The organism is Actinomadura montaniterrae, from assembly GCF_008923365.1.
Classification (GTDB): Bacteria; Actinomycetota; Actinomycetes; order Streptosporangiales; family Streptosporangiaceae; genus Spirillospora; species Spirillospora montaniterrae.
Window position 1 is genome coordinate 1 of sequence record NZ_WBMR01000073.1, and the last position, 41,245, is coordinate 41,245.

At 74.8% G+C, this 41,245-nt stretch carries 26 protein-coding genes; 11 read left to right on the plus strand and 15 right to left on the minus strand.

Annotated features, from left to right (window positions below; genetic code table 11):
* The first annotated feature begins 221 nt into the window (after nt 1–221).
* From F9B16_RS23765 to F9B16_RS23780, 4 genes are all read left to right on the plus strand, one after another.
* Complete coding sequence (locus tag F9B16_RS23765; RefSeq protein WP_151542327.1) at nt 222–1,901, plus strand: MFS transporter; 1,680 nt, start codon at nt 222–224, stop codon at nt 1,899–1,901.
* 161 nt (nt 1,902–2,062) lie between these two features.
* Nucleotides 2,063–2,530, plus strand: coding sequence for a MarR family winged helix-turn-helix transcriptional regulator (locus F9B16_RS23770; RefSeq protein WP_151542328.1), 468 nt, complete (start codon nt 2,063–2,065; stop codon nt 2,528–2,530).
* On the plus strand, nt 2,527–3,795 hold the full coding sequence (locus F9B16_RS23775) for an MFS transporter (RefSeq protein WP_151542329.1): 1,269 nt from the start codon (nt 2,527–2,529) through the stop codon (nt 3,793–3,795). The genes F9B16_RS23770 and F9B16_RS23775 overlap by 4 nt, the downstream gene beginning before the upstream one ends.
* Before the next feature lie 97 nt (nt 3,796–3,892).
* Entirely contained in the window at nt 3,893–4,765 is an 873-nt protein-coding gene (locus F9B16_RS23780) for an alpha/beta hydrolase family esterase (protein ID WP_151542330.1), read from the plus strand.
* Between the two features lie 76 nt (nt 4,766–4,841).
* Here the strand turns inward: F9B16_RS23780 and F9B16_RS23785 are convergent, their stop codons facing one another.
* The 4 genes from F9B16_RS23785 to F9B16_RS23800 all read right to left on the minus strand — a co-directional run bounded on the left by F9B16_RS23785 (nt 4,842) and on the right by F9B16_RS23800 (nt 19,534).
* Nucleotides 4,842–5,039, minus strand: coding sequence for an MbtH family protein (locus F9B16_RS23785; RefSeq protein WP_318839256.1), 198 nt, complete (start codon nt 5,037–5,039; stop codon nt 4,842–4,844).
* The gene (locus F9B16_RS23790; RefSeq protein ID WP_151542332.1) at nt 5,039–6,340 is read right to left on the minus strand and encodes a lysine N(6)-hydroxylase/L-ornithine N(5)-oxygenase family protein; all 1,302 of its coding nucleotides are present in this window, start codon (nt 6,338–6,340) and stop codon (nt 5,039–5,041) included. The genes F9B16_RS23785 and F9B16_RS23790 overlap by 1 nt, the downstream gene beginning before the upstream one ends.
* The gene (locus tag F9B16_RS23795) at nt 6,340–7,356 is read right to left on the minus strand and encodes an iron-siderophore ABC transporter substrate-binding protein (protein ID WP_151542333.1); all 1,017 of its coding nucleotides are present in this window, start codon (nt 7,354–7,356) and stop codon (nt 6,340–6,342) included. Before F9B16_RS23795 ends, F9B16_RS23790 begins: the two co-directional genes overlap by 1 nt.
* 67 nt (nt 7,357–7,423) lie before the next feature.
* Nucleotides 7,424–19,534: a non-ribosomal peptide synthetase gene (locus F9B16_RS23800; protein WP_151542334.1), complete on the minus strand. Its 12,111-nt coding sequence runs from the start codon at nt 19,532–19,534 to the stop codon at nt 7,424–7,426.
* 142 nt (nt 19,535–19,676) lie between these two features.
* Here F9B16_RS23800 and F9B16_RS23805 point away from each other — a divergent pair, with 142 nt between their 5' ends.
* The gene (locus tag F9B16_RS23805; RefSeq protein ID WP_225991896.1) at nt 19,677–20,987 is read left to right on the plus strand and encodes a salicylate synthase; all 1,311 of its coding nucleotides are present in this window, start codon (nt 19,677–19,679) and stop codon (nt 20,985–20,987) included.
* Between the two features lie 58 nt (nt 20,988–21,045).
* Here the strand turns inward: F9B16_RS23805 and F9B16_RS23810 are convergent, their stop codons facing one another.
* Both F9B16_RS23810 and panD read right to left on the minus strand, forming a co-directional pair.
* Nucleotides 21,046–22,644 (minus strand): (2,3-dihydroxybenzoyl)adenylate synthase, encoded by a 1,599-nt coding sequence (locus F9B16_RS23810; RefSeq protein ID WP_225991897.1) that lies wholly within the window; start codon nt 22,642–22,644, stop codon nt 21,046–21,048.
* A gap of 3 nt (nt 22,645–22,647) precedes the next feature.
* On the minus strand, nt 22,648–23,055 hold the full coding sequence (gene panD, locus F9B16_RS23815) for an aspartate 1-decarboxylase (RefSeq protein WP_151542335.1): 408 nt from the start codon (nt 23,053–23,055) through the stop codon (nt 22,648–22,650).
* Nucleotides 23,056–23,134: 79 nt separating this feature from the next.
* Between panD and entS the strand changes: the two genes are divergently transcribed.
* Entirely contained in the window at nt 23,135–24,385 is a 1,251-nt protein-coding gene (entS, locus tag F9B16_RS23820) for an enterobactin transporter EntS (protein WP_151542336.1), read from the plus strand.
* A gap of 65 nt (nt 24,386–24,450) precedes the next feature.
* On the opposite strand, the gene F9B16_RS23825 is transcribed toward entS, so the two are convergent.
* The 3 genes from F9B16_RS23825 to F9B16_RS23835 all read right to left on the minus strand — a co-directional run bounded on the left by F9B16_RS23825 (nt 24,451) and on the right by F9B16_RS23835 (nt 29,976).
* A complete protein-coding gene (locus tag F9B16_RS23825) occupies nt 24,451–27,810 on the minus strand; it encodes a non-ribosomal peptide synthetase (protein ID WP_151542337.1) in 3,360 nt (1,119 codons plus the stop codon).
* A gap of 79 nt (nt 27,811–27,889) precedes the next feature.
* Complete coding sequence (locus F9B16_RS23830) at nt 27,890–28,915, minus strand: FecCD family ABC transporter permease (protein ID WP_151542338.1); 1,026 nt, start codon at nt 28,913–28,915, stop codon at nt 27,890–27,892.
* Nucleotides 28,912–29,976, minus strand: coding sequence for a FecCD family ABC transporter permease (locus tag F9B16_RS23835; RefSeq protein ID WP_225991898.1), 1,065 nt, complete (start codon nt 29,974–29,976; stop codon nt 28,912–28,914). The genes F9B16_RS23830 and F9B16_RS23835 overlap by 4 nt, the downstream gene beginning before the upstream one ends.
* A gap of 145 nt (nt 29,977–30,121) precedes the next feature.
* On the opposite strand from F9B16_RS23835, the gene F9B16_RS23840 reads away from it, so the two are divergent.
* Genes F9B16_RS23840 through F9B16_RS23850 form a run of 3 tightly spaced genes read left to right on the plus strand, consistent with a single transcriptional unit; the run spans nt 30,122 to nt 33,381 of the window.
* Nucleotides 30,122–30,817 carry a TetR/AcrR family transcriptional regulator gene (locus tag F9B16_RS23840; RefSeq protein ID WP_225991899.1) on the plus strand — a complete coding sequence of 232 codons (696 nt, stop codon included), beginning with the start codon at nt 30,122–30,124 and terminating at the stop codon, nt 30,815–30,817.
* A 12-nt stretch (nt 30,818–30,829) separates the two neighbouring features.
* Nucleotides 30,830–31,747 carry an ABC transporter ATP-binding protein gene (locus F9B16_RS23845; protein WP_151542339.1) on the plus strand — a complete coding sequence of 306 codons (918 nt, stop codon included), beginning with the start codon at nt 30,830–30,832 and terminating at the stop codon, nt 31,745–31,747.
* Nucleotides 31,744–33,381 (plus strand): ABC transporter permease, encoded by a 1,638-nt coding sequence (locus F9B16_RS23850; protein WP_151542340.1) that lies wholly within the window; start codon nt 31,744–31,746, stop codon nt 33,379–33,381. The genes F9B16_RS23845 and F9B16_RS23850 overlap by 4 nt, the downstream gene beginning before the upstream one ends.
* A 36-nt stretch (nt 33,382–33,417) precedes the next feature.
* Here the strand turns inward: F9B16_RS23850 and F9B16_RS51105 are convergent, their stop codons facing one another.
* From F9B16_RS51105 to F9B16_RS23860, 3 genes are all read right to left on the minus strand, one after another.
* Nucleotides 33,418–33,564, minus strand: a complete 147-nt coding sequence (locus tag F9B16_RS51105) for a hypothetical protein (RefSeq protein ID WP_192808960.1) — start codon at nt 33,562–33,564, stop codon at nt 33,418–33,420.
* A complete protein-coding gene (locus F9B16_RS23855; protein WP_151542341.1) occupies nt 33,561–34,583 on the minus strand; it encodes an aromatic ring-hydroxylating dioxygenase subunit alpha in 1,023 nt (340 codons plus the stop codon). Before F9B16_RS23855 ends, F9B16_RS51105 begins: the two co-directional genes overlap by 4 nt.
* A gap of 117 nt (nt 34,584–34,700) precedes the next feature.
* Nucleotides 34,701–35,537: an IclR family transcriptional regulator gene (locus F9B16_RS23860; protein WP_151542342.1), complete on the minus strand. Its 837-nt coding sequence runs from the start codon at nt 35,535–35,537 to the stop codon at nt 34,701–34,703.
* A gap of 62 nt (nt 35,538–35,599) precedes the next feature.
* Between F9B16_RS23860 and F9B16_RS23865 the strand changes: the two genes are divergently transcribed.
* On the plus strand, nt 35,600–36,601 hold the full coding sequence (locus F9B16_RS23865; protein ID WP_225991900.1) for a PaaX family transcriptional regulator: 1,002 nt from the start codon (nt 35,600–35,602) through the stop codon (nt 36,599–36,601).
* On the opposite strand, the gene F9B16_RS23870 is transcribed toward F9B16_RS23865, so the two are convergent.
* A complete protein-coding gene (locus F9B16_RS23870; RefSeq protein ID WP_151542343.1) occupies nt 36,552–37,172 on the minus strand; it encodes a TetR/AcrR family transcriptional regulator in 621 nt (206 codons plus the stop codon). The two genes, F9B16_RS23865 and F9B16_RS23870, sit on opposite strands and share 50 nt — an antisense overlap.
* A 254-nt stretch (nt 37,173–37,426) precedes the next feature.
* On the opposite strand from F9B16_RS23870, the gene F9B16_RS23875 reads away from it, so the two are divergent.
* On the plus strand, nt 37,427–39,694 hold the full coding sequence (locus F9B16_RS23875; protein WP_151542344.1) for an NACHT domain-containing protein: 2,268 nt from the start codon (nt 37,427–37,429) through the stop codon (nt 39,692–39,694).
* Here the strand turns inward: F9B16_RS23875 and F9B16_RS23880 are convergent.
* Both F9B16_RS23880 and F9B16_RS51110 read right to left on the minus strand, forming a co-directional pair.
* Complete coding sequence (locus F9B16_RS23880; RefSeq protein ID WP_151542345.1) at nt 39,648–40,451, minus strand: inositol monophosphatase family protein; 804 nt, start codon at nt 40,449–40,451, stop codon at nt 39,648–39,650. The genes F9B16_RS23875 and F9B16_RS23880 overlap by 47 nt on opposite strands.
* Nucleotides 40,452–40,590: 139 nt before the next feature.
* Nucleotides 40,591–41,245: sensor histidine kinase (locus F9B16_RS51110; RefSeq protein WP_404800516.1), on the minus strand; the 655-nt coding region annotated here is incomplete at its 5' end.

Sequence of the window (41,245 nt, forward strand, 5' to 3'; positions counted from 1 at the left end):
CCGAACGAGCACCGAGCAGGAGGAGGTCTTCGGCCCCGTCGGCGCCGCCGTCCAGCACGGCGGCGACGGCGCGGCACTCGCCATCGCCGGCGGCACCCCGTACGGGCCGCCCGGCACGGCGCGGGCGCACGACCGGGAACGCGCCGCCGCGTTCGCCGCCGCCCCGCGCCCTTTCTAGGACCGGTTCTCGGGGGAGACCAGCGCCCGGAGGAGTCCCTGACATGTCCGTTTCATCGTCCACCAACGACGGCGTCGCGCCCGGCGCCGACGCACCGCCCGGCATCGCGGCGCGGCTGTGGCGGCGGGACCTGCCGCACTACCCGGAGACGGGACGCCGCTACCTGTACCTCGGCATCGTGGTGATCACCACGATCGTCCTGTACTACCTGCTCTACATTCAGTACGCGGTGGCGACCTCCATCATGGAGCACTACCGCATGACGTTCGGCTACTTCATCATGCTGTCGGTGATCGGCAACGCGATCGGCGCGTTCGCGTCGCTGTTCGCCGGCCTCGCCGACCGGTGGGGGCGCGCGAACCTGGTCGTGTACGGCCTGCTGATCGCGGGCGTGATCGTGCTCGTGCTGCCGCACTCCCCGAACAAGGGCGTGTACCTGGTGCTGTTCGCGGTGCTCAGCCTCATCGAGGGCATCGTCCTGGTCGCGACCCCCGCGCTGATCCGCGACTTCTCCCCGCAGCTCGGCCGCGCCACCGCCATGGGCTACTGGACGATGGGCCCGGTCATCGGCAGCCTCGTGGTCACCACGGTGACCAGCCACACCCTCGACAGCTCCACCTGGCAGGACGAGCTGACCTACTCGGGCGTCGCGGCGCTCGCGGTGTTCGTCATCGCGCTGTTCGGGCTGCGCGAGCTGTCCCCGGCGCTGCGCGACCAGGTCATGGTGTCCATGCGCGACCGCGCGCTGATCGAGGCGCGGGCGCGGGGCATCGACCCGGAGGCGCAGCTGAAGGGCAGCTGGCGGCAGATGATGCGGCTGGACGTCGTCGGCTCGGCCTTCGCGATCAGCGTCTACCTGCTGCTGTACTACGCGGCGGTCGGCAACTTCGTCGTCTACTTCTCCGCGACGTTCGGCTACAGCGAGCAGCGCACCAACGCGCTCGGCAACTGGTACTGGGCGGCGAACGCGATCGCGCTGGTGGTGGCCGGCCTGATCTCCGACCGGCTGAAGGTCCGCAAGCCGCTGATGCTGATCGGCGGCATCGGCTCGGTGGTCTGCACGGCGGTCTTCGCCTCCTGGGCGACCGAGCCGAAGACCGGCTACTACGACTTCGCGTGGCTGTTCGTCGGGATCGGGATCTTCGGCGGCCTGGCGTACGCGCCGTGGATGGCGGGCTTCACCGAGACGGTGGAGAAGCACAACCCGGCGGCGACCGCGACGGGACTGGCCGTGTGGGGCTGGATCCTGCGGATCGTCGTGGCCTGCTCGGCGCTGTTCGTGCCGATCGTGGTCAACTCGGTGACGCCGATCGTGGAGCACGGCGCCGAGGTGAAGGCCGCGTCCGCGCAGGCGCAGCAGGCCCTGGCGATCACGACCGCGCACCCGCAGATCTTCGCCGAGCTCGCGAAGTACCCGGCCGGGCAGGCGCCGCCGGAGCTGCAGGCGCGGGCGGCCCAGGAGGTCGGCGTCGCCGGCCTGCAGACGGTCGCGAAGGCGCAGCCGCAGCTGAAGATCCTCAAGGAGCACGGCGCGGACGTGCAGAAGGCCGCCAAGGACGGCCCCGGCCAGTGGCAGACCTGGTGGTACGTGGCGCTGGGCGGCCAGGTCGTGTTCATCCCGTTCATCTTCATCATGAGCGGGCGCTGGAGCCCCCGGAAGGCGCGCGAGGACGCCGAGGCGCACCAGAGGGCGATCGAGAAGGAGATGGCCCAGCTCACCTGAGCGCGCCGCCGCTGAGCGCATGAACCGCCCCTGACCCAGGGGAACCGATCCACCGGCCGGGACGCCCCGGCCGGTGGATCGCTGCTTTCCGGCATGCCCCCAGAAACTTAGATAGGCAAACCTATAGGCACCTTATAGAAGCAAGTGATATATATCGGGACATGGATGCGCGGTCCCCGCTCGACGAGCTGGAACTGGCGGCCGGCCTCGGCCGCCTCTACTCGCTCATGCGCTCGCTGTCGCTGCCCCGCGACCTGTCGATGACGACCGTGTCGACGCTGGCCACGCTCGAGCGCCGCGGCCCGTGCCGGGTGACGGAGCTGGCCGCGCTGGAGGGCGTCACGCAGCCGGCGATGACGCAGCTGGTGTCCCGGCTCGAACGGGAGGGGCTCGCCGAGCGCCGCGCGCTCGCCGGCGACCGCCGGGTCGTCGCGGTGCACCTCACCGACGGCGGGCGCGCCGACCTGGCGCGGCGGCGCGCCGGGCAGGCCAAGCGGCTCGCCGAGCTGCTGGCGGGGCTGCCCGCATCCGACCGGGCGGCGATCGCCGCGGCCCTGCCGGCCCTGGACCGGCTGGCCGGCGCCGCCCTCGGCGTCCCCGAACCACCTGCTTCCGGAGAGTGCGAATGAGTCAGCCGTCCGCGGGCGCGCAGAGCCCCTTCAAGCAGCCGAAGGCCGTCTGGGCCGTGGCGTTCGCGTGCGTGGTGTCGTTCATGGGCATCGGCCTGGTCGACCCGATCCTGCCCGCGATCTCGGCGGACCTGCACGCCTCGCCCAGCCAGGTCACCCTGCTGTTCACCAGCTACCTGGTCGTCACCGCGGTCGCGATGCTGGTGACCGGGTTCGTGTCCAGCCGGATCGGCGCCAAGCGCACGCTGATCGCCGGGCTCGTGCTGATCGTGGTGTTCAGCGCGCTCGCCGGGACGTCCGGCAGCATCTCCGGGATCATCGGCTTCCGGGCCGGCTGGGGCCTCGGGAACGCGCTGTTCATCGCGACGTCGCTGGCCGTCATCGTCGCCTCGGCCAGCGGCGGGCTCGGCGGCGCGATCATCGCCTACGAGTCCGCGCTCGGGCTCGGCATCGCCGTCGGGCCGCTGCTCGGCGGGCTGCTCGGCGACATCAGCTGGCGCGGCCCGTTCTACGGCGTCGCCGTGCTGATGGCGATCGCGCTGATCGCGACGATCACGCTGGTGAAGCCGCAGCCGAAGCCCGCGCGCAAGACCTCGATCGCCGACCCCATCAAGGCGCTGCGGCACCGCGGCCTGCTCGTGATGAGCCTGACCGCGCTCTGCTACAACTGGGGCTTCTTCACCGTCCTCGGCTACGCGCCGTTCCCGATGCACCTGAGCGCGATGAGGCTCGGCCTGGTGTTCACCGGCTGGGGGCTGCTCGTCGCGGTGTTCGCGGTGTTCGGCGCGCCGTGGCTGCAGCGGCGGCTCGGCCTCGCCCGCACCCTGTACTTCAACCTCGCGCTGTTCGCCGTCGACGTGCTCGTCATCGCCATCTTCGTGAACTCGCAGGCCACGCTGATCGTCGCGGTGATCGTCGCGGGCGTGTTCATCGGCGTGAACAACACGGTGACGACGCAGGCCGTGATGATGGTGGCGCCGGTGGAGCGCCCGGTCGCGTCCGCCGCGTACGGGTTCGTCCGGTTCATCGGCGGCGGTCTCGCCCCCTTCGCGGCGGGCAAGATGGCCGAGCACGCCAACATCCACGTCCCGTTCGCCGTCGGCGCCGCCGCGATCGCGCTCGGGATCGGCGTCCTCGCCGTCGGGCACCGTGACCTGGCGCGCGCGGAGCGCAACCAGGCCGAGGTGGACGCGGAGGCGGCCGGAGGCCAGGCCGACGCGGAGGTCACGGAGGCCGCGGAGGCCGGTTCCGGATCCGGGTCGTAGCGCTCCGTACGGGCTGTCCCCGGGCGCACAAAAGATCGCGATCTTTGTGCGCCCGGATGCGTAGCCGGGGCGCGCGGCGAGGGAGTTGGATCGCCCCATGAAGATCGCCGTGCGGGCGGCGATGATCGTGGCCGCGGTGCTCGCCGCGTTCATCGCCCACCCCCTGCCCGCCGGAGCGGCACAGGACGCTCCCGGAACGACCGAGCACACCGTCGCCATGGGCGACTGGAACCGACCCTACCTGCTGCACCTCCCGCCGGGCGCGAAGCCCGGCGCGCGGCTGCCGCTCATCGTCGCGCTGCACGGCGGCCTGAACGACGCCGCGTACGTGGAGGACCAGAGCGGCCTCGACAAGGTCGCCGACCAGGACGGCTACGCCGTCGCCTACCCCGACGGGCTGCTCGGCACCTGGAACGCCGGCGCCTGCTGCTGGTTCGCCCGCTGGGCCGGCGTCGACGACGTCGGGTTCCTCGACAGGCTCATCGACACCCTGGTGAAGCAGGGCGTCGCCGATCCCGCCCGGGTGTTCATGACCGGGTTCTCCAACGGCGGCGGGATGGCCTACCGGTACGCGTGCGAGCGGGCCGACAAGGTCGCCGGGATCGCCGTGGTGTCGGGCGCGCTCGCCATCGGCTGCACACCGAAGCGGCCCGTGTCGGTGCTGGCGTTCCACGGGACGTGGGATCCGTCCGTCCCCTATACGGGCGGCGGGAACATGGACGCCGACGTGCATTTCCCGTTCATCGGCGTGCAGTTACTCATGGAATTCTGGAGATGGGTGGACAAGCTTCCCGCCCTCTCCTGGCCCGTGCCGGACGGCCCCGAAGGCTGCGTGGGCACCGGGCCTGGAGCCGTCGAGGTCGCGCTGTGCACCAAGCAGCAGGGCGGCCACGAATGGCCCGACTACGCCAGCAAGCTGATCGGCGAGTTCTTCGCGAGCCGCCCGTCGCTGCCGCAACCGGCGACCTGACGCGCACACCGCCGGCCGGCCGCCGGCTTCGGGTCGAGGGCGGGCCCACCCCCGGGCCCGCCCTCGGGTCATCGCGTCACGCGGTGAGGCTCCGCGGACGCAGGTCCGTCCAGTTCTCGGTGATGTAGGCCAGGCAGTCGGCCCGGGCGCCCGGGCCGAACACCGTGGTCCAGCCGGACGGGACGTCGGCGAACCCGGGCCACAGCGAGTGCTGGCCCTCGGCGTTGACCAGGACGAGGAACGTGCCGTCCGGGTCGTCGAACGGGTTGGTCATCACGCCTCCTGCGGGACGCTCGCGAGGCGCGCCGAGCGCCGCGCGATGGACTGGACGATCTCTCCGGTGCGCACCGCCGTCATCGACAGCAGCGACGAGGCGATGCCGTGGCTGTGCTCGGTGGCCCCCTGCAGGTAGACGCCCCACGCGCAGCCGGGCTCGGTGGCGATGCGGTAGTCGCGCTCCATGACCGGGCGGCCGTCGGGGCGCGTCCGGCATCGCGCACCGGCCTCGCCGAGCAGGTCGAACGGGTCGCGCTCGCGGTAGCCGGTGGCGTAGACGACGGCGTCCGCGTCGAGGTCCGCCGTCTCGCCGGTGGGCAGGAACGCGACCCGCACCCGCACGCCGCCGGCGTCCTCGCGGACGTCGACGACGCGGGAGGCGTTGAGGATCCGCAGCCGCTCGGCGCCGGCGACCTTCTCGGCGTAGGAGCGCCGGTACAGCTCGTCGATGAGGTCGAGGTCCACTACGGAGTAGTTGGTGTTGCGGGAGTAGCCGAACAGCATCTCCTTCACCTCGTCCGGCGCCGCGTAGTAGTGGTCGACGGCGGCCGGGTCGAAGATCCGGTTGGCGAACGCGCTGTCGTCGGCGGGCGAGTAGCCGTAGCGGGCGAAGACCGCGCAGACCTCCGCCGACGGGTGCGTGCGGTGCAGGTACTCGACGGCCTCGGCGGCGCTCTGCCCGGCGCCGACGACGACGAGCCGGCGCGGTTCCCAGCCAGGGCGCTCGTCCAGCCGGGTCAGCAGGTCCTCGGTGTGCCAGATCCGCTCCCCCGGCCGGACGCCCTCGGGCAGGACGGGGTCGAGGCCGGCGCCGATCACGACGTTGCGGGCGAGGTGGGTCTCCAGCTCGTCGTCGCGGCGGACGACGACCTCCAGCGTCCCGGCGTCGTGCTCGCGCAGCGCGACGACCTCCGCCCCGTACCGGACGCGCCCGGCGAACGCGGCGGCGGTCCATTCGAGGTAGTCGTGGAACTCCACCCGCGTCGGGAACATCGTCTTGTGGTTGACGAAGTCGACGAGGCGGCCCTTGGCGTGCAGGTAGGACAGGAACGAGTAGGGGCTGGCGGGGTTCCGCAGCGTCACCAGGTCCTTGAGGAAGTGGACCTGCATCGTCGCGCCGTCGATGAGCATGCCGCGGTGCCAGCCGAACGCGGGCTGCTTCTCGAAGAACACCGCGTCCGCCGACGGGTCCGCCTCCTCCAGCGCGACGGCGAGCGCGAGGTTGGACGGGCCGAACCCGATGCCGATGACGTCGCGGACGCGCGGGCGGGTCTCCTCCGCCGTCAGGTCCTCCGGCATCAGGCCGCCTTCGCCGCGGCCGCCGCCTTGGCGATCTGCGGGACGACCTGGTCGACGACGTAGGGGACCGACAGCGCGGTCGGGGTGCGCAGCGGCCAGAACGCCTTCAGGTCGAGGCGGACGTAGGAGCCGCGCTTGACGACGGGCAGGCCGGAGAACAGCTTGTCGCCCTCGAACTTCTTCTGCGTGGCCGGGTCGTCGTTGTAGTAGCTGAGCAGGACGTCGGTGTCGAGCACGGACAGCTTCTCCATGCTCAGCTCGGCGGCGAACCCGTCGCCGGGCAGCTTGCTCAGCCTGTCCGGCAGCACCATCCCGAACTGCTCGAACAGCTTCACGCTGATGTCGTCCTTCGACTTCATCACGCCGATGTTGCCGCTCGGGAACACGCTGGTCAGCGCGAAGCCCTTGCCCTGGAGCTCGGGGTGGGCGGTCTTCACCGACGCGATCTTCGCCTCGGCCGCGGCGACGGCCTTCTCGCCGTCGGCGGTGCGGCCGACGGCCTTGGCGACCTGCCGGGTGATCTGCTGCCAGGAGTCCTCGGCGGGCCCGGTCTGGTAGGCGACGGTCGGCGCGAGCTTGGAGAGCTTGCCGTACTCCTTGTCGATGGTGAAGTCGCCGCCCGCGAGGATCAGGTCGGGCCGCAGCGCGGCGATCTTCTCCAGGTCGAAGCCGGAGTCGCCGGCGGTGAGCAGCGCGGGCTTGCCGCCGGTGACCTTCGGGGCGCTCCACGGGGCGAGGCCGTCCTTCTGGATCCCGGTGAGCTCCACCATCCCGACCGGCTGGACGCCGAGCGCGAGGAGCGCGTCCTGGTCGACCTCGCCGAGCGCGACGATCCGCTTCGGCGCGGACTTGACGGTGGCGGTGCCGAGCTTGTCGGTGATCGTGACCGGGAACGATCCGGCCGCGCCGCCGGAGGAGGCCTTGGCGGGCTCGTCGTCGCCGCCGCACGCCGCGGTCAGCGCGAGACCGAGGACGAGCGCGCCGGTGGCGGCCAGACGCCGCGTCAGTGTGCGCATGAGGGCCGGTGTCCTTCCAGGTGGTCCAGGGGGTGTCGGGGAGTGATCTTAGGTTAGCCTTACCTTACTAATCAATGATCTGCGGGGTATGACCCGCCTCACCCCTCTCCCCGGCTCCGTCCAGCCGGGCCAGCAGGCCCGCCACGGTCGGCGCCGCCATCAGCGCCGCGATCCGCGCCCCCGCGCAGCCGGGCTCGCGGCGGATCCGCCGCACCAGCTTCATCGCCAGCAGCGAGTGCCCGCCGAGGTCGAAGAAGTCGTCGTCCGGGCCCACCTCGGGCACGCCGAGCTCCTCGGCGAAGATGCGGCACAGCGCCGCCTCCCGGTCGTCGCCGCGCCGCACCCCGGCGGGCGCGGGCGGGGCGTCCGCGGCCGTGACGGCGCGGGCGGTGAGGACGGCGGGCAGCGCGCCGACGGGCGTGCCGGGGTCGTGCGCGACGGTCTCCAGCAGCGCGACCAGCCCGGCGGCCATCGTCTCGGCCGTGCTCCGGTCGAACAGGTCGGCCGAGTAGTCGACGATCAGCCGCAGGTCGTCGCCGCGCTCCCGGAAGATGAAGTCCAGGTCGAACTTCGCGGCGGACGGCCCGAACGACGCCTCCCGCTGCTCCAGGCCGGGGAAGCGCACCTCGCCGGGGTCCTGGTTCTCGTAGCCGACCATCACCTGGAACAGCGGGTTGCGTCCCGGCACGCGCCTCGGGCGCAGCGCCTCCACGACCGCCTCGAACGGCAGGTCCTGGTTGGCGAGGCCCGCGAGCCCCGCCTCCCGGACGCGGCCGAGCAGCTCGGCGAACGTCGGCTCCCCGGACACGTCGGCGCGCAGCACGAGCGTGTTGACGAAGAAGCCGACCAGGTCGGCGGCGGCGTCCTCGGTGCGTCCCGCGACGGGGCTGCCGAGCGGGATGTCGTCGCCCGCGCCCATCCGGTGCAGCAGCGCCGCGACGGCCGCCTGGCACACCATGAACACGCTGGCGCCCGCGTCGCGCGCGACGCGGCGCAGCCGTCCGGTCAGGCCGGGCGGCAGGTCCGCGGCGAGGGTCCCGCCGCGCTGCCCCGCCGTTCCGGGCCTCGGCCGGTCGGCCGGCAGCGCGATCTCCTCCGGCGCGCCGGCGAGGGCCCCCACCCAGTGGGCGAGCTGCCGCGCGTGCACGCTCCCCGGATCGAGCGGGTCGCCGAGCAGTTCGGCCTGCCACAGCGTGTGGTCGGCGTACTGGACGGGCGGCGCCTCCCAGCCGGGCGACGTCCCGTTCAGCCGCGCGGTGTACGCCTCGGCGACGTCGCGGGCGAACGGCCCGAACGACCACTCGTCGAAGGCGATGTGGTGGAAGACCGCGAGCAGCAGGTGCTCCCGCTCCCCCTCCGCGAACACCGCGACGCGCAGCGGGATGTCGCGGGCCAGGTCGAACGGCCGGGCGATGACCTCCTCGGGCGTGCCCGCCGCGACCTCCAGGACGGGACGTGCGTCGTCCGGGTCGAGGATCCGCTGGTAGGGCGTGCCGTCGTGCTCGGCGAAGACCGTCCGCAGGGCCTCGTGCCGCGCGACGACGTCACCGATCGCCGCTTCGAGGGCGGCCAGGTCCAGGTCGCCGCGCAGGCGGACGGCGAGCGGCAGATGGTAGGCGTCGCGCGGCCCGTCGTCCTCGCGGAGCAACTGGTCGAGCAGCCACAGGCGGCGCTGCGCCGGCGACAGCGGGATCCGCTCGGGGCGCTCGCGCGGCGCGAGGGCGGGACGCGGCGCCTCGTCCTCGTCGCCGCCCAGCCGTCCGGCCAGCTCCGCCACGGTCGGCGCCTCGAACAGGTCGCGGATCGCGAGCCGCGCGCCGAGCGCCGCGCGCGCCCGCCCGACGAGCCGCGTCGCGAGCAGCGAGTGCCCGCCCAGGTCGAAGAAGTCGTCGCCGACGCCCACGCCCGGCGCGTCCAGCACCTCGGCGAACAGCGTGCACAGCACCCGCTCGACCGGCGTACGCGGCGGGCGCCCGCCCGCGCGGCGCGGGCCGTCCCGGGTCGGGTCGGGCAGGGCGCGGCGGTCGAGCTTGCCGTTCACCGTGAGCGGGAGCGCGTCCAGCGCCACGATGGCACTCGGCACCATGTAGCCGGGCAGCCGCCGCTTCAGGCTCTCCCGGACGCGCGCGCCGAGCACGCCGTGATCGCGGGCCGCCACCGGATCGTTCGCGTACGCCGACGGCGCCCTTCCCGGCTCGGCCGGGAGGTTCGCCGCTCCCCCGCCGAAGACGGCGTCGTAGCACCCGGCCCGCGCGGACGGCGTGAGCACCACGTCCGGGAACAGCGCGTACAGCGCCTCCGGCTCGACGCCTTCGGGCGCCGCGGCGAGCACCTCGCGCGCCTCGTCCGGTGATCCGCCGTCGCGGAGCACCCGCAGCGCCGCCGCCTCCCCGGACAGCCGCGGATCGGGGATCCCCCTCACTCGCAACGCCCCGCCCGGCGCCGCGTCGGCGAGCGCGCGGAGGGCGGCGAGGCGGGCGTCATCGCCCTGCTCGCCGGGAGTCGCGGCGTGGTCGTCCAGCGCGGCCCAGTCCATGACCGGTGTGTCGGGGACGGGCGGGACGCCGGGGCCCGCCTTCCAGAGGACGGCGTCGTAGCGGTGGCGGGTCAGCTCGTTGTGGTGGACGCCCCGCTTGGTGAGGACGTCGACGCGCGCGGGGCCGTCCAGCGCGGTGAAGAAGGCCGGGTCGAGGAGGAGCTCCTTCTCCATCCGCACGGCGCGTTCGACGGCGCGCAGGTCGGTGCCGCCGCGTCCGAGCTGGATCGCGGCGTGGAAGTGATGGATCGTCCGCAGGTCGCGGACGTCGCCGACGAACAGCCTCCCGCCGGGGGTGAGCAGGCGCATCGCCTTGGCGATGACGTCCTGGAGGTAGGCGGCGCCCGGGAAGTACTGGACGACCGAGTTGATCACGATCGTGTCGAAGTGCTCTTCGGGCAGTCCCTCGGTGTCGTGGGCGGGGCGGTGGCTCAGCCGGACGGGCGAGTCCGGGCCGAGGTCGGCGCGGAGCTTGGCGATGACGGGCTCGGAGAAGTCCGTCCCCCAGTACTCCCCGGCCTCCGGGGCGAGCCGGGTGAGCAGCAGGCCGGCGCCGACGCCGATCTCCAGGACGCGGCGGGGCCGCAGCGCGCGGATGCGCTCGACGGTCGTGTCGCGCCACTCGCGCATGTCGTCGAGCGGGATCGGGGCGCCGTCGTAGCTGCTGTCCCAGCCGGCGAACTCCTCGTGGTGGACGACCGTGCCGACCTCGGTGTACTCGGCGTCGTAGATCTGCCGCCATTCGGCGAGCTGCTCGTCGGCGGCGCCGTCGCGGGACCCGTCCGGCACGACGTAGCCGATGATCCGCTTCACGCCGGGGACGTCGGTGGCCGCGGCGACGACGGCGGCCTGGCCGACGCCGGGCTCGGCGGCGAGGGCGGTCTCGATCTCGCCGAGCTCGACCCGGTAGCCGCGGATCTTCACCTGGTCGTCGGTGCGGCCGAGGAAGTCGATGTTGCCGTCGTCGCGGACGCGGACGAGGTCGCCCGTCCGGTACATGCGGCCGCCGGTGAACGGGTCGGCGACGAAGCGCTCGGCGGTCAGGTCGGCGCGGCCGAGGTAGCCGCGCGCCAGGCCGGCGCCCGCGATGTACAGCTCGCCGGGCGCACCGGGCGGGACGGGCCGCAGCCAGGCGTCGAGGACGTGGGCGCGGGTGTTCCAGATCGGCTTCCCGACCGTGGGGGTGGCGCTGTCCTCGGTGCCGCCGCCGAGCGTGTTGATCGTGTACTCGGTGGGGCCGTACAGGTTGTAGCCGAGGACGCCGTCGGCGCCGGCGAGCCGGTCCCAGACGGACGCGGGGACGGCCTCGCCGCCGAGCAGGACGAGCGGGGGCCGGTGCTCGCCGTCGAGCAGCCCCTCGTCGAGCAGTTGCTGCGCGTAGGTGGGGGTCACGTTGATGACGTCGACGCGGTGTTCGCGCAGGTAGGCGGTGAGCGCCTCGGCGTCGCGCCGCAGGTCCTCGTCGCAGACGTGGACCTCGTGGCCCTCGATGAGCCAGAGCAGTTCCTCCCAGGACATGTCAAAGGAGAACGACACGGTGTGCGCGATCCGCAGCCGCCGCCCCGCCGCCCTCACGACGGGGTCGAAGATGTTGGCGCGGTGGTTGAACTGCATGTTCGTCAGGCCCCGATAGGGGGTGACGACGCCCTTCGGGCGGCCCGTGGAGCCCGATGTGTAGATCACGTAGGCGGGGTGGTCGAGGCGGCCGGGGGTGCCGGGCGCGAAGCCGGGCAACTCGCCGGGTTCGACGTCGGCGCCCGGCAGGGCGGCGAGCGCCCGCGCGGTGCCGGGGTCGTCCAGGGCGAGGGTGGTTCCGGTGAACGTGAGGCCGGCGGCGATGCCGCGGTGCGAGACGAGGACCGCCGGGGACGCGTCCGCGATCATGTAGTCGAGCCGGTCGGCCGGCAGGTCGAGTTCCAGCGGCAGGTAGGCGGCGCCGGTGCGCAGGACGGCGAACAGCGCGACGACCATCTCGGCGGAGCGCGGCAGGGCGAGCGCGACGACCCGTTCCGGTCCGGCGCCGTTCGCGAGGAGCAGCCGCGCGAGGCGGTTGACCTCGGCGTTCAGCTCGCCGTAGGTGAGGCGCACGTCGGGGAGCGAGACGAGCGCGGTGTCGCCGGGCTGCTCGGCGGCGCGTTCGGCGAGGAGTTCGGCGACGGTCTGCTCGGGGACGGGGTGCCACGTCTCGTCCCAGTCGCGGCGCAGCCGGTCGCGCTCCTCGGGAAGCAGCAGGTCGAGGCGATGGCACGGCGCGTCCGGCGCGTCGGCGATCTGCGCGAGGACCCGGACGTACCGGTCGGTGACGCGCTCGGCTTCCGCCTCGGTGAACGCGTCGCCCCGGTACATGACGCGGAGCGCGGCGCCCGGGTCGACGACCATGGTGATCGGGTAGTGGGTGGCGTCGCGGACCTCGCGGCCGGTGACGCGGAGCGCGCCGTCCGGCCCGAACCCGCGGTCGGTGGGCATGCCGGGGAAGTTCTGGAAGACGAACAGCGTGTCGAACAGGGTCCCGAGACCGGTGGCGCGCTGGACGTCGGCGAGCGCGACGTAGGAGTGGTCGAACAGCTCCGACTGCGCGGCCTGGACGCGTTCGAGCACAGCCGTCAGCGGGTCGGCGGGCCCGGCCTGCACGCGGACCGGCACGGTGTTGAACAGCAGGCCGACCATGGACTCGACCCCGTCCACGTCGGGGTGGCGGCCGGACACGGAGGCGCCGAACACCACGTCGTCGCGGCCGGTCATGCCCATCAGCGTCAGGCCCCACGCCGTCTCGAAGAGGGTGCCGGGGGTGACGCCGTGGTCGCGGGCGACCGCGTGGAGGCGGCCGGCGAGCCCGGCGGGCAGCGCGCGGTGCACCTCGCCGGCGGCGGCGAGGTCGGCGGGACGGTCGGCCAGTCCGGGGCGGACGAGCGCCGGCTCGTCGAACCCGTCGAGCGCGCGGCGCCAGGCGTCCACGGCGGCGCCGCGGTCCTGCCGGCCGATCCAGTCCAGGTACGCGCGGAACGGCGGGACGGGACGCGCGGCCTCGGCGGCGGCGTCGGTGTAGGCGTTCAGCAGCGAGGTGACGAGCAGGCCGCCGGACCAGCCGTCCAGCAGGATCAGCTCGGACGTCAGGACGAGGCGGTGGTCGTGCTCGCCGAGGCTCGCCAGCGCGAACCGGATCAGCGGCGGCGCGGCCGGGTCGAACGGCTCGGCGCGCTGCGCGTCGACGAACGCGCCGAGGCCGTCCTCGCCGGAGACCTCGGCGTGCGTCCAGGGCGTCTCCCATGCGTCGGGCACGAACTGGACGGCGCGGTCGCCGTCGGTACGGAACCCGGCGCGCAGGTTGGGGAACTTCGCCAGGACGGCGTGCGCCGCGTCCGCCATCCGTGCCGGGTCGACCGGTCCGGACAGCGACACGACGGCCTGCTGCACGTAGATGTCGCGGCCCTCGCCCGCCATCATCAGGTGGAACAGCAGGCCTTCCTGCAGCGGCGACAGCGGCAGCTCGCCTGCGGTCTCTTCCGTGGCGGCCCCGGCGGGCGCCGTCGTGCCGGCGGCCCGCGCGAGGGCCTCGACCGTCCGGAGCCGGAACACGTCGCGGACGGTGAACGACAGCCCGGCGCGGCGGGCGCGCGCGACGAGCAGCGCCGCGCCGATGCTGTCGCCGCCGGAGCGGAAGAAGTCGTCGTCGGCGCCGACCGCGTCGCGGCCGAGGACGGCGGCGGCGAGCCGCGCGAGGACGCGCTCGGCCTCCGTCGCCGGGGCGCGCCCGGTCTCGGGCCGTTCCGGATCGGGCAGCGCCCGCCGGTCGATCTTGCCGTTCGGGGTGGCGGGCAGCTCGTCCAGCACCAGCAGCTCGGCCGGGACGAGATGGGCGGGCAGGACACCGCGGAGCCGGTCGAGCACCGCGCCGGCGTCGACGTCGCCGGTGACGTAGCCGACCAGCCGGGACCCGCGCACGGCGACGGCGGCGCGGCGGACGCCGTCCTGCGCGGACAGGGCCGCCTCGACCTCGCCCGGCTCGATCCGGAACCCGCGCAGCGCGATCTGGTCGTCGGCGCGGCCGAGGAAGTCCAGGCCGCCGTCGCGGCGGCGCCGCACCCGGTCGCCGGTCCGGTAGAGGCGGGAGCCGGGCGGGCCGAACGGGTTCGCGACGAACCGCTCGGCGGTGCGGGCGGAGTCGCCGAGGTAGCCGCGCGCGAGGCCGTCGCCCGCGAGGTACAGCTCGCCGGCGGGCACCTCGCGCAGCGCGGCGTCCAGGACGTACGCGCGGGTGTTGGCGATCGGGGCGAGTCCTCCGCCTTCCGCGATCAGGCTGTCCCCGGCGGCCTCCGAGCAGCCGTACAGGTCGACGAGCCGGGCGGGGACCCGCGCCGCGAGGGCGGCGGGCAGCGCCTCGCCGCTGCTGATCCAGGTCGTGACGGACGGCGGCAGGCCGCGCTCCACCAGCGCGGCGAGCAGGCTCGGGACGAGCGTGACCGTGCGGACACCGTGCCGTTCGACGAAGTCGCCGAGCGCGACGGCGTCCGCCGCGGTGGCGTCGTCGGCGATCACGACGGTGTCGCCCGCGACGAGCCCGCCGAGCAGTTCGGTGGTGCCGTCGATGAACGCGGGCGAGCTCTTGGCGACGCGGACGCCGGGCTCGGTGAGGCCCGCGCCCCACGCGAGCCGGTTGGCGAGCGCCTCCTGCGTGCCGGCGACGGCCTTGGGCGTCCCGGTCGAACCCGACGTGAAGATGACGTACGCGAGATGGCCGGGCCGCACGTCGGGCCGTTCCCGGGGCGGTGCGTCGAGGGGCGGCTCGTCGCGCCCGAGGACGAGCAGCGGGCGGGCGGCGTCGAGCATCGCGTCGATCCGCGCCCGCGGGTAGGCCAGGTCGATCGGCAGGTAGGCGGCGCCGGTCTTGAGGACGGCCAGCAGCGCGACCGCGAGCGCGTCGGAGCGCGGCAGGGCGATGCCGACGACGCGTTCGGGTCCCGCGCCGGCCGCCGCGAGCCGGTCGGCGAGGGCCTCGGCGCGGCGGTCCAGGTCGGCGTAGGTGATCGCGGTGCCGCCGAACACCAGGGCGGTGGCGTCCGGGGTGCGCGCGGCCTGCGCCTCGACCAGTTCCGCGACCGTGCGGGCCGGGAGGTCGCGGGCCGTGTCCGGGTGCTCGACGGGCGCGCCGAGGGCGGACAGGCGGCGGCCGGGGTCGTCGGTGACCTGGGCGAGGATGCGGGCCAGGTCGCCGAGGAGGCCCTCGACCGTGGCGGCGTCGAAGAGGTCCTCGGCGTAGGCGGCGAACCCCTCGATCTCGTCCGTCCCGTCCGCGCCGGCGGGGCCTTCGGCGAAGTACAGGTCGAGGTCGAACTTGACGCCGCCGGTCGCGGGCAGGAACGGCTCGGCGCGCACGCCCGGCAGCGCGAGCCGGACGTCGTCCAGCCGCTGGTGGACGATCATCACCTGGAACAGCGGGTTGCGCGCCAGCGACCGCTCCGGCGCGAGGCGCTCCACCACGCGCTCGAACGGGACGTCCGCGTGCGAGAACGCGGCGAGGTCGGCGGCGCGGACCCGCTCCAGCAGTTCGGTGAACGCGGGGTCGCCGGACAGGTCGGTGCGCAGCACGAGCGGGTTGACGAACACGCCGACCAGCCCGGCGAGGTCCTCGTCGGCGCGCGCGGCGATGGGCGTGCCGAGCGCGACGTCGTCGCCGGCGCCGGACCGCTGGAGCAGCGCGGCGACGGCGGCGTGCAGGACCATGAACACGCTGGTGCCGGTGGCGCGGGCGAGCCGCCGCGCCCCGGCGGCCGGGAGCCGGAACGGGACGAGCCCGCCGCGGTGGCTCGGCTCGGCGGGGCGCGGCCGGTCGAACGGCAGCACGGTCTCCTGCGGCAGCCCGGACAGCGTCCGCTCCCAGTGGCCGAGCCCTTCGGCGAGGTCGGTCGCGGTCTCGCGCTCCCATGCCGCGTAGTCGGCGTACTGGACCGACAGCGGCTCCCAGGCGGGCGCCTCCCCCGCGCGCCGGGCCTCATAGGCGCGGGCGAGGTCGGCGAGCAGCGGCGTGAACGACCACTCGTCGGCGGCGGCGTGGTGCAGCAGCAGGGTCAGCGACCACTCCTCGTCGCCGGTGCGGACGAGCGTGGCGCGGACGGGCAGGTCGGCGGCGATGTCGAAGACGTGCGACGCGGCGTCCCGCTCGATGGCCGCGCGGCGCTCCGGGCTCTCGGCGCGGGCGTCGACGACGGTGAAGTCCACGGGCGTGGCGGGGTCGAGGATCCGCTGGACGGGCAGGCCGTCGTCGCCCTCGACCAGCAGCGTGCGCAGCGCCTCGTGCCGGGCGACGACGTCGGCGAACGCGGCGCGCAGCGCGGCCGGGTCGAGGGCGCCGGTGAGCCGCAGACCGAACGGCAGTGCATAGGACGCGGACGGTCCGCGCAGCCGCTCCTCCAGCCACATGCCGCGCTGCGCCGCCGACGCGGGCACGACACGCGGCCGCTCCACGTCCCGGACGCGGACGCCGTGCCGCGCGACCAGGCGCGGGGCGAGCGCGGCGACGGTCGGCGCCTCGAACACGTCGGCGATGGAGAAATCCGCGTCCAGCACGGTGCGGACGCGGGCGGCGAGCTTCGCGGCGAGCAGCGAGTGGCCGCCGAGCGCGAAGAAGTCGTCGTCGACGCCGACCCGCTCGTACCCGAGCAGCTCGGCGAACAGGGCGCACAGCGCGGCCTCGCGGGCGTCGCGCGGCTCCCGTCCGTCCGCGCGCGCGCCGGGCGCGGGGAGCGCGCGGCGGTCGAGCTTGCCGTTGACGGTCATCGGCAGCGCGTCGAGCCGCACGAGGGCGCCCGGCACCATGTAGGCGGGCAGTTCGGCGGTGAGCGCGGCGCGCAGCTCGTCCTCGCGCGGGGCATCGGGACCGGCGACGTAGTAGCCGGCGAGGCGCGGTTCCCCCGGCCGGTCCTCGCGGACGACGACGGCCGCCTGCGCGACGCCCGGCAAGGCGGCGAGCACGGCCTGCACCTCGCCGGGCTCGATCCGGAAGCCGCGGATCTTCACCTGGTCGTCGGTGCGGCCGAGGTACTCGATCGAGCCGTCCCGGGTCCAGCGGGCGAGGTCGCCGGTCCGGTACATGCGGGTGCCGGGCGGGCCGTACGGGTCGGCGACGAACCGCTCCGCCGTCAGGTCGGGGCGGCCGACGTAGCCTCGGGCGAGCTGCGCCCCCGACAGGTACAGCTCGCCGGGGATCCCGGCCGGGACGGGGCGCAGCGACGCGTCCAGGACGCGGGCGCGGGTGTTCCACAGCGGGCGGCCGATGCCGGGTTCCGGCAGGTCGGCGGCGGTCGCGTAGATGGCGGTCTCGGTCGGGCCGTACATGTTCGCCGCGCTTCGGGCGCGCGCCGTCAGCTCCTGCGCGAGGGCGGCGGGGAGCGCCTCGCCGCCGGTGATGATCCGGAGGCCGTCGAGCGCGGCCGGGTCGAGGGAGCCGAGCAGCGACGGCGTCGCCTGCAGGTGCGTGACGCCGCGGCGGAGGAGGCGCGCGAGCGCCGCCGGGTCCCGGACGGTCGCGCGGGACGCGAGGACGATCGTCGCGCCGGTGACCAGCGGCAGGCAGACCTCCAGCGTCGCGATGTCGAACGCGATGGTCGTCACCGCGGCCCACCGGTCGCCGGGCCCGAGCGGGTGCTCGGCCCGCATCCGCGCGACGAGGTTCGCGAGGGCGCGGTGCGGGACGGCGACGCCCTTGGGGCGGCCCGTCGAGCCGGAGGTGTAGATGACGTAGGCGAGGTCGTCGGGATCCGGTTCACGGACCGGGGAATCGGCCGCGTCGAGGTCGCCGTCCAGGACGACGACGTCCGCACCGTCCGGGAGCAGGCCGGCCGTCTCCGGTGCCGCGACGGTGCAGAGCGCGCCCGCGTCCTCCAGCATGTAGGCGACGCGGTCGCGCGGATGGTCGGGGTCGAGCGGCAGGTAGGCGGCGCCCGACTTCAGCACCGCGAGGACCGCTGTCACGAGGTCTGCGGTGCGCGGCAACGCGAGCGCCACGACGGCGTCCGGCCCGGCGCCGCGCGCGCGCAGCACACCGGCCAGCGCGGACGACCGCCGGTCCAGCTCGGCGTAGGTGAGGGTCTCGCCGGACTCGGTCTCGACGGCGGTCGCACCGGGCGTGCGGGCGGCCTGCTCGGCGAACAGCGCGGCGATGCCGGGGCCGGTGACGTCCCGGTCGGTGGCGTTGGACGCCTCCAGCCGGGCCGCCTCCTCGGTGTCCATGAGCGCGAGCGCGCCGACCGGCCGGTCCGGGTCGGCGATCGCGTCGCGCAGCAGCGTCTCCAGGTGGCGCAGGAGGGCGTCGATGCGCGCGTCGTCGAACAGCTCGCGGCGGAACGTCGCCTCGACCGTCATGCCCTGCGGCCGGACGAACGCCTCCAGCGACAGGTCGAAGTGCGTCATGCCGTTGTGGACGTGCGTCCAGGACGTGGTGAGGCCCGGCAGCTCCAGCTCGCCGATCTCCTGGGCGAGGAACAGCAGCATCGTGTCGAAGAACGGCGAGCGGCCGTGACCGCGCGCGGGCCGCAGCTCGCGGACGAGCGCGTCGTAGGGCAGTGCCTGGTGCGCGAAGGCGCCGGTCACGGTCCGGCCGGTGCGGCGCAGCGCCTCGCGGAACGTGGGCGCGCCGGACAGGTCCGTCCGCATGACGAGGGTGTTGCCGAAGTTGCCGGCGAGCCGCTCGACCTCGGCGTGCTCGCGGTTCATCACCGACGACCCGACCGCGACGTCGGCGGAGCCGGTGTAGCGGTGCAGCAGGACGGAGTAGGCGGCGAGCATCACCGTGTAGGGGGTGACGTTCTCCTCCTTGGCGAGCCGCGTCAGGCCCTCGGTCACGTCGTCGCCGAAGCGGCGGGCGCGGCGTCCGCCGAGCTCGGACGCGGAGGCGGCGCGCGGCCGGTCGGCGGGCAGGTCGAGCGGCGGGGGCGGCGGGTCGAGGCGGCCGCGCCAGTAGGCCAGGTCGTCGTCGGCGAGGGGCCGCTTCTGCTCCCAGTCGGCGAAGTCGGCGTACTGCACGTCCAGCGCGGGGAGGCCGTCCGGCTCGCCGGTGAGGGCCGCGCGGTACAGGGCCGACAGGTCGCGCGAGATCGAGCCCCAGGTCATGCCGTCCCAGGCGATGTGGTGGACGACCAGGACCAGCGCGTGCTCTTCGTCGGCGACGCGCAGCAGTTCCAGCCGGATGGGCCGTTCGCGGCGCAGGTCGAACGGCGTCGCCGCGAGTTCAGCGGCGCGTGCGTCGGGGTCGGTGCGGTCGACGGGCGCGAGGTCGAGCGAGTCGTCGCCGGTGACGATCTGGACGGCGTCGTCGCCGGGCCCGTCGGCGTAGACGGTGCGCAGGACGGCGTGGCGCCGGATGAGGCCGCGCAGCGCGTCGCGGAGCGCGGCGGCGTCGAGCGGTCCGGACATGCGGACGAGCAGGCACACGTTGTAGGCGGGGCTCGCCGGGAAGGCGCGGTGGTGCAGCCACATGCTCTGCTGCGCGTAGGACAGGGGGGCGGGGCCGGCGTTCTCGCGGGGGGCGGGGCGTCCGGTGCCGGGCCCGGGGCGGTCCGCCGGGAGCCCGGCCTCCGCCATCATCCGCCGCATCAGTTCGCGTCGCCGCTCCGGGCTCCGCGCCGCCGTCGTCGTCTGCTCCTGCACGCCTCAGCTCTTTCGTCGTCGGCTTGATCAGCAGAAGTTAGGTTAGCCTTGCCTATCAAAATCGCACAAGGTTAGCCTTACCTAAGTTTGCGGCTCGAATCCCAACAGAGCCGGACTTCTTCACCCAAGGGAGCCCACTGCCTTGTCCCCCGGTCTGCGCACTGACGAGAAGCCCACGGAACGGGTGGTCGAGGCCGCCCGCGCGCCGCTCGACCTGATGACCCGGCTGGCCGGGTCCGGACTCTTCCCCGACCACGTCGTCTACGAGCGGCCCGGACGCTGGACGTTCGCCGGCGGCGTCCTCGGCGAGGTCGTCCTCGACGCCGGCGCCGTCCACGCCCGCTGGCCGGACCGCGAGCCGGCGAGCGCGCCCCGCACCGGCCGCCCCGCCGACGCGCTGCGCGACGCGTTCGCCACCGCGCCGCTCCCGGCCTGGAACGCCTACGGCTGGATCGCGTTCGAGTTCGCCTCGGCCCGCCCGTCCGGGCGCCTGGCGCACTTCGTCATCCCGCGCGTCGAGGTGCACGTGGAGGACGGCGAGGCCCGCGTGACCGGCGCCGACCCCCGCGACGTCGAGCGCGTCGCGGACCTGCTGGCGGCGGACGTCCCGTCCCGCCTCCCGGCGCCGTCGCCGGTCGACGTGCGGCAGGGCGGCGACGTCTACCGCGCGCGCGTCGCCCGCGCCGTCGGCGACATCGCGGCGGGCCGCTACCAGAAGGTCATCGTGTCCCGGCGGCTGGACGTCCCTTACCCGGTCGACGTCGTCGCCACGTACGCGCGCGGGCGGGCGGCGAACACCCCGGCGCGGTCGTTCCTGCTCGACCTCGGCGGGTTCCAGGCCACCGGGTTCAGCCCCGAGGTCCTCGCGAGCGTGGACGAGGACGGGCGCGTCATGACGCAGCCGCTCGCCGGCACCCGCGCGTTCGGGTTCGGCGGCGACGCCGACGCCCGGACCCGCAAGGAGCTGGAGACCGACCCGAAGGAGATCTTCGAGCACGCCGTGTCGGTCCGCACGTCGCAGGAGGAGCTGTACCGGGTCTGCGATCCGGACTCCGTCCACGTCACCGGGTTCATGACGGTGAAGGAACGCGGCAGCGTGCAGCATCTCGGCTCCAGCGTCGGCGGCGTCCTCGCGCCCGGCCGCACCTGCTGGGACGCGCTGGACGCGCTGTTCCCCGGCGTGACGGCCTCCGGCATCCCGAAGGCCGACGCGATCGAGGCGATCGGCGGGCTGGAGGAGCGCCGCGGCCTGTACGCGGGCGCGGTGGCCGCCGTGTCGCACACCGGCGCGCTCGACTCGGCGCTCGTCCTGCGCGCGCTCTACAACCAGGACGGGCGGGCCTGGCTGCGCGCGGGCGCCGGCATCGTCAGCGGCTCGACCCCGGACCGCGAGTACGAGGAGACCTGCGAGAAGCTCTCCAGCATCTCCCCGTACGTCGTCCCTCTCCCCTGAACGACCCGCATACGGCGCGCCGCCCTCCCGGAGACTTCCGGAAGGGCGGCGCGCCTTTTCATTGCAGGCGGGCGGCAAGGGCCTTCTTGCTGACCTTGCCCACCGGCGTACGGGGGAAGGCGTCGGCGGTCTCCAGGCGGTCGGGCCACTTGTAGGCGGCCAGGCCGCGGTCGCGGAGGAAGTCCTTGATGTCGCGCAGCGACGGGGGCGCGGCCTTCGCGGCGTCGCGGAGGATGAGGAACGCGCAGGTCCGCTCCCCCATCATCGGGTCGGGGACGCCGACGACGGCCGCGTCGTGGATCGCCGGGTGCGCGAGGAGGTGGTCCTCCAGCTCCTCGGCGGACACCTTGTCGCCGCCCCGGTTGATCTGGTCCTTCTCGCGGCCCTCCACGACGAGGTGCCCGGACGGAAGCTCGCGGACGAGGTCGCCGGTGCGGTAGTAGCCGTCGGGCGTGAACGCGCGGGCGTTGTGCGCGGGCGCCCGGTAGTAGCCGCGCAGCGTGTACGGGCCGCGGGTGAGCAGCTCGCCGACCTCGCCGGGCGCGACCGTCCGGCCGCCGGCGTCCACGATCCGGATCTCGTCGGCCGGGGACAGCGGGCGGCCCTGCGTCCGCTCGACGAGGTCGGGCGGGTCGTCGAGGCGGGTGAAGTTCAGCAGGCCCTCCGCCATCCCGAACACCTGCTGGACGCGGCAGCCGAGGACGCCCGGCACCTCCGCCGCGCGCTCGGCGGCCAGCTTCGCGCCGCCCACCTGCAGCAGTTCGAGGGATGACAGGTCGTCCTCGGACCAGGTCGCCGCGTCCAGCCACAGCAGCGCGATCGGCGGGACGGCGGCGCAGGCGGTGACGCGCTCGCGCTCGATGAGGGGGAACGCGTCGTCCGGCGACCCGGACGGCGCCAGCACCACCGTCCCGCCGGCCGCGAACACGCCGAGCAGCCCGGGGCAGGCGAGCGCGAAGTTGTGCGCGGCGGGCAGCACCACGAGGTAGACGGTGTCGCGGGTGAAGCCGCACAGCCCGGCGCTGGCCTCCAGGTTGTAGACGTAGTCGCGGTGCGTCCGGGGGATCAGCTTCGGCAGCCCCGTCGTGCCGCCCGACAGCAGCAGGACGCCGACGTCGGCGGGGTCGGGACGCGGATACTCCACGGGCTCGGCGTCCAGGTCGGCGAGGGCGGTGAACTCCTGGGCGTCGCCGTCCACGACGACGTGCTCGACGGGCAGCGTCCGGGCCATCGCGCGGTAGTCGAAGCCGGCGTCCGTCTCGCCGCACACGTAGGCGCTGGCCTCGGCCAGTTCGCACAGGTACCGGATCTCGCTCTCGCGGTGCGCGGGCAGCGCGAGGACGGGCGCCGCGCCGATCCGGACGAGCGCCAGGAACGCCACGACGAAGCCGGCGGTGTTGGGCAGCTGGACGACGACGCGGTCACCGCGCCGGACGCCCAGCCGCAGGAATCCGGCGGCGGTCCGTTCGGCGCGCCGGTCGAGGTCGACGTAGGTGAGGCGGTCGTCGCCGGCGATGAGCGCGGTCCGGCCGGGGTCGCCGCGCAGGACGTCGCCGAGGACCCGGTCCGTCCAGTAGCCCTCCGCTTTGTAGCGCTCTTCGAGCTCGGCGGGCCAGGGGGTGAAGCCGTCCATGACGGCCGGAGTGGTGTCCGGCATGGTTCAGCGCCCGGCGAGCTGGGCGGGGGCGCCGGGGACGGGCTCGGCGGGGTCGGAGCCGAGCGCGACGATCCGGTTCGCGGCGTCGACGTGCACGACGCGCGGCTCGTGCGCGGCGAGCTCGGCGTCGTCGAGGGCGGCGTAGGTGATGATGATGACGAGGTCGCCGGGCTGGACGAGGCGCGCCGCCGCGCCGTTCACGCCGATGACGCCGCTGCCCGCCTCGCCGGTGATGGCGTAGGTGACCAGCCGCGAGCCGTTGGTGATGTCGACGAGGTGGACCTGCTCGCCCTCGACGATGCCCGCCGCCTCCATCAGCCCGGCGTCGATCGTCAGCGAGCCGACGTAGTGCAGGTCGGCCTGGGTCACGGTCGCTCGGTGGATCTTTCCGTTCATCAGCGTGCGCTGCACCGGGAGGGCCCCTTCTCTCACGATCAACTAAGGATAGGCTTACCTTAGCTACTCCCCCATCCGAGGAGAACCCCCGACGATGCTCCGGCGCCTCGCCCTGGACATCGGCCCGCTGCGCGACAGCCGGCCGTTCCGCAACGTGTTCATCGCCCGCACCGTCTCGGTCTTCGGGATCGGCATGCTGGCCGTCGCCGTCCCCGTGCAGGTCTACGACCTGACCGGCTCCACCGTGCAGGTCGGCGCCGTCTCCGCCGCCGAGGGCCTCGCGCTGCTCGCCGGGTTCCTGTGGGGCGGCGTCCTCGCCGACCGGCAGGACCGGCGGCGGCTGATGCTGCGCGCCCGCACCGCCTCCGGGATCGCGTTCGCGCTGCTCGCGCTGAACGCGTTCCTGCCGTCCCCGTCGTCCGCCGCGCTGTACGTCCTCGCCGCCTGGGACGGGCTCGCCACCGGCGTCGCCGTCACCGCCCTGCTCGCCGCGACGCCCGCGCTCGTCGGCCCGGACAGGCTCGTCGCGGCGGGCGCGCTGAACGCGCTGACCGTCCGGCTCGGGTCGATGCTGTCGCCCGCGCTCGGCGGCCTCGTCGTGTCGGCGTTCGGCGTCGGCTGGAACTACGCGGCGGCCGCCGCCGGGACCCTCGGCACGCTCGGGCTGCTGACGTCGCTGCCGGCGCTGGAGCCCGCCCGCGGGGACGAGACGGACGCGCACCCGCTGAAGTCGATCGGCGGCGGCCTGCGGTTCGTCGCCTCGCACCGCGTCGTCGGGTCGCTGATGCTGCTCGGCCTGCTGTTCATGGTCGCGGGCGGGATCCCGGTGCTCATGCCGGCGTTCGCGGAACGCGGCCTCGGCGGCGGCCCCACCACGGTCGGGCTGCTGTACGCCGCGCCCGCCTGCGGCGCCGTCCTCGCCTCGCTCACCAGCGGCTGGGCGGGGTCGGTCCGGGTCCCCGGCCTCGCGCTGCTCGCGGCGTCGGTCGCCGGGTTCGTGCTGCTGGCGTGTACCGGCCTGGCCGGCCATCCGGCGCTCGCCGTCGCAATCCTGTTCGGGTACGGGTTCGCCGCGTCCGTCGAGGAGATCCTGCGCTACGGCCTCATCCAGTCGCACACCCCCGACTCGCATCTCGGCCGCGTCAACTCCCTGTGGGCGGCGCAGGAGACCGGCGGGTCCGCCGTCGGGTCGCTCGGCGCCGGTGCCCTCGGCCGCTATATGGCCCCTGGCCCGGCGATCGTCGTCTACGGCACGGTCAGCGCCGTCCTGGCCCTTGTCCTGGCCCTCACTCTCACGACTCTCCGCACCGCCACCCTCACCCCCGACCCCGCCCCCGAGCGTTGACCTGCGGCGAGTCGTCGTCATGGGGCGCCTATGACGACGACTCGCCGCACGTGAGCGAGGTCCGGTCAGCCGGCGAGGTGGGCTTCGACCTCGTCGTCGGACATCGCGTCGATCTCCAGCCAGATGGCGGCGACGGCCTCCAGGCGGCCGGGCTCGTCCTCCAGCTCGGTCAAGCGGCGGGCGATGCGCGCGATCGTCCGCTCGGCGAACAGCACCCGGACGGGCAGGGCGGAGGTGTCCAGGGCCTCGCGGAGCCGCGCGACCACGGTCGTCGCGAGGACGGAGTCGCCGCCGAGGGCGAAGAAGTCGGCGTCCGCGCCGACGCGCTCCCTCCCCAGCACCTCGGCGGCGATCCGGGCCAGCACCCTTTCCAGGGACGTCGCGGGCTCGGCGTAGGGGGCGGCGTCCTCCCCCGCCCCGGCGGCGGCGAGCGCCGCGAGCGCCTTGCGGTCGACCTTGCCGTTCGGGGTCAACGGCAGCTCGGCGACCGGGACGAGCACCTCCGGCACCATGTGCGGCGGCACCAGGTCGCGGACGTGCGCGAGCACCGCGTCGGCGGGGACGCCGGCGGGCGTGACGGCCGCGCACAGGCGATTCCCGGCGAGCAGCGCGACGGCGCGTTCCACCGCCGGGTGGTCGCGCAGCGCCGCCTCGACCTCGCCGAGCTCGATGCGGAAGCCGCGGACCTTCACCTGGTGGTCGCGGCGGCCGAGGAACTCCAGCGTGCCGTCCGGGCGGTAGCGGGCGAGGTCGCCGGTCCGGTACCAGCGGACGCCGTCGCGGACGACGAACCGGTCGGCGGTGCGCCCCGGGTCGCCGGTGTAGCCGTCGGCGACGCCCGCGCCGCCGATCCACAGCTCGCCCGCGACCCAGTCGGGGCGGTCGCGGCCCAGGTCGTCGGCGACCCGGCACGCGACGCCGCCGAGCGGCACCCCGTACGGGACGGCGCGCCAGTCGGCCGGGACCTCGCCCGCGACCTCCTGCACCGTGGAGTGGATCGCGGTCTCGGTGGTGCCGCCGAGCGCGACGAACCGGGCGCCCGGCGCGCGCTCGGCGAGCAGCCCGGGCAGGTGCGTCCCGACCCAGTCGCCGCCGAGCAGCACCAGCCGGAGCGACGGGACGGGCCCGGTCCGCAGCAGCATCTCCAGCACGGACGGGACGCTGTTCAGCACCGTCACCGACCAGCGTTCGGCGAGGGCGTTCCAGCGGGCGGCGTCGCGCCGCTCGTCCTCGTCGGGGATCACCACGGCACCGCCCGCCGTCCAGGGGGCGAACAGGTCGAACACCGACAGGTCGAAGTCGAGGGCGGAGACGCCGAGGGTGACGTCGTCCGGGCCGAGGGCGAAGCGCCCGACGAGGTCGCCGATGGTGTTCATCGCGGCGCCGTGCGACACCTCGACGCCCTTCGGCTCGCCCGTCGAGCCGGAGGTGAACAGCACGTAGGCGACCTGGTCGGGACGGACCGCGACCGGTTCGGCCAGTGGGTCGGCGGCGGGCTCGAAGGACGGGGTGACGGACGCGGCGACGGCGGCGCTCGCACGGATCCTCTCTCGGCGCGCGGCCGGCTGCTCGGGGCCGATCGGCACGTAGGCGGCGCCCGCGGCGAGGACGCCGAGCACTGCGGCGGCCTGGCCGGGCCCCTTGGGAAGCTCGACCGACACCCGGTCCCCCGGGCGGACGCCCTCCGCGACCAGGGCGGACGCGATGCGCAGCGCCCGGCCGGCGAGTTCGGCGTAGGTGAGGCTGCCGTCGTCGCCCCAGTGCAGGGCGGGGGCGTCCGGGGTGCGGCGGGCGTGCTCGAAGAAGCCCTTGGTCAGGGTCGAGGGCGGCGGGGCCTCGGTGGCGTTGAGGCGGTGCCGAACGCGCAACTGCTCCGGCGGCGCGCCGATGCCCAGCGGCGCGTCCCAGTCGGCGCCGTCCTCGCCGAGCCGGGCGATCGCGGCGGTGTAGGCGGCGAACATCGCCTCGGCGACGCCGTCCGGGAACGCGGGGCGGCGGACGTCCCAGTTCAGCAGCAGCCCGCCGGACACCTCGGTGACCTGCGCGTCCAGCAGCACCTGCGGGCCCTGCGAGATGATCCAGGCGGGCTCGCCGAACCGCTCGCGCACCGCGTCGCCGAACAGCTCGCCGAGGTTCAGCGCGCTGGTGTAGACGATCGGGGCGAGGACCTGCTCGCCCCGCAGCCGCGACAGGTCGCGCAGCACCTCCAGGCCGGAGTAGTCGCTGTGCGCTCCGGCGGTGTGCAGGTTCGCCTGCAGCGCGCGGGCGCGCGCGACGAACGGCAGCTCCTCGGTGAGGTCGGCCTCCAGCATGATCGAGCCGGTGAAGTCGCCGACGACGGAGTCCACGTCCGGGTGGACGGGCTCGCGGTGGAACAGCGGCAGGTTCAGCAGGAACCGCGGCGTCGCCGACCACGCGCCGATGACCTCGGCGAACACGGCGGCGAGCGCCATCGCCGGCGTGACGCCCGCGGCGTGCGCGCGGGCGATGAGCCGGGCCTTGCCCTCCGGCGGCAGCCAGTGGTGCAGGCGCTCGACCTCGTCGCCCGGTTCGGGGACGACCGGGAGCTCGGGCGGGCCGGGCAGGCCGGCGAGCCGCTCGGCCCACCACCGCCGGTCCTGCTCGCGGGCGGCGGCGCGCGGGTCGTCGGCGAGGTAGCGGGCGTAGCCGTACCGGATCGGGGCCAGGGACTCGCCCTCGTAGAGCGCGGCGAGGTCGGCCAGCATGACGCGGTAGCTCATCGCGTCGGCGGCGACCATGTCGACGTCGAGGTGGAGCCGGGCGGTCCCGTCGGGGAGCAGGCTGAGGCGGGCGTCGAAGACGCGGCCGTCCTCGATGGGGAGCCGCTGCCGCGACATCTCGGCGCGGATCCGGTCCAGCTCCGCGCCGGGGTCTGCGGAGTCCCGCAGGTCGTGGACGGTCACGGCGGGCCCAGGGCGCTCGGGCAGGATCCGCTGCGTCCCGTCGTCGCCGAACGCGGCGCGCAGCATCGGGTGCCGGTCGGCGAGCGCGCGCACGGCCGTCTCGAACCGGGACGGGTCGATGGCGCGGCCGTCGAGCTCGACGTACAGGTGCGCGGCGACGGAGCCGAGCGACTGGCCGGAGTCGCGGCCGATCCAGTACGCGTGCTGCATGAGGGCGAGCGGGAACGGGCCGTCCGGTTCCCCCTCGTCCGGCTCCGGGGCGGGCTCGGGCGGGCGGGCCTCCATCTGGCCGCGCTCGGCGAGCAGGTCCCACCAGCCGGCGAGGGTGGGCCGCTCGGCGAGCTCGGCGAAGCGCACCTCGACGCCGCGGCGGCGGAGCCGGCCGGTCAGCTGCATGAGGCGGATCGAGTCCATCCCGAGCTCGATGAGATTGTCGCCCGGCCCTGCGTCCTCGCCCAGCACGTCGGTCAGCGCGGCGTGCAGCTCTTCTCGGGTCAGCACGGAACTCCCCTCAACTTAGGTAAGGCTAACCTAAATTGATCGCCGGTCCGCCGTCAACGCGGGGCACGGCGGGCGGCCGTCAGGCGGCGCGGCGGCCCGCCGTGAGCAGCAGCCAGGCCAGGTAGGCGCCGCCGAGCACGCCGGTCACCACCCCGACCGGCATCGCCACCGGCAGATGCAGCGAGATGAGGTCGCCGCAGGCCAGCAGCGCGGCGCCGGTCAGCCCGGCGGACAGCAACTGCGCGCCGGGGCTGCGGGTCAGCCGCCGAGCGAGCTGCGGCGCCGCGAGCGCGACGAACGGCACCGGGCCGGCCGCCGCGGTCGCCGCCGCGACGAGGCCGACGCCCACGACCATGAGCAGCGCGCGCGTCCGCTGGACGGGCACGCCGAGCGCGCGCGCCGCATCGTCGCCCATCTCCCCCATCCCGAGCGGGCGCGCGAGCAGCAGCGCCGCCGGGACGAGCACCGCCAGCGCGACGGCGAGCGGCGTCGCCTGCGCCCAGCCGCGCCCGTTCAGGCTCCCGGTCAGCCAGAACGCGGCCTCGTACGCCTCGCGCAGTTCGGCGCGGGTGATGAGGTAGGAGTTCGCCGCCTCCAGCATCGCCGCGGCGGCCACACCGATCAGCACCAGCCGGACGCCGTGCACGCCGCCGCCCCGCCGGTAGGCGACCAGGTAGACGGCGGCCGCGGTGAGGAAGGCGCCCGCGACCGAGCTGGCCGTGATCGCGACCGCGCCGCCGCCGAACACCAGGATCTGCAGCAGCGCGCCGGTCGCCGACCCGGTGGTGAAGCCGATGAGGTCGGGGCTGCCGAGCGGGTTGCGGGACATGCTCTGGAAGATCGCCCCGCTCATGCCGAGCGCCAGCCCGGCCAGCAGCCCCGTGACGGCGCGCGGCAGCCGCAGCGTCCGGACGATGAAGCCGGTCGCCTGGTCGCCCTGCCCGATGATCGAGCGCACCACGTCGGCGGGCGAGACGGGGAACTCACCGGACCCGACCACGAGCACCGCGGCGCCCGCCGCGACCAGCGCCACCAGCCCGCACACCAGCGCGGCCCGCGGCTCCCACCGCACCGACACCCCGCCCGCGCGCACCACCCGGCTCACAGCTCCCGCGTCCTTCCGCGCCGGACGATCAGCATGAACAGCGGCGCGCCGAGGAACGCGGTGACGATCCCGGTCTGCAGCTCGCCGGGCGCGGCGACGGCGCGTCCGGCGACATCGGCGGCGAGCAGCACGACGGGGGCGAGCAGCAGCGAGTACGGCAGCACCCAGCGCTGGTCGGGCCCCACGAGCGCGCGCACGGCGTACGGGACGGCGAGGCCGAGGAACGTGATGGGCCCGACGGCCGCGGTCGCCGCCCCGCACAGCAGCACGACCGCGAGCGCGCCGAGCGCCCGCGTCCGGCCGGGGTGCGCGCCGAGCGCGCGGCCCGCCTCGTCGCCGAGGCCGAGGGCGTTCAGGGGGCGGGCCAGCAGCAGCGCCAGGACCGTGCCGGCGGCGATGAACGGCAGGACCCGGACGAACACCGCGGCGTCCCGCCCCGCGAGGGTGCCGACCTGCCAGAACCGGAAGCCGTTGAAGGCGCGCGGGCTGAGCAGCATCAGCCCGGCCGTCAGCGCGCTGAACACGGCGTTGACGGCGGCGCCGGCGAGCACGAGCCGCGCGGGCGAGGTGCCGCCGCGTCCTCGCGCGCCGATCGTGTGGACGAGCACCGCGGCGCCCGCCGCGCCGAGGAACGCCGCCCACACGTAGACCAGGACGTCGTCGGCGCGGAACGCCCCGATGACGATGACGACCGCGAGGGCGGCGCCGCCGTTCACGCCGAGCAGGCCCGGCTCCGCCAGGGGGTTGCGGGTGAGCGCCTGCATCACCGCGCCGGCGAGGCCGAGCGCGACGCCGACGCCGAGCCCGAGGAGGGTGCGCGGGAGCCGCAGGTCGTGCACGATCAGCGCGTCCCGCGACCCGTCCGGCGTGAAGACGGCGGGGGCGACCTTCCCGATCGGGACGTGCTCGGCACCGACGGCAAGGCTCGCCGCGGCCGCCAGCAGCAGCAGGACGGCGAGGGCTGCGAGCCCGGCCCAGCGGGCCGCCGGACGCCGGACGGGGGGCGCGGCGGCCTCCTTCGCCGGGGGTGTGCGGGGGGTTCTCCGCGCGAGGGACAGCACGATTAATAAGGCTAGCCTAAGCTAACTCGCCGCTTCCACCCCTCCCGATTCCCCGCCCCGGGAGCCCCTCACGCCCAAAGCCAATACACGCGTATGGTATACATGCATATTGGAAGCTGAACGTTTGTATGGGAGGAGGCGGAGCGTGACGGAGACGGGCCCGCCGGCGGAGGACCTGACGGCGCGCGCGCGGATCAGGGACGCGGCGCTGGAGATGTTCGCCGAGCACGGGATGAAGGGCGCCACGTTCCGCGGCATCGCCGAGGCCGCCGGCGTCTCGGTCGGGCTCGTCCAGCACCACTTCGGCTCGAAGCAGGAACTCCGCGAGGCGTGCGACGCCTACGCGCTCGACACGATCCACCGGCTCAGCGCCGAGAAGATCGACGGGATCGGCGACCCGGGGTTCCTGGCGAGGGCGATGCGGATCGACCTGCCGGTGCGCCGCTACCTCGCCCGCGCGCTCGTCGACGGCTCCCCCGCCGCGGCGCGGGTGTTCGACGACCTGGTCGACACCACCGAGACCTACTTCACCGCGCCGCTGCCGCCCGGCGTGAACGCGCCCGCCACCACCGACGTCCACGGTTACGCCGCCGCGCTCGTGGCGATCACGATCGGCATGGAGGTGCTGCACGAGCACCTGTCGCGGGTGCTCGGCGCCGACACCTTCACCCCCGAGGGTGCGCTGCGGCTGCGCCGCGCCCTCTTCGACGTCTTCGACGACCGCCTGCTCAGCCCGGAACTCGCGGCGCGCGCCCGCGCCGCGATGCGGGAGTACGAGAGCGGCGGGTTCGGGCGCACCGCCCGCGCCGGGGACGGCGCTCCCACCGAGGAAGGCCCATGAAAGAAGGCTGGGATGACTGACGCTGTACGGGCCGACGGCCTGGTCAAGACGTTCGGCCGGACGCGCGCGCTCGACGGGCTCGACCTGCGCGTGGCGTCCGGCGAGGTGCACGGCTTCCTCGGCCCGAACGGCGCCGGGAAGTCCACGACCGTCCGCGTCCTGCTCGGGCTGATGCGCGCCGACGCCGGGACCGCCGCGCTGCTCGGCGGCGACCCGTGGCGCGACGCGACCGCCCTGCACCGGCGCCTCGCCTACGTCCCCGGCGACGTGACGCTGTGGCCGAACCTGTCCGGCGGCGAGGTCATCGACCTGCTCGGGCGGCTGCGCGGCGGGCTCGACGACCGCCGCCGCGCCGACCTGCTCGACCGCTTCGAGCTGGACCCGAAGAAGCGGGGCCGCGCCTACTCCAAGGGCAACCGGCAGAAGGTCGCGCTCGTCGCGGCTTTCGCGTCCGACGCGGAGCTGCTCATCCTCGACGAACCCACATCCGGCCTCGACCCGCTCATGGAGGAGGCGTTCCAGGAGTGCGTGCGGGAGGAGCGGCGGGCCGGGCGGACGGTCCTGCTGTCGAGCCACCTCCTCAGCGAGGTCGAGGCCCTCTGCGACCGCGTCACCATCATCCGCAAGGGCCGCACGGTGGAGACCGGCACCCTCACCGAGCTGCGCCACCTGACCCGCACGTCGATCCGCGCGGAGCTCGCCGGGCCGCCCGACGGCGTCCCGCTGCCCGGCGCGCACGACGTCCGCATCGAGGGCGACACCATCTCCTTCGAGGTCGAGACGGCGCAGCTGGACGCCGCGCTCCGGCAGCTCACCGAGATCGGCGTCCGGTCCCTCACCAGCCGTCCGCCCACGCTCGAAGAGCTGTTCCTGCGGCACTACGAGGACGACCACGGCGGCCGGGCGCTGCAGGAAGGCGGCGTGGCATGACCGCCACGACCCTCCAGCCGCGGACGCGTGCCGTGCGCGCGGAGGGCGGCCTCGCGGGCACGGGCACGCTGCTGAAAATGTGGCTGCGCCGCGACCGCGTCATGATGCCGTCCTGGATCTACGTGCTGACGGCGCTGGTCGCCAGCACCGTGTACAGCTTCAAGAACGGGTACGACTCGCCCGCGTCGCTGGAGAGCTTCGCGCGCGGCATCGACGGGAACCCGTCCATGCGGGCGCTGTACGGGCCGGTGCTGAACGACCACACCGCCGCGGGCGTCAGCGCGTGGCGCGTCGGCACGACCGGCGCCGCGCTCACCGCCGTCATGTGCGTGCTGCTCGTCGTCCGGCACACGCGCGCCGAGGAGGAGACGGGCCGGCTGGAGCTGGTCGGCGCCGCCGCCGTCGGGCGCCGCGCGCCGCTGGCCGCCGCGCTCGCCACCGCCGTCACGGCCGCCGCGACCGCGGCGTCCCTGGCCGCGATCGTCATGCTGCTCTTCGGGCTGCCGGCCGCGGGGTCGGTCGCGTTCGGGCTGTCCTGGTTCGGGGCGGGCCTGGTGTTCGCCGGCGTCGCCGCCGTCACCGCCCAGCTCGCCGAGACGTCCCGGCTGGCCAACGGGCTGGCGTTCGCCGTCCTCGCCGCCGCGTACCTGGTCCGGGGCGTGGCGGACGCCGGCTCCGCGCACTGGGTGTCGTGGCTGTCGCCGATCGGCTGGGCGCAGCGGGTGCGGCCGCACGCGGGCGAGCACTGGGCCGTGCTGCTGCTCCCCCTGCTGGCGTTCGCCGTCCTGGTCGCCGCCGCCTACCTGCTGGCCGGGCGCCGCGACCTCGGCGCCGGGATCATCGCCCCCTCACCCGGTCCGGCCCGGGCGGCGGCGTCGCTGCGCGGGCCGCTCGCCCTGGCGTGGCGGCTGCAGCGCGGCTCGCTGCTCGGCTGGTCCGTCGCGTTCCTGGTGTACGGGCTCGCCATCGGCGGCGTCGCGGACGGCGTCGGCGACCTGGTGAACGGCAGCGACGCGGTCCTCGACGACATCCGCAAGATGGGCGGGCAGCAGGACCTCGCGGACGCGTTCCTCGCCACCGCCATGGGCCTCATGGCCCTGTTCACCTCGGCCTACGCGGTGCAGAGCGTGCTGCGGATGCGGGCGGAGGAGAGCGGCGGGCGCCTCGAGCCGGTGCTCGCGGCCGCCGTCGGCCGGACCCGCTGGGCCGTCGCGGGCCTCGCCGTCACCGTCGCGGGCACCGTGGCCCTCCTCGGCGCCAGCGGGCTCGCCGTCGGGCTCGTGCACGGCGCCCGCTCGCACGACCTGGGCGGCCAGCTCCCCCGCCAGCTCGGCGCCGCGCTCGTGCAGCTGCCGGCGGTGTGGGTCGTCGCCGCGGTCACCGCGCTGATCTTCGGCCTGCTCCCCCGCGCGGCGTCCGCCGGCTGGGGCGTGCTGGCCGCCTGCCTGCTGCTCGGGCAGGTCGGGCCGCTGCTGAAGCTGCCGCAGGCGGTCATGGACGTCTCGCCGTTCACGCACACGCCCAAGCTGCCCGGCGGCGGTTTCGACGTCCTGCCGGTCGCCGCCCTGACCGCCGTCGCGGTCGCGGTCGCCGCGGTGGCGCTGCTCGGTTTCCGGCGCCGCGACATCGGCTGAAACCGGGGGCACCGGGACGTCCCGGTGCCCCCGGTTTCAGGAGGCGTCGTGGTCGGGGTGGGAGAGCAGCCACGCCCAGACGGCGGCCGGGTCCTCGGCGGTGCATCGGGCGCCGCAGTGGCAGATGCCGGTGAGCCGGTCCGAGCCCGGCGACCACTCCACCCGCAGGCGGCCCGCGCTCATCGCGCCCCCGTGAGCCGCTGGAGGACGCGCCGCGCCGCCAGCCCGCCGGTGTCGATGTTGATGGACAGCTCCTGGTAGCCCGCCGGTTCGGCGGCGATCACCTTCTCCAGGACGTCCAGCGCCTCGACGTCCTGGAGGACGACGGTCCGGTTGCTGTCGTGCAGGAACCGCGAGACGTCCGCGTCGTCCAGCGCGAAGTCGCGGGCGACCCACCAGAAGTCGTGGGTGGTCGTGTCGGTCTCCGGGACGATCGCGTAGCCGACCTCCACGTGGAACGCGCGCGGGTCGTCGCCGTCCGGGCCGGGCTCCACGCCGGTCGGCGCGATCCGGCTGTGCAGCAGGTAGAAGCACGGCGGGTGGTACTCGATGTCCTGCCACCGGTCGATGCGGCCCTCGATTCCGGTCGACGTCGCGTAGAACGGCGGGCACTCGACGTCCTTCATGCGGCGGCTCACGTAGACGATCCCGGCCTCGTCGTCGACCTCCGTGGTGATCGGGGTCTGCGCGACCTCGGGCGTGCCGATGTACCCGGCGTGCAGGTACGTCTCGTGGGACAGGTCGAGCAGGTTGTCGACGAGCAGCTCGTAGCGGGCGGCGAGCGGCTCCATGCCCCGGACGGTCACATAGTCCGGCGAGGTCAGCCAGGGGGCGCGCGGGATCGCAGCGGCGTCGCCCGTCCCGTCGCCGATCCACACCCAGACCAGCGAGTCCTGCTCGACGACCTGGTAGGCGGGGACGCGGGCGGTGCGCGGGATCCGGGTCTGCCCCGGCACGGCGACGCACGCCCCGTCGGGCGCGTAGGTGAAGCCGTGGTAGCCGCAGACGATCCGGTCGCCGTCGCGGTTGCTGCGCGAGAGCGGGAAGCGCCGGTGCACGCACCGGTCGGCGAGCGCGACGGCCTCCCCCGCTCCCGTCCGGTACATCACGAGCGGCTCGCCGCAGATCGTCCGGGCGAGCAGGCCCTCGCCCACCTCCTCGCTGTAGGCGGCGACGTACCACTGGTTGCGTGCGATGGCCATGGGCTGCTCCTCGGGGTGGACGAAGGACCGTGGAGACGACCATCACCGCCGCCCGCGAGGCCGGGCCACACCGATTCCGTCCAACGGAAGAACCCGCCGGCGCGGCCCCTGGACGGGTCACACCTCGCGCATCGCCGTTTCCGGGGGCCGCAGGGCGCGCGGCGCGCCGAGAGCCCGGGAGATGCCGCGGGCGCCGGCCCGCACCACGGGGACGAGCGAGCGCGCCTCCCACCCGGACGCCGGGACGACCACCGCGACGGCCGCCACCACCGCGTCGTCCGGGCCGAACACGGGCGCGCCGACCGACATCGCGAACGTCTCCACCTGCCCGTCGCTGACGGCGGCGCCGGTGCGGCGGACCTCCGCCAGGACGCGGCGCAGCTCGGGTCCCGTGGCGATGGTCCGTGGCGTGAACCGGCGCAGCGGCCCGGCGATCGCCCGTTCCTGCAGGTCGCGGCCGGAGTGCGCGAGCATGGCCAGGCCGACGCCGGTCGCGTGCGCAGGCCACCGCCCGCCGACGCGCGAGAACACGTGCACGGCGTCGCGGGCGGAGATCCGCTCGATGTAGACGACGTCGAGGCCGTCCAGGACGGCGAGATGGACGTTCTCGTGGGTGGCCTCGTACAGGTCCTCCAGGAACGGCATCGCCGCCTCGCGGAGCGCCGGCCCCCGCGCGAGCGCGCCGACCTCCCACAGCCGCAGCCCGACGCGGTAGAGGCCCGCGTCGTCGCGTTCGAGGGCGCCCCAGCACGCCAGCTCGCCGACGAGCCGGTGGGCGGTGGACAGCGGCAGCCCGGCGCGGCGCGCGATCTGGGTGATCGTCAGCGCCGGGCGCTCCGGCGTGAACGCGCCGAGGATGCCGAGGACCCGGCTGGTCACGGTGGGGCGCCGCCCGGGCGCGGCGGTCACGGCTCGGTGCTCCGCCGGCCGGGCGCCGGGTCCTTCGTGGCGCATGCGGGCCGTCCTCTCGGGGCGTCACGTCGAAGTTAGGCGTATACTTCACGGCGGTCAAGCTTGTGCCGAACATCGAGGTCCCGGACGCCCGGGCCGCGCTGCGCGGCGGGACGACGGGAGCCGAGCGGATGGGACGAGAAGCCCGCGCGGCGGCGGACGCCCCGGACGGCGGCGACGCCCCGGACGGCGGCGAGGCGCCACCGCGGCTCCGGCCCCGGACGCTGATGCTCACCTACCTCGGGAACTACGTGCTCGGCCGCCGCGTCGCGGTGTTCTCCGGCAGCTTCATCGACGCGTTCGCCCGGCTCGGCGTCGGCGAGCACGCCGTCCGCTCGACGCTGGCCCGCATGGTCGACCGCGGGCTGCTGGCGCGGCACCGCGCGGGCCGCCGGATGCACTTCGGCCTCACCCCGCGCTCCGAGGCGATCCTGCTCGACGGCGAGGACCGGGTCTGGCGGCGCGGCGTGCTGAACACCGACTGGGACGGGACGTGGACCGTGCTGGCGTTCTCGCTGCCGGAGTCCTGGCGGCGCGTCCGCCACGACCTGCGCGCCCGGCTGGGCTGGGCGGGGTTCGGGTCGCTCGGCAACGGCACCTGGATCGCGCCGTCGCCGGTCGACGTCCCCGCGCTCGTCGACGGGCTCGGCCTGGACGGGCGCCTCAAGGTGTTCACCGGCCCGGCGCAGGCGCCGACCGACGTCCCGGCGATGCTCCGCGAGGCGTTCGACCTCGGTCCCCTCGCCGCCGGCCACCGCGCCTTCCTGCGCCGCTGGGACCGCCCCGAGCCGCTGCCCGGCGCGCCCGACGACCTGGCCCGCTACTTGTGGATGTCCGCCGAGTGGCTGGAGCTCGTCCGCGCCGACCCGCGGCTGCCGGTGGAGCACCTGCCGGACGGCTGGCCCGCCGTCCGCGGCCAGCGGGTGGTGATGGAGCTGCGCCGCCGCTGGGAGGCGCCGGCCCGCGGCATCGCCGACGCGGCCATGGAGTGCGTCGAGGTCCGACCGCCGCCGCGGCTCAGGCCTCCGCCGTCATCCTCGGCACGGTCTCCTCGATCAGATGCATGATCGTGTCCTCCAGCAGCAGGTGCACCTGCGGCCGGGTGAGCCGGCCGTGCCGCAGCCACTCGCGGGTGGCGGCCTCCGCCATCCCGCTGAACCCGCGCAGCGCCGAGCGCACCTCCGGGTGCTCGGCGGCGAGCCGGGACAGCCCCACCACCTCGGTGATGTGGTCGACCGCGCCCTCCCGCGCCGCGTCCACGAGCCGGGCGAGCTCGTCGTCGCCCGCCGTCCCGGCCGCCATGTCCAGCGCGACGAGCCAGGTGCCGGCGTTGCGCTCCAGCAGCTCCAGCCAGCCGGTGATGCTCTCGGTCACCCGTTCGCGGACGCTCGCGCCGGGCTCGTAGGCGGGCACCGGCACCGGCGGGATGTGCAGCATCCGCTCCACGACCGCCAGGTACAGCTCCCGCTTGGTGCCGAAGTAGTGGTTCAGCAGGCCCCGGCTGACGCCCGCCACCGCCGCGATCTCGGTGTTGGAGACCTCCTCGTACGGCCGTTCGCTGAACAGCTCCCGCGCGCACACCAGGATCTGCTCGCGCCGCTCGTCACGGTCCTTGCGCACCCGTACCCGCTCGCCCATGTCTCCCTGTCCGCGCCCTCGTCGCCTGCCGCGCCCGCTGGTCCGGGTCGCACGGCGGCGCGTTCCAGTGTTCCAGAAGCACGCCCCGCCACGTCACGCCCGCGGCGAGGCCCGCCGCCGGCCGCCGCTGGCGGGCCACCGGGATAACCCGTATAGGCGGCATGCCAGGCGTGTGATCTCATGGACGGAACCGCAGCCGGTTCCCGAACGTCCCAGCAGCGATCGCTTCCGGTCGGCACGAGAGGCCAGTCGGCATGAGCCATCCGGTCAGACGGCGCGCCCCGCAGACCCCGGCCGGACGGCACACGCGGACCGTCCGGGAGGCCCTGGACTGGCTCGGCCGCATCGGCGCCCTCACCGTGCCGTGGCCGGTCGCGCACCTCGTCCTCGGATCCGCCTGGCTCGTCGGCGCGAGCGCGGGAAGCCTCGCGCTGGGATCGCTGCTCGGCGTCCGGATCCTCGCCCCGCGCCACCGGTTCGGGCTGCTGGAGCGGCGGAGGCTGCGCGCCTACCACCGGGCGGAGACGAAGAACCTCGCCGCCCGGCTTCCGGTCGACGGGGACCTCGGATCCGAGACCCACGAGGAGCGGCTGCGCGCCGGGTACGGCTTCGTCGGCCCGTCCTTCAGCGCTTCCGGTTCGCTGCGGGACGACGGCCCCATCGTCGACGCGCTGGCGGACGTCCTGCGCTCCGGCGAGAAGGTCATGCTCATGGGGGAGCCCGGATCCGGGAAGTCCCTCGTCGCAGGGCTGGTGTTCGCGCGCCTCGCCGACGAGTTCGCCGCCTCCCCGCGCAAGGCGCCCTGCCCCGTGTTCCTCCACCTCAACGCCATGAGACCGGACACGCGGCCCGCCGACTCCGGCGCGACCCGCGCCGAGGAGCAGGCCGCCTGGCTGCGGGACCAGCTCGCGGCCGAGGTCGCGCTCCCCGAGCCGCGCAGGCTCGCCCGGCAGCTGGCCCGCGGCCGGGTCGTGCTGATCTGCGACGGCCTCGACGAGGCGCCCGTCATGCGCTCCCCCCACCTGCTGACGAGCATCGTCCCCGAGCCGCTGTTCGGCCTGTTCCAGGCCCCGTCGCTGCTGACGTCGCGGACCGCCTTCTACAGCATCTACGTGGACGCGACGCGCCTGATGTCGGGGTTCACGAGCACCGGACGGCTGCTGCCGCTGCGGTTCGAGGACCAGGGGGAGCGGTTCCTCCGCTGGTACGCGGAGGCGCGCGGGCGGGCGGATCTGGCCGGCCAGCTCATCAAGGTCATCGGCGGCAACCCGTCGCTGCGCGAGGTGGTCGCGCGCCCGCTCGTGCTCCGGATGACGGCGGAGGTCCTGCTCGACCTGATCGCGGACGACCACCAGGCCGACAGCTTCCTCACGGTCGGCCACGGCGCCGAGACCTCGGCCGTCTACAGCCGCTACATCGACACGTGGCTGCAGCGCGAGCAGGAGAAGGAGCCCTCCAAGCTCACCTGGTGGCAGAAGGGCCAGCTGATCGAGTGCGTCGCCTGGGAGATCTTCTCCAAGTCGCTGGCCTCGGGCCGCGGGTGGGGCCACTTCGAGCTCAAGGACCTGCTGGTCGAGGGGGACGAGCTGCGGCGGATCACCGAACGGTGGCTGGCGTCCAGCATCCGGGTCGAGGGAGGCGTCGACGAGGTCTGCCGGGAGATCGCCGACCGGTCCTTCCTCATCATCTCCAGCGACCGCCGGCGCTACCGGTTCGCGCACAAGTCGTTCTTCGAGTTCTGCGTGGCGCGGCACGTGGTCGGCTGCCTCGACGAGCGCCGCCCCGGCCTGCGGGCGGCGCGCGCCGAGCTGCTGGTCCATCCGCTCCCGGACGAGGTCATCGACTTCGTCCGGGAGCTGCTGGCCGCCGTCACCGCCGATCCCGAGCGGCGGGCGGCGACCGAGGCGACGTTCCTCGCCATCCTCGCCGATGTCGACATCGACGCGGGCACGGGCCAGCTGATGGCGGCGCAGCAGGCCGCCAACCTGGCGCCCATCGTCGCCGGTCAGGAGACGATGGAAAGGCTCCGGTCGGGCGCGCTCTTCAACGAGCACCCGTTCCTGCAGCGGGCCGTCGCCGTCGCCGACGCGCTCCACCACGACCGCCATGAACTCCTGGACGAGTTCGTCAAACGGATGGAGCGCGACCATGAGGCCGAGTCCTTCCACATGGGGTACAACCGCATCTACTACGGTGACCAGGCGTTCGGGGACGGCCAATGGCTCGATGACAACCATCCCGAGTGCGGGCGGTTCTTCCGGGCGTCGATCCGCCACCTGACGTCGCCCGCCTACCGCTACATCCGCGTCATGGACCTCTACTCGCTCCGCACGCTGCTCGGCAACCCGGACCGGCGGCGGTACCTGCTCGGCCACGAGACGCCGACGCTGCGGAATCTGGCGGGCCTGCTCGACGAGCCCGATCCCGTCCTCGGCGAGGAGTACGACAGGCAGCGGCTGCTGCTGCGCGGCGAGATCAGAGCGCTGCTGCCAGACCGCAGTCCTCGATCAGCGGCAGGATGACCGACCGGATGCCGGCGAAGCTGAGCTCGGGGAGCTCGGCGAGGTTCCGGACCAGGGCGCCGTCGACGCCCCGGACCTCGGCACCGGACTCGCGCAGCAGGAGGAGCGCGCCGAGGAGCTCGGTGCCCGTGCACTGGTACGCGGTGACGGCGTCGAGACCGCCGCGCAGGTACAGGAAGGCGTCGATCGTCGGCGCCCAGGTCGAGAACAGCCGCCGGCTCCGGCCGTAGAGCCTCGACGCCAGCATCTCCAGACGCGGATCCGACTGGGTGTGATAGCCGACCCACAGCGCGGTGGCGGGCCGGCCCGCGGGCGTCGAAGCCGCGCGCTCGAACGGCCGGCCGTTCACGACGACCCCGCGGCCCTTGACGGCGCAGGCGACGTCCCCCGTGGTCGCTTCGCCGATCGCGGTCACCACCGGCTCGCCCCGATGGCACAACGTGACGGCGGCCCCGTAGAGGGGGAGCCCGTAGGCGTAGTTGTTCGTGCCGTCCAGCGGATCGACCAGCCACACGTGATCCGATTCGCCGTAGAGGGCACCGGATTCCTCGGCGAGGACGGCGTGCTCGGGGAACCGCTCATGGAGCATGGAGACGATGAGGCGCTCCGCCTCCCGGTCGACGCTGGTGACCACGTCCCCGCGCGGGCCCTTCACCTCGATGTCCAGCGCCCGGCCGAAGTTCGCGCGGGCGACCTCGATCGCGGCCGCGACGGCCTGCTGGGCCGCCTCCGCCTGAAGGGCGGCGTCGTCACGCATCCTCTCACCTTAACCGCATCGCATCCGGCCGGGCCGAAATCGTGCGGCCGCCCCTTCCTCGCCCTCCGCCAGGTCGCACTGCGGCCCTCCCTGCCGGGCGGCAGTGCCGTGTCCCGGCGGTGCGGGAGCCGGTAGCGCGTCAGCCGCCGGGCGCCGGGAGGACGATCCGGACGGTGGTGCCCGCGCCGCGCGGGCTGTCGACGTCGACGTTCCCGCGCAGCGCGCGGACCCGGTCGGTGAGGCCCGCGAGGCCGCCGCCGGGGACGGCGTCCGCGCCGCCCGCACCGTCGTCGCGGACCTCGGCGACGACGCGCCCCGCGTCGTCACGCACGCTCACCCGGATCTCGTCGGCGCCCGCGTGCTTGGCCGCGTTCGCGAGGGCCTCGCACAGCGCGAAGTACAGCGTCGACTCGACCTCCGGCGGGTACCGGCGAGCGGGCAGGTCGAGCCGGACGGGCACCGCGGACCGCGCGGCCACGAGCCGCATCGCGGGGGCCAGCCCCGCGTCGGTGAGGATCGCCGGATGCACGCCGCGGGCCAGGCCGTCCAGCTCGGCGGCCGCCTCGACCAGTTCCCGGCGGCAGGCGCGCGCGTGCTCGCGGGCCTGCGGGCCGGCCGCCTCCTCCAGCCCTTCGAGCAGGTCCTCCAGCGCGCGCAGCCGCTGCTGGGCGCTGCGCTGCAGCTCGCCCGCGAGGCGCTCGCGCTCCGCCGCCTGGACGCGGACGAGCCGCTCCCGCGCGTCGCGCGCCCGCTCCAGGTTCGCCCGCGCCGCCGCCTGCAGCCGGACGGTCTCC

Bases quoted from the DNA above. Each gene is read 5' to 3' on its own strand.
- F9B16_RS23775 (WP_151542329.1), top strand. From the start codon at position 2,527: ATGAGTCAGCCGTCCGCGGGCGCGCAGAGCCCCTTCAAGCAGCCGAAG.
- F9B16_RS23785 (WP_318839256.1), bottom strand. From the start codon at position 5,039: ATGACCAACCCGTTCGACGACCCGGACGGCACGTTCCTCGTCCTGGTC.
- F9B16_RS23855 (WP_151542341.1), bottom strand. From the start codon at position 34,583: ATGGCCATCGCACGCAACCAGTGGTACGTCGCCGCCTACAGCGAGGAG.
- F9B16_RS23845 (WP_151542339.1), top strand. From the start codon at position 30,830: ATGACTGACGCTGTACGGGCCGACGGCCTGGTCAAGACGTTCGGCCGG.
- F9B16_RS23795 (WP_151542333.1), bottom strand. From the start codon at position 7,356: ATGCGCACACTGACGCGGCGTCTGGCCGCCACCGGCGCGCTCGTCCTC.
- F9B16_RS23765 (WP_151542327.1), top strand. From the start codon at position 222: ATGTCCGTTTCATCGTCCACCAACGACGGCGTCGCGCCCGGCGCCGAC.
- F9B16_RS23790 (WP_151542332.1), bottom strand. From the start codon at position 6,340: ATGCCGGAGGACCTGACGGCGGAGGAGACCCGCCCGCGCGTCCGCGAC.
- F9B16_RS23780 (WP_151542330.1), top strand. From the start codon at position 3,893: ATGAAGATCGCCGTGCGGGCGGCGATGATCGTGGCCGCGGTGCTCGCC.
- F9B16_RS23850 (WP_151542340.1), top strand. From the start codon at position 31,744: ATGACCGCCACGACCCTCCAGCCGCGGACGCGTGCCGTGCGCGCGGAG.
- entS (WP_151542336.1), top strand. From the start codon at position 23,135: ATGCTCCGGCGCCTCGCCCTGGACATCGGCCCGCTGCGCGACAGCCGG.
- F9B16_RS23875 (WP_151542344.1), top strand. From the start codon at position 37,427: ATGAGCCATCCGGTCAGACGGCGCGCCCCGCAGACCCCGGCCGGACGG.
- F9B16_RS23870 (WP_151542343.1), bottom strand. From the start codon at position 37,172: ATGGGCGAGCGGGTACGGGTGCGCAAGGACCGTGACGAGCGGCGCGAG.
- F9B16_RS23770 (WP_151542328.1), top strand. From the start codon at position 2,063: ATGGATGCGCGGTCCCCGCTCGACGAGCTGGAACTGGCGGCCGGCCTC.
- F9B16_RS23810 (WP_225991897.1), bottom strand. From the start codon at position 22,644: ATGCCGGACACCACTCCGGCCGTCATGGACGGCTTCACCCCCTGGCCC.
- F9B16_RS23860 (WP_151542342.1), bottom strand. From the start codon at position 35,537: ATGCGCCACGAAGGACCCGGCGCCCGGCCGGCGGAGCACCGAGCCGTG.
- F9B16_RS51105 (WP_192808960.1), bottom strand. From the start codon at position 33,564: ATGAGCGCGGGCCGCCTGCGGGTGGAGTGGTCGCCGGGCTCGGACCGG.
- F9B16_RS23880 (WP_151542345.1), bottom strand. From the start codon at position 40,451: ATGCGTGACGACGCCGCCCTTCAGGCGGAGGCGGCCCAGCAGGCCGTC.